Origin of the sequence: Janibacter sp. YB324 (assembly GCF_014217915.1) — a bacterium.
Lineage (GTDB): Bacteria > Actinomycetota > Actinomycetes > Actinomycetales > Dermatophilaceae > Janibacter > Janibacter indicus.
In genome coordinates this window covers 3,157,870-3,212,920 of record NZ_CP060120.1, presented here as the reverse complement: position 1 = coordinate 3,212,920, position 55,051 = coordinate 3,157,870, and the positions used below count along the sequence as shown (strand labels likewise).

General features: G+C 72.8%; 54 protein-coding genes, 1 pseudogene and 2 riboswitches (3 of these 57 only partly in view). Of the genes and pseudogenes, 30 read left to right on the top strand and 25 right to left on the bottom strand.

The features are described 5' to 3' along the window. Positions 1–194: the 3' portion of a TraR/DksA C4-type zinc finger protein gene (locus tag H7A72_RS15805; protein ID WP_007929433.1), read on the top strand. 145 nt of this gene lie to the left of the window's left edge; the window shows 194 of its 339 coding nt (coding positions 146–339); its start codon lies beyond the left edge, outside the window; the stop codon is at positions 192–194. 78 nt (positions 195–272) lie between these two features. On the opposite strand, the gene H7A72_RS15800 is transcribed toward H7A72_RS15805, so the two are convergent. Both H7A72_RS15800 and H7A72_RS15795 read right to left on the bottom strand, forming a co-directional pair. Beyond that, complete coding sequence (locus tag H7A72_RS15800) at positions 273–1,157, bottom strand: aldo/keto reductase (RefSeq protein WP_185221129.1); 885 nt, start codon at positions 1,155–1,157, stop codon at positions 273–275. Between the two features lie 172 nt (positions 1,158–1,329). Further along, a complete protein-coding gene (locus H7A72_RS15795) occupies positions 1,330–1,962 on the bottom strand; it encodes an alpha/beta hydrolase (protein WP_185221128.1) in 633 nt (210 codons plus the stop codon). Positions 1,963–2,167: 205 nt separating this feature from the next. On the opposite strand from H7A72_RS15795, the gene H7A72_RS15790 reads away from it, so the two are divergent. Next, positions 2,168–5,464: an SNF2-related protein gene (locus tag H7A72_RS15790; RefSeq protein WP_185221127.1), complete on the top strand. Its 3,297-nt coding sequence runs from the start codon at positions 2,168–2,170 to the stop codon at positions 5,462–5,464. Between the two features lie 72 nt (positions 5,465–5,536). Here the strand turns inward: H7A72_RS15790 and H7A72_RS15785 are convergent, their stop codons facing one another. Next, complete coding sequence (locus H7A72_RS15785; RefSeq protein WP_185221126.1) at positions 5,537–5,881, bottom strand: DUF2200 domain-containing protein; 345 nt, start codon at positions 5,879–5,881, stop codon at positions 5,537–5,539. Between the two features lie 539 nt (positions 5,882–6,420). Then, entirely contained in the window at positions 6,421–6,630 is a 210-nt protein-coding gene (locus tag H7A72_RS15780; RefSeq protein WP_185221125.1) for a hypothetical protein, read from the bottom strand. Positions 6,631–6,756: 126 nt separating this feature from the next. Here H7A72_RS15780 and H7A72_RS15775 point away from each other — a divergent pair, with 126 nt between their 5' ends. From H7A72_RS15775 to H7A72_RS15765, 3 genes are all read left to right on the top strand, one after another. Next, complete coding sequence (locus H7A72_RS15775; RefSeq protein WP_223277685.1) at positions 6,757–7,353, top strand: TetR/AcrR family transcriptional regulator; 597 nt, start codon at positions 6,757–6,759, stop codon at positions 7,351–7,353. A 6-nt stretch (positions 7,354–7,359) separates the two neighbouring features. Beyond that, the gene (locus H7A72_RS15770) at positions 7,360–8,910 is read left to right on the top strand and encodes an MFS transporter (RefSeq protein ID WP_185221124.1); all 1,551 of its coding nucleotides are present in this window, start codon (positions 7,360–7,362) and stop codon (positions 8,908–8,910) included. 107 nt (positions 8,911–9,017) lie between these two features. Next, complete coding sequence (locus H7A72_RS15765) at positions 9,018–9,809, top strand: HEAT repeat domain-containing protein (protein ID WP_185221123.1); 792 nt, start codon at positions 9,018–9,020, stop codon at positions 9,807–9,809. Between the two features lie 6 nt (positions 9,810–9,815). On the opposite strand, the gene H7A72_RS17280 is transcribed toward H7A72_RS15765, so the two are convergent. From H7A72_RS17280 to H7A72_RS15755, 3 genes and pseudogenes are all read right to left on the bottom strand, one after another. Next, positions 9,816–10,136, bottom strand: a complete 321-nt coding sequence (locus H7A72_RS17280) for a hypothetical protein (protein WP_370543581.1) — start codon at positions 10,134–10,136, stop codon at positions 9,816–9,818. A gap of 307 nt (positions 10,137–10,443) precedes the next feature. Beyond that, positions 10,444–11,229: pseudogene (locus tag H7A72_RS17275) on the bottom strand (FAD-dependent oxidoreductase); the annotation flags it as partial. Between the two features lie 231 nt (positions 11,230–11,460). Further along, positions 11,461–11,862, bottom strand: a complete 402-nt coding sequence (locus H7A72_RS15755; RefSeq protein WP_185221122.1) for an ankyrin repeat domain-containing protein — start codon at positions 11,860–11,862, stop codon at positions 11,461–11,463. Positions 11,863–11,997: 135 nt separating this feature from the next. Here H7A72_RS15755 and H7A72_RS15750 point away from each other — a divergent pair, with 135 nt between their 5' ends. Further along, positions 11,998–13,428: a protein kinase gene (locus H7A72_RS15750; protein WP_185221121.1), complete on the top strand. Its 1,431-nt coding sequence runs from the start codon at positions 11,998–12,000 to the stop codon at positions 13,426–13,428. A gap of 33 nt (positions 13,429–13,461) precedes the next feature. On the opposite strand, the gene H7A72_RS15745 is transcribed toward H7A72_RS15750, so the two are convergent. After that, the gene (locus H7A72_RS15745; RefSeq protein ID WP_185222426.1) at positions 13,462–14,652 is read right to left on the bottom strand and encodes a winged helix DNA-binding domain-containing protein; all 1,191 of its coding nucleotides are present in this window, start codon (positions 14,650–14,652) and stop codon (positions 13,462–13,464) included. Beyond that, positions 14,652–15,323 carry a class I SAM-dependent methyltransferase gene (locus tag H7A72_RS15740; protein WP_185221120.1) on the bottom strand — a complete coding sequence of 224 codons (672 nt, stop codon included), beginning with the start codon at positions 15,321–15,323 and terminating at the stop codon, positions 14,652–14,654. The genes H7A72_RS15745 and H7A72_RS15740 overlap by 1 nt, the downstream gene beginning before the upstream one ends. A 504-nt stretch (positions 15,324–15,827) precedes the next feature. Between H7A72_RS15740 and H7A72_RS17270 the strand changes: the two genes are divergently transcribed. Next, positions 15,828–16,496, top strand: a complete 669-nt coding sequence (locus H7A72_RS17270) for an excalibur calcium-binding domain-containing protein (protein ID WP_223277684.1) — start codon at positions 15,828–15,830, stop codon at positions 16,494–16,496. Positions 16,497–16,636: 140 nt separating this feature from the next. Beyond that, the gene (locus H7A72_RS17265; protein ID WP_185221119.1) at positions 16,637–17,218 is read left to right on the top strand and encodes a class F sortase; all 582 of its coding nucleotides are present in this window, start codon (positions 16,637–16,639) and stop codon (positions 17,216–17,218) included. Between the two features lie 51 nt (positions 17,219–17,269). Here H7A72_RS17265 and H7A72_RS15725 read toward each other — a convergent pair whose 3' ends face one another. From H7A72_RS15725 to H7A72_RS15710, 4 genes are all read right to left on the bottom strand, one after another. After that, complete coding sequence (locus tag H7A72_RS15725; RefSeq protein WP_185221118.1) at positions 17,270–19,009, bottom strand: long-chain fatty acid--CoA ligase; 1,740 nt, start codon at positions 19,007–19,009, stop codon at positions 17,270–17,272. Positions 19,010–19,150: 141 nt separating this feature from the next. Further along, positions 19,151–19,999 carry a C40 family peptidase gene (locus H7A72_RS15720; protein WP_185221117.1) on the bottom strand — a complete coding sequence of 283 codons (849 nt, stop codon included), beginning with the start codon at positions 19,997–19,999 and terminating at the stop codon, positions 19,151–19,153. Beyond that, positions 19,996–20,184, bottom strand: a riboswitch (cyclic di-AMP (ydaO/yuaA leader). It overlaps the preceding gene by 4 nt. A 163-nt stretch (positions 20,185–20,347) precedes the next feature. Further along, complete coding sequence (locus H7A72_RS17025) at positions 20,348–21,112, bottom strand: NlpC/P60 family protein (protein ID WP_269466343.1); 765 nt, start codon at positions 21,110–21,112, stop codon at positions 20,348–20,350. After that, positions 21,109–21,291, bottom strand: a riboswitch (cyclic di-AMP (ydaO/yuaA leader). It overlaps the preceding gene by 4 nt. A 130-nt stretch (positions 21,292–21,421) precedes the next feature. After that, positions 21,422–22,093: a GTP pyrophosphokinase family protein gene (locus H7A72_RS15710; protein ID WP_185221116.1), complete on the bottom strand. Its 672-nt coding sequence runs from the start codon at positions 22,091–22,093 to the stop codon at positions 21,422–21,424. Between the two features lie 101 nt (positions 22,094–22,194). On the opposite strand from H7A72_RS15710, the gene H7A72_RS17260 reads away from it, so the two are divergent. Then, positions 22,195–23,160 (top strand): GNAT family N-acetyltransferase, encoded by a 966-nt coding sequence (locus tag H7A72_RS17260; RefSeq protein ID WP_185221115.1) that lies wholly within the window; start codon positions 22,195–22,197, stop codon positions 23,158–23,160. Continuing rightward, positions 23,157–23,648, top strand: a complete 492-nt coding sequence (locus tag H7A72_RS15700) for a hypothetical protein (protein WP_185221114.1) — start codon at positions 23,157–23,159, stop codon at positions 23,646–23,648. Before H7A72_RS17260 ends, H7A72_RS15700 begins: the two co-directional genes overlap by 4 nt. Here H7A72_RS15700 and H7A72_RS15695 read toward each other — a convergent pair. Next, positions 23,635–23,901 carry a metal-sensitive transcriptional regulator gene (locus H7A72_RS15695; RefSeq protein WP_007923848.1) on the bottom strand — a complete coding sequence of 89 codons (267 nt, stop codon included), beginning with the start codon at positions 23,899–23,901 and terminating at the stop codon, positions 23,635–23,637. The two genes, H7A72_RS15700 and H7A72_RS15695, sit on opposite strands and share 14 nt — an antisense overlap. A 25-nt stretch (positions 23,902–23,926) precedes the next feature. Then, positions 23,927–24,328, bottom strand: a complete 402-nt coding sequence (locus tag H7A72_RS15690) for a DUF302 domain-containing protein (protein ID WP_185221113.1) — start codon at positions 24,326–24,328, stop codon at positions 23,927–23,929. A 215-nt stretch (positions 24,329–24,543) separates the two neighbouring features. On the opposite strand from H7A72_RS15690, the gene H7A72_RS15685 reads away from it, so the two are divergent. The 5 genes from H7A72_RS15685 to H7A72_RS15665 all read left to right on the top strand — a co-directional run bounded on the left by H7A72_RS15685 (position 24,544) and on the right by H7A72_RS15665 (position 30,165). Further along, on the top strand, positions 24,544–25,356 hold the full coding sequence (locus H7A72_RS15685; protein ID WP_185221112.1) for a sulfite exporter TauE/SafE family protein: 813 nt from the start codon (positions 24,544–24,546) through the stop codon (positions 25,354–25,356). A gap of 63 nt (positions 25,357–25,419) precedes the next feature. After that, a complete protein-coding gene (locus tag H7A72_RS15680; protein WP_185221111.1) occupies positions 25,420–26,007 on the top strand; it encodes a rhodanese-like domain-containing protein in 588 nt (195 codons plus the stop codon). 11 nt (positions 26,008–26,018) lie between these two features. After that, positions 26,019–27,392 carry a rhodanese-like domain-containing protein gene (locus tag H7A72_RS15675; RefSeq protein WP_185221110.1) on the top strand — a complete coding sequence of 458 codons (1,374 nt, stop codon included), beginning with the start codon at positions 26,019–26,021 and terminating at the stop codon, positions 27,390–27,392. A gap of 292 nt (positions 27,393–27,684) precedes the next feature. After that, positions 27,685–28,722, top strand: coding sequence for an NAD(P)-dependent alcohol dehydrogenase (locus tag H7A72_RS15670; protein ID WP_185221109.1), 1,038 nt, complete (start codon positions 27,685–27,687; stop codon positions 28,720–28,722). Between the two features lie 273 nt (positions 28,723–28,995). Continuing rightward, positions 28,996–30,165 (top strand): endonuclease, encoded by a 1,170-nt coding sequence (locus H7A72_RS15665; RefSeq protein ID WP_185222424.1) that lies wholly within the window; start codon positions 28,996–28,998, stop codon positions 30,163–30,165. 3 nt (positions 30,166–30,168) lie between these two features. Here H7A72_RS15665 and H7A72_RS15660 read toward each other — a convergent pair whose 3' ends face one another. Next, positions 30,169–30,576 carry a hypothetical protein gene (locus H7A72_RS15660; RefSeq protein ID WP_185221108.1) on the bottom strand — a complete coding sequence of 136 codons (408 nt, stop codon included), beginning with the start codon at positions 30,574–30,576 and terminating at the stop codon, positions 30,169–30,171. 102 nt (positions 30,577–30,678) lie between these two features. On the opposite strand from H7A72_RS15660, the gene H7A72_RS15655 reads away from it, so the two are divergent. Genes H7A72_RS15655 through H7A72_RS15635 form a run of 5 tightly spaced genes read left to right on the top strand, consistent with a single transcriptional unit; the run spans position 30,679 to position 36,271 of the window. Next, positions 30,679–31,593 (top strand): MerR family transcriptional regulator, encoded by a 915-nt coding sequence (locus H7A72_RS15655; protein WP_223277683.1) that lies wholly within the window; start codon positions 30,679–30,681, stop codon positions 31,591–31,593. Then, a complete protein-coding gene (locus H7A72_RS15650; RefSeq protein ID WP_185221107.1) occupies positions 31,566–32,822 on the top strand; it encodes a glutaminase in 1,257 nt (418 codons plus the stop codon). Before H7A72_RS15655 ends, H7A72_RS15650 begins: the two co-directional genes overlap by 28 nt. Next, on the top strand, positions 32,822–33,592 hold the full coding sequence (locus tag H7A72_RS15645; protein WP_185221106.1) for an alpha/beta hydrolase: 771 nt from the start codon (positions 32,822–32,824) through the stop codon (positions 33,590–33,592). The genes H7A72_RS15650 and H7A72_RS15645 overlap by 1 nt, the downstream gene beginning before the upstream one ends. A gap of 31 nt (positions 33,593–33,623) precedes the next feature. Continuing rightward, the gene (locus H7A72_RS15640) at positions 33,624–35,006 is read left to right on the top strand and encodes an FAD-binding oxidoreductase (RefSeq protein WP_223277682.1); all 1,383 of its coding nucleotides are present in this window, start codon (positions 33,624–33,626) and stop codon (positions 35,004–35,006) included. Further along, positions 35,003–36,271 (top strand): cyclopropane-fatty-acyl-phospholipid synthase family protein, encoded by a 1,269-nt coding sequence (locus tag H7A72_RS15635; RefSeq protein WP_185221105.1) that lies wholly within the window; start codon positions 35,003–35,005, stop codon positions 36,269–36,271. Before H7A72_RS15640 ends, H7A72_RS15635 begins: the two co-directional genes overlap by 4 nt. Before the next feature lie 21 nt (positions 36,272–36,292). Here H7A72_RS15635 and H7A72_RS15630 read toward each other — a convergent pair whose 3' ends face one another. The 3 genes from H7A72_RS15630 to H7A72_RS15620 form a co-directional block, all read right to left on the bottom strand. Beyond that, positions 36,293–37,078 (bottom strand): GTPase domain-containing protein, encoded by a 786-nt coding sequence (locus H7A72_RS15630; protein ID WP_223277681.1) that lies wholly within the window; start codon positions 37,076–37,078, stop codon positions 36,293–36,295. Positions 37,079–37,088: 10 nt separating this feature from the next. Continuing rightward, complete coding sequence (locus H7A72_RS15625; RefSeq protein WP_072626379.1) at positions 37,089–37,310, bottom strand: mycoredoxin; 222 nt, start codon at positions 37,308–37,310, stop codon at positions 37,089–37,091. 118 nt (positions 37,311–37,428) lie between these two features. Beyond that, positions 37,429–38,106 (bottom strand): SprT-like domain-containing protein, encoded by a 678-nt coding sequence (locus H7A72_RS15620; RefSeq protein WP_084449883.1) that lies wholly within the window; start codon positions 38,104–38,106, stop codon positions 37,429–37,431. A gap of 137 nt (positions 38,107–38,243) precedes the next feature. Between H7A72_RS15620 and H7A72_RS15615 the strand changes: the two genes are divergently transcribed. From H7A72_RS15615 to H7A72_RS15600, 4 genes are all read left to right on the top strand, one after another. After that, positions 38,244–39,236 carry an LLM class flavin-dependent oxidoreductase gene (locus H7A72_RS15615; protein ID WP_185222422.1) on the top strand — a complete coding sequence of 331 codons (993 nt, stop codon included), beginning with the start codon at positions 38,244–38,246 and terminating at the stop codon, positions 39,234–39,236. Positions 39,237–39,382: 146 nt separating this feature from the next. Then, positions 39,383–40,189, top strand: a complete 807-nt coding sequence (locus H7A72_RS15610; protein WP_185221103.1) for a M57 family metalloprotease — start codon at positions 39,383–39,385, stop codon at positions 40,187–40,189. 436 nt (positions 40,190–40,625) lie between these two features. Beyond that, positions 40,626–41,132, top strand: a complete 507-nt coding sequence (locus H7A72_RS15605) for a hypothetical protein (protein ID WP_185221102.1) — start codon at positions 40,626–40,628, stop codon at positions 41,130–41,132. Between the two features lie 19 nt (positions 41,133–41,151). Further along, the gene (locus H7A72_RS15600) at positions 41,152–41,637 is read left to right on the top strand and encodes an ASCH domain-containing protein (protein ID WP_084449634.1); all 486 of its coding nucleotides are present in this window, start codon (positions 41,152–41,154) and stop codon (positions 41,635–41,637) included. A gap of 128 nt (positions 41,638–41,765) precedes the next feature. On the opposite strand, the gene recD is transcribed toward H7A72_RS15600, so the two are convergent. From recD to recC, 3 genes are read right to left on the bottom strand one after another with little or no spacing between them, the layout of a single operon-like run. Next, positions 41,766–43,586 (bottom strand): exodeoxyribonuclease V subunit alpha, encoded by a 1,821-nt coding sequence (gene recD, locus H7A72_RS15595; RefSeq protein WP_185221101.1) that lies wholly within the window; start codon positions 43,584–43,586, stop codon positions 41,766–41,768. Continuing rightward, positions 43,583–46,990: a UvrD-helicase domain-containing protein gene (locus tag H7A72_RS15590; protein WP_185221100.1), complete on the bottom strand. Its 3,408-nt coding sequence runs from the start codon at positions 46,988–46,990 to the stop codon at positions 43,583–43,585. Before H7A72_RS15590 ends, recD begins: the two co-directional genes overlap by 4 nt. Beyond that, complete coding sequence (recC, locus tag H7A72_RS15585) at positions 46,987–50,376, bottom strand: exodeoxyribonuclease V subunit gamma (RefSeq protein ID WP_185221099.1); 3,390 nt, start codon at positions 50,374–50,376, stop codon at positions 46,987–46,989. Before recC ends, H7A72_RS15590 begins: the two co-directional genes overlap by 4 nt. Before the next feature lie 127 nt (positions 50,377–50,503). Between recC and H7A72_RS15580 the strand changes: the two genes are divergently transcribed. Next, positions 50,504–50,776 (top strand): hypothetical protein, encoded by a 273-nt coding sequence (locus tag H7A72_RS15580; RefSeq protein ID WP_185221098.1) that lies wholly within the window; start codon positions 50,504–50,506, stop codon positions 50,774–50,776. Here the strand turns inward: H7A72_RS15580 and H7A72_RS15575 are convergent. Then, entirely contained in the window at positions 50,767–51,738 is a 972-nt protein-coding gene (locus H7A72_RS15575; protein ID WP_185221097.1) for a threonine/serine dehydratase, read from the bottom strand. The two genes, H7A72_RS15580 and H7A72_RS15575, sit on opposite strands and share 10 nt — an antisense overlap. Positions 51,739–51,791: 53 nt before the next feature. Here H7A72_RS15575 and H7A72_RS15570 point away from each other — a divergent pair, with 53 nt between their 5' ends. Both H7A72_RS15570 and H7A72_RS15565 read left to right on the top strand, forming a co-directional pair. Further along, positions 51,792–52,019 (top strand): antitoxin, encoded by a 228-nt coding sequence (locus H7A72_RS15570; RefSeq protein ID WP_084449641.1) that lies wholly within the window; start codon positions 51,792–51,794, stop codon positions 52,017–52,019. After that, the gene (locus H7A72_RS15565; RefSeq protein WP_072625875.1) at positions 52,016–52,396 is read left to right on the top strand and encodes a type II toxin-antitoxin system VapC family toxin; all 381 of its coding nucleotides are present in this window, start codon (positions 52,016–52,018) and stop codon (positions 52,394–52,396) included. Before H7A72_RS15570 ends, H7A72_RS15565 begins: the two co-directional genes overlap by 4 nt. A gap of 51 nt (positions 52,397–52,447) precedes the next feature. On the opposite strand, the gene H7A72_RS15560 is transcribed toward H7A72_RS15565, so the two are convergent. Continuing rightward, positions 52,448–53,077, bottom strand: coding sequence for a DUF305 domain-containing protein (locus H7A72_RS15560; protein WP_084449642.1), 630 nt, complete (start codon positions 53,075–53,077; stop codon positions 52,448–52,450). After that, on the bottom strand, positions 53,074–53,709 hold the full coding sequence (locus H7A72_RS15555) for a DUF3105 domain-containing protein (RefSeq protein WP_072625873.1): 636 nt from the start codon (positions 53,707–53,709) through the stop codon (positions 53,074–53,076). The genes H7A72_RS15560 and H7A72_RS15555 overlap by 4 nt, the downstream gene beginning before the upstream one ends. 92 nt (positions 53,710–53,801) lie before the next feature. Between H7A72_RS15555 and H7A72_RS15550 the strand changes: the two genes are divergently transcribed. Further along, positions 53,802–54,731, top strand: a complete 930-nt coding sequence (locus H7A72_RS15550) for an alpha/beta hydrolase (RefSeq protein ID WP_072625872.1) — start codon at positions 53,802–53,804, stop codon at positions 54,729–54,731. Then, positions 54,728–55,051, top strand: partial view of a hypothetical protein gene (locus tag H7A72_RS15545; protein WP_159451129.1) — the 5' portion only. The gene runs 3 nt beyond the window's last position; the window shows 324 of its 327 coding nt (coding positions 1–324); the start codon lies at positions 54,728–54,730; the stop codon falls past the right edge of the window. The genes H7A72_RS15550 and H7A72_RS15545 overlap by 4 nt, the downstream gene beginning before the upstream one ends. Beyond that, position 55,051: a 1-nt sliver of a DUF998 domain-containing protein gene (locus H7A72_RS15540; RefSeq protein ID WP_072625870.1), read on the top strand. Its footprint extends 590 nt past the window's final position; only 1 of the gene's 591 nt is visible here; the start codon is cut by the window's right edge — 1 of its three bases falls inside, at position 55,051; its stop codon lies off the right edge, out of view. Before H7A72_RS15545 ends, H7A72_RS15540 begins: the two co-directional genes overlap by 4 nt.

The following is a 55,051-nucleotide window of genomic DNA, read 5'->3' as shown; positions in this document are numbered from 1 at the left end:
TCGCCTTCGAGCGCTCGCAGGTCGATGCGCTCGCTCGGCAGGCCCGCGAGCACCTCCGCGAGATCGACGCTGCGCTGGCCCGCCTCGACGCAGGCGACTACGGCACCTGCGAGCGGTGCGGTCGCCCCATCTCGGCGGGTCGGCTCGAGGCGCGACCCACGGCGCGGACCTGCATCGATTGCGCCGCCCGCTGACCGCAGGTGGTGCGGATCAAGGACATCCCGCGTGCGCGAGCACGCGGGATGTCTGTGTCTCATGGGCCACGCGGCCCATCATGCCTCCGGGATCTCCCGGCCGAAGCTCTCCAGCGTGATGTCCTCCGGCTCGGGGCCACCGCGCTTGCCGGTGTCGAGGCCGTCGATGGCGGCCAGCTCGGTCTCGGAGAGCTCGATGTCGAAGACGTCGAAGTTCTCGGCGATCCGCGCGGGGGTCACGGACTTCGTGATGACCTGGCGGCCCTGCTGCAGGTGCCAGCCGAGCATGACCTGCGCGGGCGTCTTGCCGTGTGCGTCCGCGATCGAGCGGATCGTCTCGTTCTCGAGGGTGCTCGTGTGGCCGGAGTCGCGGTAGAAGGTGATGCCGCCGATCGGTGACCACGCCTGGCTGACGATCCCGAGCTCGTTGTTGCGGTCGAGCAGCGCCGACTGGCGGAAGTACGGGTGCACCTCGATCTGGTTGACGGCCGGCACGACCTCGGTCTCCGCGAGGAGCCGGTCGAGGTGCTCGTGCATGAAGTTCGAGACGCCGATGGCGCGCACCCTGCCGTCGGCGAGCAGCCGCTCCAGCGCTCGGTAGGCGCCGATCGTCGTGTCGAACTCGCCCGGCAGAGCCTGGTGCAGGATCAGCAGGTCGATCTGCTCGACGCCGAGCTTGCCGGCGCTCTTGTCGAAAGAGTGCAGCGTCTCGTCGTAGCCGTAGTCGCTGATCCAGATCTTCGTCTCGACGAAGACCTCGTCGTGGGCGAGATCGGACCGGCGGATCGCCTCGCCGACCTCGCGCTCGTTGCCGTAGGCGGCGGCCGTGTCGATGTGCCGGTAGCCCGTCTGCAGCGCCGTCTCGACCGCAGCGATCGTCTCGTCCGGCCGGGTCTGGAAGACGCCGAAACCGAGAGCCGGGATGGTCACGTCGTTGTTCAGGGAGATCGTGGGGGTGCTCATGTCCTCGACGATAGGACCCCGGCCGGTGCTGGGGGAGTGCCTGCCTGTCGGGGTACTGGCGTTCCCCCCTTCGCCTCAGCGGAGCAGACTAATCCGGCGCAGCCACGCCCCGGGGCCCCGACGACCTCGTCGATGCGGTGACCGCGCGCTGCGCGGGGGTCTGACGCGACCGTCAGGCGGTGACGTCCTCGAGCCAGGCCGACAGGGCCTGGCGGCTGGCGGCGGTGAGGTCGTGCCCACCCGGCTCGCGCAGCGCCGTCGTCGTGGCGCCGGACTCGCCGGTGAGGTAGTCCCACGTCCGGTCGAGGAGTTCGCGGGGGATGACCTGGTCGGCGTCGCCCTGGATGACGAGCGTCGAGGTGCCCGCCAGCCGCTCCGGCATGGTCGGCAGGCCCGCGTCGAAGGGCATCGTCGCGAAGAGGATCGCCCCGCCCACGAAGCGCTGGGGGTCGGCCAGCATGAGCCCGCCGGCGAAGGCGGCGCCACCGCTGAATCCGACGAGCACCACAGGGCGGCCCTCCGGGGCCACGTCGTCGAGCCAGGCGCGAAACCACGCCATGGTCGCGGCGAGCGACTCGGCGACCGGCCGGCCGATGCCACGGTTGGCGAACCACGCGAAGCCCCCACCCTCGGCGATCGGTGCGCGCACCGCGGCGTATTGCAGGCCCTGCGGCAGATGAGGAGCGAGCGAGATGATCTCGCCCTCGTGCGACCCGCGGCCGTGCAGCAGCACGACGAGCGGCGCGTCGGGATCGCTCGGTCCGTGGGTGACGACGACGGGCTCGGGGAAGGTGTGGGTGGCCATGGAGGGCTCCTGATGATTGTTGCTGTAACAATCAACGTACTCCATGGCGAAGGGGGCGTCGGCGCGATGCCATGGCCGGGTCCACAGGCGGGGAGCGGGGTGGGCGCCTGTCCACAGCCGGCGATCGTGGCGAGGCGGTGACGGGGGACCGGCCTACGGTGGGGGCATGCCGATCCTCCCTTCGTCCTCCCAGCGGGGCTGACCCGTGGTCTGGGACGTCGAGTCCGCCGAGTGGGTGCGCGGCCTGAGCGACGACGCGATCCTCGCGGCGACCGACGAGGGGTCCTTCCAGCGCGGCCTCGACTACGCGGCGCGCGGCATGGTCCAGCAGGTCGCGACCCTCAACCGGGGCCGGGTCGTCGTGGCCAAAGTGGCCGGGTCGGGGCGCGGCAGCTACCAGACCATCGTCTCCCTGCACAGCGACCCGGGCGATGCCGTCGTCGAGTGGGGCGCCCGCTGCAGCTGCCCCGTGGCCCGCGACTGCAAGCACGCCGTCGCCGTCGTGGTCAGCGTGCGCGACGCCCTCGGCGGATCTGCGGGAGGCGTCGAGCCGCCCCCACCGACCCGGCCGTGGGAGGACGCGCTCGCGCTCCTGACCCGCGACCCCGACCCGGAGCCGCTGACCCAGGGTGCGCCCGTCGCGCTCGTCGTCGAGCGGGTCCAGGCGCCGGTGCATACCTGGGGGCGGGAGCGGGCTCCCCGGCTCCGATTGCGTCCGACCCGCCGCACCCAGGCGGGCCACTGGGCGAAGAAGTACTCGTGGGGGGAGCTCCTCCAGTCCGACTCGTACACCGCGGCGGGAGCTCGCGAAGGCCACCGCCGCGCCGTGAGTGCGCTCTACGCCCTCCACGAGGCGCACACGGGCATGCGCCGCCACACCTACGGCTCGGGTGGTGACGTCCACGTCGACGCGCTGGGGCCCAGCATCTGGCTCGCGCTGCGGCGGGTCCGCGACGCGGGCGTCGCGCTCATCGCGAGCGAGGCCGGCGATGAGGTCGAGCTGCTCGACGATGCGGTCGAGGTGGTCCTCGACGTGACGACCGTCGACGAGGGGCTCCTGCTGCGCCCTTCGATCGACGGTGCCGGCCCGGACGCCGGTGATCTCCAGCTCGTCGGCGAGCCGGCGCACGGAGTCGTCTGGACCGAGGCGGGCGACGACGGGGAGCGGGTGCGGCTGGCGCCCTTCGGTGCGGATCTGACACCCGAGCTGGGTGAGCTGGTCGCCGGCCGAGACATCGTCGTGCCCGAGGCAGATGTCGAGCGCTTCGTCGCCCTCTTCCTCCCCCGGCTGCGGGAGCGGGTCACGGTGATCTCCTCCGACGACAGCGTCGACCTGCCGCAGCCCGAGCCGCCGCAGCTGCACGTCCGCGTGCGTCGTGACGGCCACGGCGTGCTGCTCGACCTGGGCTTCGCCTACACGGCGGGAGGACACACCCATGTCGTCGGTGCCGACGAGCAGGGGTCACTCCCGCGCGATCGGCGGGCCGAGCACGCCCTGCTGGAGGGCCTCGAGCCGCTCGCCGACCTGCCGGGCGCGAGGATCCGGTCCCCGCAGGGCTGGCGGCTGCGCTCGCCGATGCGGCTCCACGGGCCTGCGGCGATCCTCGCCCTCACCGAGGTCGTGCCGCGGCTCGACGACGACCCACGCTGCATCGTGGTCGTCGACGACGACGTGTCGAGCTTCGAGGAGCTCGACGCCGAGCCCGAGGTGTCCCTGCACCCGGCGAGCGAGGACGGCGGCTCCGACTGGCTCGACCTGCACGTGCGGGTCACCGTGGGCGACGTCGAGGTCCCCTTCGAGCCGCTCTTCGCCGCGCTCGTCGCGGGCGAGGAGATCATGCAGCTCGAGACCGGCGAGTGGTTCCGGCTCGACCACCCGGTCCTCGACGACCTGCGGGCGCTCATCGAGGAGGCGCGGGCGCTCGTCGAGCCGGAGGCCGGCGAGGTGCGGCTGAGCCGCTACCAGGTCGACCTCTTCGACGAGCTCGCGGCGATCGCCGACGTCGAGGTCGAGCGCGAGCACGCCTGGCGCTCAGGTGTCGAGACCCTCCGCGAGATCGACAGCCGCCCGGTGCCCGAGGCGCCGGCCTCCCTGCAGGCGACCCTGCGGCCCTACCAGCTCGAGGGCTATCACTGGCTGAGCACGCTCTGGGACGCCGGTCTCGGGGGCGTCCTCGCCGACGACATGGGCCTGGGCAAGACCGTGCAGACCCTGGCACTGCTCGCCCGCGCCCACGAGGCGGGCGAGCTCGACCGGCCGGTGCTCGTCGTCGCCCCCACGAGCGTCGTCGGCACGTGGGCCAGCGAGGCCGCGAAGTTCGTCCCCGACCTGGTCGTGCGCACCCTGCCGCAGACCCACCGGCGCCGCGGCGAGTCCGTCGCCGAGGCGGTCGACGGTGCCCACCTCGTCGTCACCTCCTATGCCGTGCTGCGCATCGACGCCGCGGAGTTCGCCGAGGTCGACTGGCGCGGCGTGATCCTCGACGAGGCGCAGTTCGTCAAGAACGACCGCTCCAAGACGCACCAGGCGCTGCGGCGGCTGTCCACCCCCTTCGTCCTCGCGGTGACCGGCACCCCGCTCGAGAACTCGCTCATGGACCTGTGGTCCCTCTTCGCGCTCGCCGCGCCCGGGCTCTACCCGCGGCGGGACCGCTTCGGCGACCTCTACCGCAAGCCCATCGAGTCCGGCGAGCAGCCCGAGCTCCTCGACCGGCTGCGCCGCCGGATCCGCCCGCTCATGCTGCGGCGGACCAAAGAGGAGGTGGCGATCGACCTGCCGCCCAAGCAGATTCAGGTTCTCCCGGTGGAGCTCTCCTCGACCCACCGGCGCATCTACGACCGACACCTGCAGCGCGAGCGCAAGCGGGTGCTCGGGCTGCTCGACGACCCCGACGCCAACCGCGTGGCGATCCTTGCCTCGCTGACTCGGCTGCGGCAGCTGAGCCTCGACCCCGGTCTCGTCGACGACGAGCACCGCGGCCAGGGCATCTCGGCCAAGCTCGACGTGCTCGTCGAGCACCTGGGCGAGCTGGCCGTGGAGGGCCACCGTGCACTTGTCTTCAGCCAGTTCACGGGCTTCCTCGCGATCGTGCGCGAGCGGCTCGAGGGCGAGGGCATCACCACGAGCTTCCTCGACGGGGCGACGACCGACCGCGCGAGCGTCATCGACGCCTTCAAGCAGGGCGAGCAGACCGCCTTCCTCATCAGCCTCAAGGCCGGCGGTGTCGGCCTGACCCTCACCGAGGCCGACTACGTCTTCGTCCTCGACCCCTGGTGGAACCCCGCGGCCGAGGCGCAGGCCATCGACCGCGCCCACCGCATCGGGCAGGACAAGCCGGTCATGGTCTACCGCCTCGTGTCGACCGGCACGATCGAGGACAAGGTCGTCGAGCTGCAGGAGCGCAAGCGAGATCTCTTCCAGCGGGTCGTCGACGACGGCGGCGCGCTCTCGGGGGCGATCACCTCCGCCGACATCCGGGCCCTGCTCGATCCGAGCGACTGACGCCCACGCACGCCACCCGCGGGTCGAGGGGGTACGGCTAACACGGCGGTGGGCGCTGGCCCCGACGTGGGCTCAGGTCGAACGCAGCACCTTGTCCATCGCCTTGCCCTTGGCCAGCTCGTCGACGAGCTTGTCGAGGTAGCGGATCCGGCGCATCAGCGGGTCCTCGACCTCCTGCACCTTGACCCCGCACACCGATCCGGTGATGAGCTCGGAGGCCGGGTTGAGCTGCGCCCGGTCGAAGAAGTCCTCGAAGGTCGTCCCCTCGGCCAGGTGCCGCTCGAGAGCCGGCTGGTCGTAGCCGGTGAGCCACCGGATGACCTCGTTGAGCTCGTCCTGGGTGCGCCCCTTCTTCGTCACCTTGGCGACGTAGTGCGGGTAGACGTCGGCGACGGCGGTCGTGAAGATCCGGGGCATGTGGCCAGCCTAGGTCCGCTCTGGATCGCCAAGGTTCCGGAGTTGAGGTCGTTGACGTCGACGGGGCCGGCGAGGGGCTCCTCGCCGCCGAGGCGCGCGGAGAGGGTGGTGGCGGAGCTCCAGCTCTCGCCTTCGGTCCCCTCGACGTGGACGGTGCGGTCGAGCGTCAGGAGCACGGCGACGTACTCGCGTCCCCGAGGGGCCCAGCCCAGCCCGTCGACGTTGGGCACGCGCAGCACACGCGTCACGGTGCATGCCGTGTCGCGGGAGTGGTCCTCCAGCTCGAGGTCGCCGGCGCCGTCGCTGCCGACGACCTGCTCCTACCCGTCGACGGTGACGACGAGATCCACATCGGTCGGGGCGCCGTCGACGGCCACCCAGCGCGGGCCGGTGGCGTTGCTCCACGCGGTCTCGGGGTCGAGGCGGAAGCCTCCCGGGCGGTCGCTCAGCTGGTGGTCGACCCCGTCGGCGCACGGACACCTCGACCTGCGTCGCCAGGGGTCGGCGGGCTGTGCTGCTGCGACCGCGACGTCGAGGTGTCACCACGGGAGCTCCAGCCGGACCTGGTCGGGCAGGGGCTCCTCGGCGAAGGGGGAGGCCAAGACGTCACCCGGGCACGCCTGCGGACGCGAGTCGCCGTCGCCGTCGAGGCCGGTGCCGGCCCAGGCGAGGCCGAGGGCCGGCGCGGTGCCGCTGGCGAGCGCGGCGGCGGTCGACCACAGCGACGGGAGCTCAGCGGTGCGTGACATGGGACACCTTCCTGCAGGCGCTCGTGGGCGGCAACGGGGAGGGCTCTCGACGACCGACTTGGCGTTCCCCCCTTCGATCCTGTACACATGTACATGTACGGATGTACAACAACGAAGGGAGGGACCGTGGGCTCCACGCAGGACCGGCCGGAACCCGGGCGGCGCGACCCCGAGGGGCGGCGCCGCGCGATCATCGATGCGGCCGCAGAGCTGATCGTCGAGGGCGGCGCCTCCTCGCTCACCCATCGCGCCGTCGCGGCCCGCGCCGGGGTCTCGCTCGGCTCGACGACGCAGTACTTCTCCTCCCTCGACGAGCTGCGTGAGCTGGCCCTGCAGTCGCTCTCCGACCTCATCGACGCGGGCCTGGCCGAGGTCGAGGCGCAGCTGCTGCCGCTCGACGACGCCCCCGAGCGACTGGCGCAGGAGATGCACGCCTTCCTCAGCGACGAACGGGCGGTGCGCGCCGACCTCGAGCTCGTCCACTCCGGGCTCGGCGACGACCCGAGACTGCGTGAGCTCGCGCTGCGCTGGACCGACCGGCTCGTCGAGATCCTCGCCCGTCACCTCGACCCCTACGTCGCCGAGGCGATCGGCCTCTACCTCGACGGCGCCACCCTCCACGCCGGGCTGCACGACGAGCCCGTCTCCGCCGAGACCCTCGCCCGGGTCTTCCGCGCCCTCATGTCCGCCCCCACCAGCCACCACCACGACCGAAGGGAGTGACCCCCGATGACCACGACCCCCACCTCGACCGCCACCTCCACCCAGGTGTCGACCCGCCGCGCCTGGGCGGCGGTCGCCGTCCTCAGCGCGAGCCTGCTCGTCATCACGATGGACATGACGATCCTCAACATCGCGCTGCCGGACATGGCGGCCGAGCTGCGACCCACGGCCAACCAGCAGCTGTGGATCGTCGACGTCTACTCCCTCGTCCTCGCAGGGCTCCTCGTCCCGTGGGCGGCGGTCGCCGACCGATGGGGCCGGCGGCGCATGCTGCTGCTCGGCTATGCGATCTTCCTCGTCAGCTCGCTGCTCGTCCTCGTCGCCGACACGGCCGAGGCGGTCATCGTCCTGCGCGCCCTGCTCGGCATCGGCGGCGCGATGATCATGCCCAACACGCTCTCGCTCATCCGGGTGATCTTCACCGACGCCGCCCAGCGGGCCACGGCCCTGAGCATCTGGGCGGCGGTCTCCGGTCTCGGGGCGGCGGTCGGGCCGCTGGTCGGCGGATTCCTCCTCGAGCACTTCTCCTGGCACGCAGCCTTCCTCGTCAACGTGCCGCTGATGATCGCCGCGATCATCGCCGGCCTGGTCGTGCTGCCCGAGTCCCGGGTCGAGGGCGCCGGACGGTGGGACGTCACGGCCGCCGTGCTCGCCCTCGTCGGCATGGTCGCCTTCGTCTGGTCGGTGAAGTCCTTCGGCAAGGAGGCGAGCTTCACCCACCTGCCGGCCCTGCTGGCCCTGGCGATCGGCGTCGGCGCGCTCACCGTCTTCGTCCGCCGCTGCCTGCGCAGCGACTCCCCGCTGCTCGACGTCGGTCTCTTCCGCAGCCGGCCCTTCTCCGCCGGCATCATCGCGGCGCTCGGCACCACCTTCGCCATGCTCGCCGCCATGCTCCTGCTGACCCAGTGGTTGCAGCTCGTCGAGGGCGCCAGCCCCATCGAGTCCGGCATCAAGCTCATCCCCGTGGCGCTCGCCGGTGCGGTCGCCTCGCTCGCCGCGCCGCCGCTGGCGCGGGTCGTCGGGGCCCGGACCGTGCTCGCCTCGGGACTGGGGCTGGCCGGGATCGGTCTGCTCGCCGTCGGGCTGGGGCCCGACGAGGTGACCTACCCGCTCGTGCTCACCGCCATGCTGTTCGTCGGTGCCGGCACCGGGTCGCTCGCCATCGCCTCGGCGATGGTCATGATGGGCTCGCCCGAGGACAAGGCCGGCAACGCCGGCGCCCTCGAGGAGACCTCCTACGAGCTCGGCGGCACCCTCGGCGTCGCGATCCTCGGCAGCGTCTCGGCGCTCGTCTACCGCACGCACCTGCAGGACTCCGCGGCGCTCCAGCAGGCCGGCCCCGAGGCCGCCCGGCACGCCGAGGACTCCCTCGGTGCGGCGGTGGCGACGGCCGACGAGCTCGGCCTGCCAGCCCTGGCCACCGACGCCAGTGCCGCCTTCGTCGACTCGCTGCAGGTCGCCGGCCTCGCCGGCGGGACGCTCATGCTCGTCGTGGCTACCGTCGTCTTCGTGCTCACCCCGCGTGGCACCGACATATCCGGCGCCACCCACGGCTGACCCCCTGCGCATTTCCTTGGGGAAGTGCGAAGAATGGTCGGCCGGTGGTGGTCCTGAGCCTGCATTGCCGTAGGGCAATGCGAGGGGGGAGGGTAGCGTCGAGCGACGTGAGCGGTACTTCCTTCGACAAGGCCCTGCAGGCGGCGCGGCACGACGACCCCTCGGTGCGGCAGCGCGCCGCGCTGTGGCTCGGCACCCACGCCGACGAGACGGTGGCCGACGACCTCGTGCGGCTGCTCGTCACCGAGCCGGACTTCTACGTCCGCGAAACCCTGACCTGGGCCGTCGTCACCCGGCACACCTCTACCTACCCGTTGCTCGTCGAGGCTCTGCGCGACGACTCGCTCGCCGAGGGGCCCGGCCGGGTCCAGGTGCTCCACGCCCTGAGCAAGATCCGCCGGCCCGAGTCGGTCGCCGAGATCCTCCCCCTCGCCGCCGACGACGACGACGCGGTCGCGGCCAAGGCGTGGTGGGCGCTGGGCCGCATCGGCACCCCGGGCGCCGTCGCCGCGCTGGTCGACGCCCTAGGTGTGGAGGAGGAGTTCCGTCGCCGCGAGCTGACCCGCGCCCTCGAGCAGGCCGGAGAGGCCGCGGTCGAGGGGCTCTCCGGACGCCTGTCCGACCCCGACAGCTCCGTGCGGCGGCACGCCGCCGAGGCCCTCCTGGGCATCGGCGACCCCGCGGCCCGCCCGGCCGCCCCGGAGCTCTTCCACGTCGTCGCGACGGACGACAAGGAGGTCGTGCTGCCCGCCGTCGAGGCCCTCGCCGCCCTCGACCTGCCCGAGGTCGACGACGTGCTGCGTCGGCTGCGCGACGGCGACGATGCCTGGCTGTCGATCACCGCGGGGTGGTTGCTCACGGATCGGTCCGGCACGGCGCGGTCCACGCCTACCGACTGACCTCGGTCAGGGGCGCCGCAGGTCGACCGGCAGGGCCTCGAGCAGGCGCAGCCACACCTCGGTGACGTCGGGGAAGCTCGGCACCGCGTGCCGCAGCAGGTGGACCGGCACCCGCCCGGTGATCGCGATCGTCGCGGCGTGCAGCAGCTGGCCGGCGTCCGTCCCGACGAAGGTTGCTCCACGGACCAGCCCGCCCTTCCGGTCGACGACGAGTTTCGCCCGACCGGGGGCGTCGTCGCGCAGCAGGGCGGCCCCGCCGACCTGCGCGAAGGGGACCTCCGCCACCTCGACGTCGTACCCTGCCTCGCGTGCCTCCGCCTCGGTCATCCCGACCCGCGCCACCTGCGGGGTCGGTGTAGACGACCTGTGGCACCGGTGCCCCGTCGGGCACCGGGAGCGGCCCGCGCCCGGTGGCCGCGGCGGCGATCGCGTCGCCGAGCACCCGCGCGCGGTACTTGCCCCAGTGGGTCAAGGGCGCCTCGCCGCTGGCGTCACCCACCGCGTGCAGCCACTCGGGCAGCCGACCCTCGAGCACGTCGTCGGGGGTGAGCCCGACCGCGTCGAGGCCTACATCGCCCAGGCGGGGGTGGCGCCCGGTCGCGACGAGCACCTCGTCGGCCTCGACCTCGCCGTCGTCGGTGACGACCGTGACCGGGCCACCGTGGACACGACCGACACCGGTGTTCCGTGCGTCGGGCCGGCGGCAGCCGGTGGCCGACGTCGAGAAGCGCACGTCGACCCCCTTCGCCTGAAGTGCTTGTGCGACAACGCTGCCCGCGAAGGGCTCCTGGCCGGCGAGGAGGGTCTCGCCCCGCACGAGCACCGTGACCTCGCTGCCGAGCGCGGCCATCCACGTCGCGGCCTCCACGGCCACGACACCACCGCCGACGACGACGACGAGCCGACCCGGGACCTCGGTGACCGCGGTCGCGTCACGAGAGCCCCACGGGTGCACGTCGGCGAGAGGTGGCGGAACCACCGGCTCGCTGCCGGTCGCCAGGACCACCGCGTGCCGCGCCCGCAGCCGGTGCGGGCCGCCCTCGCCGGTCACCTCGACCTCGCGCTCACCGACGAGGCGAGCATGGCCGCGCACGGCCGTGATGCCCAGGCCCTCGGCCCAGCGGACCTGGCCGGTGTCGTCGCGGCCGCCGACCCAGAAGTCGCGCCGGGCGAGCAGGCCCTCCGGCTCGACCTCGGCGGTGGCCACCCCCTGCAGGTGGGCGGTGGTGTCGGCGACGGCGATCGGGCGCAGCAGCGCCTTGCTCGGGATGCATGCCCAGTAGGAGCACTCGCCGCCGTAGAGCTCGCCCTCGACGAGCGCTGCGGTGAGGTCGGTGCCCTCGATGGCGTACTGCGCGACGTTTTCGCCGACGGGGCCGGCGCCGATGACGACGACGTCGTACTCGTGGGTCTCGGACATGCTGCTCCTCGGGTCGTGGGCGTCGGGCGAAGGGAGGTCAGACCCAGTAGGTGTCGTGCCGGACCATGAACTCGGCGCGCTGTCGCCGGCGGTCGCGGTGATCCACTCCCGACCGTCGAAGCGGCTCACTCACGCGCTCGCCTTGCCCTCGCCCGGGGAGGTGTCCGAGGGATATCTCCGGATGAGGGACATGCGTCCGGTCTACCACCGCCGGGCCGAGCCGGCCAGAGCTCACCGCTCGAGCAGGCCCTCCTGGCCGAACATCTGCGCCGTCGCGCGGGCGCTCGGCGACCCCGCGTCGGGGTCGGCGCCGTGCTCTAGCAGGGCGGCGACGACCTCGGGCTCGGCCTTGAAGACCGCCCCGGCGAGGGGCGACTGGCCGCGGTCGTTGAGCGCGTCGACGTCGGCTCCTCGCCGGGCGAGCTCGCGCACCGTCTCGGCCTGCCCGTGGTAGGCCGCGAGCATGAGCATCGTGTTGCCCGCCGGATCGCGCAGGTCGACCGGCGCCCCCGCCTCGACGTACGCGGCGAGGCGCTCCGCCTGCCCTTCCCGGGCCCAGTCGAAGAGCTGGTGGGCCAGCTCGACCGCCTCGTCGTGGAGGGGCGTCGGATCGTGCGGGGTGGGCTCGCTCATGCCTCCAGTGTGACCGCTGGGGCCCTTCCGGGGAGGGGCCCCAGCGCCTACCGTTGTGGGTGACGAGCGGTGCAGGGGGCACGCCGGGGTCGGTCGACCGCCGGGTGGCACCCCACGAAGGGGAGGGAGCCGGTCATGAGCAGCGACACGGCGCCTCGCGTGGCCGGCCGCTACGAGCGGGTCCTCGTCCGTGATCCCGGCTCGTCGCACCCGACCTGGCTGGGCCGCGACACGGTCCTGCAGCGCAGCGTCGTGCTCCAGCAGCTCGTCGTCGCGCCGGAGCACCTCGCGCAGGCCCTGCGCGAGGCCCGCGCTCTCACGGCGGTCGACCACCCCAACCTCGTCGCCGTCCATGACGTCGTCGCCGACGAGGACCCGCCCCTCGTCGTCCTCGAGCTCGTCGACGGCCCGACCCTGACCGCACTGGTGCGCGAGCACGGACGCCGTTCCCCGCGAGAGGTGGCGCTCGTCGGGTCGCAGGTCGCCGCAGCCCTGGCCGCGGTGCACCGGGCTGGCCTGGTCCACGGCGGCGTCGGGCCCTCGAGCGTCGTCATGGGCCCGGGTGACGAGGCGAAGCTCGCGCCGCCCGCCACCCCGGAGCACGGACTGGCCGGCGAGAGCGGTCGCTCCGCCGACGTGTGGGCCCTCGGCCGCACGCTCGACGCAGTGCTCGCCGTCCGGCCGGACACCGCCGGCGCGATCGGGCCGGTGCTGGCCGCGATGGTCGCCGACGACTGCCACAGCCGGATCACCGCTGCCGAGGCCTCCGCGCGGCTCGCGGAGGTCGCCCAGGAGGCGCCGGCCCCGGTGGTCGGTTTCGGGCTCTTCCCGTGGGACGACGGCGAGGACGTGGCCGCGACCCGTCCGGTGCGCGCAGCCCGCGAGGGTCGGCACCCCCGGGCCGCATCCGCCGGCGGCGGGGCCGCGCAGCCGGCAGCCGTCGCCGGCGGGGCACTGCAGACCGCGGGCGCCGACGGCGGGCCCCCGGACTCCGGGTCGACCGCGACCGGCCGCGATCGACGTCGGCGCAGGGGCGGTCTGCTGCTCGTCAGCGTCGCGGGGGCGGCCCTCCTCGTCGTGGGCGCGGCGCTGGCGCTCACCGGGCGCGAGGACTCGGCGGTGCCTGACGGGGTCCCGACCTCGACGACGACGATCAGCACGAGCACCAGCACGACGCGCACGGGCACACCGGCGACCGCCACCTCGACCGCGAGCCCGACGAGCACCACCACCGCGCCGCAGCCGACCACGGCACCACCCGCGGCGCCACCGCCCCCACCGGCGACGACCCGGGCACCGGCACCCACGACCACCACGTCCACGACCAGTTCCTCGACGAGCTCCACCACCTCGTCCTCGACGACGCCGTCCATGACGACCTCCACGTCATCGACGACCCCGGCATTCACCCCGTCGCCGACGAGCGAGCCGTCGACCACGCCGACCACGCCCACGAGCGAGCCGTCGACCACGAGCGTGCCCACGACCCCGCCGGCACCGACGACGGCACCGACGCAGACCTCAGCGCCCTCGAGCAGCCTGGCGCCCTCGGTCGACGGGCCGTAGCCCGCCCGACCGCCCGACCGCACCCGCGGCCGGTCAGGGCAGGGCCTCGCCCTTCATCAGCCGCGAGGAGTAGACATTGGTGATCCGCACGCCGTCGAGCCAGGCGGTCAGCCGCTCGGCCTCGGCGGCGAGAGCGGACCTCCCTTCGCTCCCGAGGTCGGTGCCCGGGCACTCGACGACCGAGACCACGCCGTCGTCGTCCTGCACCCACGCGCCGACGATCCGCCCGTCCCACCACGCGGTGGTGCCGCCGTTGCCGTTGCTGTCGAAGAGCAGCTCGCGGTGGGCGGGGTCGAGGTACCAGTCGCGGGACTTCCAGCCCATCGTCGTCGGATCGAGCGTCGGCAGCAGCGCCGCCCACGGGCCGACCTCGGCGACCGGCTCGAGGTCGTCGGGCAGCAGCCACCCCGTGCCCCCGCCCTCGAGCGCCACCTCGACGGCGGCGACCTCCGCGAGGGCCGCGCGGGTGGCACCCTTGGTCGCGCCGAGCCACCACTGCACGTCCTCGAGCGTGCCGGGACCGAAGCGCTCGAGCCACCGTCGCACGAGCTCGGCGTAGCCGGTCGCGAGGTCGGGGTCCGCCGGCTCCGCGCCGAGCCACGAGTCCATGAGGGTCCACGCGGGCTTCGACAGGCGCCAGTGGCCGGCATTGGGCCCGCGGGTGATCCGCCCCTGCGCCCCGAGCCAGGTGAGCACGCGGGGCGCGAGGTTGAAGGTGCCGCCGTAGCGCTTGCCCTCGTTGATCGTGATCGCCCCGGAGAGCTCCGGCAGCTCGGCGCGCAGCGTGGCGGCCGGGAGCGCTTCGCCGCCGGCGAGCCGTCGCTCCACCGCGGCTCCCGCCGTCTCGAGCCAGGCCGCGCCGTCGTCGGCGATGCCGTGCCGGGTGGCGTCGCGGGCGATGAGTCGGTGCTCCTCGGGCGCGATCCGCTCGCGGGCCACGGCGAGCGCGGCGGGCAGCAGGTCACGCGGGAAGGCGAAGAGCGTGCGGCGCATCGACAGCTGCTTGACGATGCTGCGGTCGTCGTAGAGCGCCGCGTCGACGTCGAAGGGGGTCACCCCGGTGGTGCGGGCGCCGACGGCCAGGTGCACGGTCGCGGCCTCGGTCGCGTGCAGGCAGACCACCGAGCGGGCCGCGCCGACGACGTCGGGTGCGTGGTGGTCGGGGTGCAGTGCCTGTCGCGTCGCGAGGCGGGCGCGGCGCTCGGCGTCGCCGACGGTGCGCATCACGCCCGGCGGCCGACGGCGAGGAAGACCGGGTAGTCGCGGTCCTGCTTGTGCACGTGGCCGGCATCGGCGACGGTCACGTCGACGAAGCCCGCCGCCGCGAGCCGGCTCGCGACCTCGGCGCGGTCGAAGCCGTGGTGCCCGCCGAAGTCGTGGTCGTGGAAGCTGCCGTCCTCGCGGTCGAGGTCGGCGACGGCCACCCACCCGCCGGCGTCGAGCAGCTCGGCGAAACCGGCGAGGACCCGGTCGAGGTCCCCGACGTGGTGCAGGACGTTGGAGGTGACCACGAGGTCGAAGCGCTCGGTGGGCACCGGCTGGGTCTCGAGGTCGAGGTCCCACACGCGCGTCGGCGAGGGCAGCGTGCCGGTCGCGACCTTGTCCGCGAGGACCTGCCGCATCCCCGAGGAGCTGTCGGCGACGGTCACCTCGACCTCCGGCAGGTGCGGCAGCAGCGCGGTGGTCACCAGGGCGGTGCCGGCCCCGTAGTCGAGCAGCCGCAGCCGCGGACGAAGGGGGACCCGCCCCGCGATCGCCGCCGCCACCTCACCCGACTGGCGCACCTTGTCGGGGTCGTCGTCCCAGGTCGCGGCCGTGTCGTCGAAGTGCCGCGCGTCCCCGTCGTGCCGGCGATCGTGTCGGTGGTCTCGGTGCCCTTGGTCAGCTTCGCCCATGCCCCCCACCCTGCCAGCAGGCACCGTCAGCCAGCACCTGACGAAGGGGGCTTCCCCGGGTGACCCTCCGCGGGTATATCTTGCCCACGAGCGCGCCCGTGGGGGAGCGCCTCCGCCGTTTCGTCATGGGGAGAGCAGACGTGCGCACCACCATCGCCAGGACCACCATCGCCGGACTCGTCATGTCGGGGGGCTTCGCGCTGACCTTCGCCACGCCTTCGGCGGCCGCCGTGCCGAGCGACCTGTGTGACGCGGGCACGACCTTCGCCGTCACCAGTGCCGAGGGCGTCGACGCCGCGCTCGTCAGCTCGGTGCGCGAGGCGCTCACCGCCCGCGGGCTCTCGGCGGCCGACGGCGACGCCGACGTCACGGCCGTCATCGCGCCGGCGTCCGAGGTGACGGCAGGCGGCGACGCATCCGTCATGGCCGTCGCGCTGACCGCGGGTGAGCCCGACCCGTCCGCGACCGTGGAGGGCCGCGACTGGGCCCGGGCCGCGTGGACCGATGGTGCGACCCCGGTCAACTCCCTCCTCGACGCGTCGTGCGGGGCGGCTGCGCCCGACGCCGCCGACGACACCCCGGCCACGGACTCCGAGGCCGACGGCGCGGTTCCCGCGTCGGCCGACGAGGCCTCGGCGGCGGACGCCCAGCAGGCCGCGCCGCTGGCCGCCCCGCAGTCTGCTCCGGCCGCTGCCCCGCAGGCGGCCGCCGCTCCGGCCGCTGCCCCGCAGGCGGCTGCCGCTCCGGCCGCTGCCCCGTCCGCTCCCAAGGCTCCGGCTGCTGCACCCGCAGCGCCGGCGGCCCCCAAGGCCCCCGCCACAGCGCCGAGCCGGTCATCCGTCACCGTCTCGGCCTCGTCGGCCGCGCCCTCCGTCACGACCGCAGACAAGGACTGCCCCCGACTTCTCCTCGCAGGCCGAGGCGCAGACCTTCTTCACCGCCAACGGCGGCCCGGCGATCGACCGTCACCGCCTCGACGCCGACAACGACGGCATCGCGTGCGAGACCTACTTCGGCACCGACGGCTCCGACGCCGCAGACCGCTCCCAGGCCCGCACGATCAACGCCGGTGTCCCCGACGTCGCCGGACCCAACACCTTGGGCCTCCTCGGCGGCGGGCTGCTGGTCCTGAGCGGTATCGGCGTCGCCGTGCGCGCTCGTCGCGCCAGCTGATCGGGCGCGGCACCCTGAGACGACTCGCGCTGCTGCTCGTCGCCCTCGTCCTCGTCACCGGGGGCGCGGCACTGACGTGGTGGTCGGTCGCGGGCGGCGAGGAGCCGGTCGCGGCGCCGGTCCCCAGCCAGACCTTCGCGGTGGCGTCGCCGACCCCGGACCCGACCCGCACGGCGACCGTCGCCGCGATCCCCGACGACCCGGCGCCGTCCTCGAGCACCCCGGCCGGCTCCTCGTCGAGCACGAGCCGGGAGCTCGTCATGTCGCCCGACCGCATGGGTCCCGATCGTCTCTACGTGCCCTCGCTCGGGATCTACGCGAGCCTCGACGGCGTGAAGTTCAGCAGTGGGTCCCTCGACATCCCGCGGGAACCGTGGCGGGTCGGTCGCGACGTGTGGTCCGCCCCCCTCCGCGCCGGCGCGGGGACGACCCTGCTCGCCGGGCACGTCGACCTGTCCGGGACCCCTGGTGCCCTCGCGCGGCTCAGTGACGCCCGTCCGGGAGCGCTGGTCCACGTCACCGACGGCGCGGGTCGTCGGTCGACCTTCGTCACGACGAGCCTGCAGAGCTACTCCAAGGTATCGCTGCCCCGCTCGATCTTCCGGGTGGACGGCCCCCGCCAGCTCGCCCTCGTCACCTGCGGCGGCCCGGTGATGACGATCGACGGGGAGCAGCACTACCGCGACAACGTCGTGCTCACGGCGGTGCCGGCGAGCGGCTGAGCGGACCCGACCGTCCCCGTCCGGGACCCCGGTTGCCCCTCCGGCCCCGACTCAGCGCTTCGCGTAGAGCCCCTCGATCGCCTCGGCGCGCTGGGTCTCGATGACGTGGCGCTTGAGCTTCTGCGTCGCGGTCATCTCGCCCGAATCCTCGGTGAAGTCGTCGTCGAGGACGACGAACTTCTTGATGCCCTCGGCCTTGGAGACCAGCTCGTTGGCTTCGTCGACGACGCCCTGGAGCTCGGCCTGCGGGTCGGCGGGGCGCTCCGCCTCCGGGTCGAGCGTGATGAGCGCTGCGACGAAGGGCCGCCCCTCGCCGACGACCATTGCCTGGGACACGAGCGGGTGGGACCGCAGCACGTCCTCGAGCGGGCCGGGGACGACGTTCTTGCCGCCGGCGGTCACGATGATCTCCTTGGCCCGGCCGGTGATCGTCAGGTAGCCCTCGTCGTCGAGCGAGCCGAGGTCACCGGTGGCGAACCAGCCGTCGACGATCGACGACCGGGTCGCCTCGTCGTTGCCCCAGTACTCGTCGGTGACGACGGCACCGCGGACCTCGATCGCCCCGTCCTCGCCGATGCGCACCTCGTTGCCCGGCAGCGGCCGGCCGACGGTGCCGACGCGCTGCTGGCCGGGCCCGTTGACGGTGATCGCCGCGCAGGTCTCGGTCAGGCCGTAGCCCTCGTGGATCGGCACGCCGACGCCGCGGAAGAAGTGGCCGAGGCGCTCGCCGAGCGCCCCGCCGCCGCTGATCTCGTACATCGTCTCCCCGCCGAGGGCCGCGCGGACCTTGGCGTAGAGCAGCCGGTCGAAGACCGCGTGCAGCACACGCAGCCGCAGCCCGGGGCTGCCCGGGCGCGGGTCGTCGCCCACGGCCCGGCTCCAGTCGATGGCGACCTGCTCCCCCTTCGCGAAGACGGCGGCGGAGACGCGGCGCCCGGCCGCCTTGGCGCGAATGCCGGCATGCACCTTTTCGAAGACCCGGGGTACGCCGACGACCATGTGCGGACGGAAGGAACCGAACTTCTCGACGATCGTCGAGAAGTCGGACCAGAAGCCGACCGTGGCGCCGGACTGCGCGGCGATGTAGGCGACGGAGCGGGCGAGCACGTGCGCCATCGGCAGGAACATCAGGATGCGGCGGCCGGGCGCCCCGACCTCGCCGATCGGGTGTGCCAGGCAGCCGGCGACCTCGGCGGCGAGGTGCCGGTGGGTGAGGACGACCCCCTTCGGCCGACCGGTGGTGCCGGAGGTGTAGACGATCCCGGCGAGGCCGTCGAAGGTCACTGCGTCCCGGCGCGCGTGCACCTCATCCTCGGCCACGGTCTGACCGCGCTCGGCGAGGGTGGCGAGGGCGCCGTCGTCGATGACGAGGACCTCGACGTCGAGACCGGTGGCCAACTGTGCCATCGCCGGCGTCTCGACGAGCAGGACCCGCGCGCCGGAGTCGCGGACGATCCACTCGAGCTGGCTGCGCGACGACGACGGGTAGACGGGGACGGTGCCGGCCCCGGCGTTCCAGATCGCCTCGTCGAGCAGCAGCCACTCATAGCGGGTGTCGGCCATGAGCACCACACGGTCACCGGCGGTGACGCCGGTTGCGATGAGTCCCCGGACCGTCGCAACGAGGCTCTCGAGGTGCTCTCCGGCGGTGATGGTCTGCCAGTCGCCGTCGACGACGTGGCTGAAGGAGGGATGCTGCGGGTCCTCCTGCGCCCGACGCCAGGGACGAAGGGGGAGCAGGTCGCGGTCGGTGAGCTCGAGGGCTTCGCCGGTGGCGTGGGTGGCGGGCACGGATGACCTCCTGGGACGACTACACGTGTAGAAAGGGCCAGTGTCTCACGCGCCTTCGGCACCCGAGCACGACAAGGCCCCGACCGTAGCGGTCGGGGCCTTGTCGTGCGAGCCGCTCGGGAGCGGCCTGCGCGGGGTCGCTCAGAAGCGGCCGTAGGTCACGTCATCGGTCCAGATGTCGCGCTCCTGCACCGGCGACTCGGAGTTGCCCGCGTCGATGATCTTGCCGTCGCCGGCGTAGATCCCGTTGTGGTACGCGGGGTTGCCGAAGAAGACGATGTCACCGGGCTGTGGGTTGGAGACCGGGGTGGCTGCAGCCTGCTGCTGCTGCGTCGTGCGCGGGATGTCCTTACCCGCCTTGTCGTAGACGTACTGCACGAAGCCGGAGCAGTCGAAGCCCGCGGTGGTCGTGCCGCCGTAGACGTAGGGCGTGCCGGTGAGGCTGCGCGCGGTGTTGACGATCGACGAGTCGGAGGCCGGGGCGCTGGCCGAGGCCTGGGCGGTCTCGGCGGTGCCACCGTCCGCGGACTGGGCACCACCGGTCGAGCTGGAGCCGCCGCCGGTCAGGCCCAGGGCGGAGCCGGTCTCGGGGCCGACGATGCCGTCGGCCGACAGACCGTTCTTGGCCTGCCGGCTCTTCACGGCCTGCTCGGTCAGGGACCCGAAGACGCCGTCGGCACTGACGCCGACCTTGTCCTGGATCTGCTTGACGACGCTGCCGGTGTCGCCGACGCGCACGTGGTCGGAGAGGGAGGTCGAGCCGCTGGGAGCGACGGAGTTGCCGGCGCTCTGCGCGCCGCCGGTCGAGGCGGTCTGCGAGGTGGCCGGGGCCGGAGCCTCGGGGCCGCCCTGGGCTGCCGCGCTCGTGGCGGTCATCGTCGATGCCCCCAGGCCGAGAGCCGTGGCGGCGAGGACGCCGGCGCCCGTGCGCTGTGCCGCAGAGCGGTGGGCGCGGGGGGCGGCGTGACGTGCGGTGTAGAACATGGTCATGCTGTCTCCTCTCGCCTGCGGAGTTAGCTGTCGGGTTGGGATGGAGACCATCCCGCCCTTCGACCGGGCGATGCCCCGCCGTAGGACTTCACCCCGAGGCCGTGTGGCCAGAGGTTGGGTCCTCCGCTCCTACCGGTGCTGCTGGGGTACCCCGTCGAGGTGGTAGGACTCGGCGTCCTCGACGGCGTCCCGGCAGTGGCCGGGACCGCGTTCGACCATAGGTCATATAGTCACGAAATGGTAACGCGGGTGGCGAAACCCGTTGTGCACCAATGACGCAGGGGCAGCAATGACGAAGGGGGCCCCGACCGTGATGGTCGGAGCCCCCTTCGTCGTGGGGTGCTGGGGTCAGCGGACGCGGCCGTAGGTCACGTTGCTCGTCCAGATCTTGCGCTTGGTCGTGTCGACGCGCGCGTTGCCGGCGTCGTACATCATGCCGTTGCCGGCGTAGATGCCCATGTGCCAGGCCGGCGCGCCGAAGAAGACGAGGTCGCCGGGCTGCGGGGAGTAGACGCGGGTGGTGGCGCGACGCTGCTGCTCGGCCGTGCGCGGCAGGCTCTTGCCGTGGCGGGCGAAGACGTACTGGGTGAAGCCCGAGCAGTCCCAACCGGACCGCGAGGTGCCGCCGTAGACGTAGGGCGTGCCGACGAGGCTGGCCGCCGTCGACAGGACCGAGGAGGTGGAGACCGAGGACCGGGTCGTGGTGCGCGAGGACACGGTGGAGGTCGAGCGCAGGCCCATCTTGGTGCCGGTGCGGGGGCCGACGATGCCGTCGGCGACGAGGCCGTTGCGCTTCTGGTAGCGCTTGACCGCGGACTGGGTCATGGGGCCGAAGATGCCGTCGGCGCTCACGCCGACTTTGCGCTGGACCTGCTTGACCAGGCTTCCGCGGTGGCCCCGCTTGACCAGGCCGGAGAAGGTCGTCGCCGAGGTGGCCGACGAGACGGAGGCAGCCGCGGGAGCGCTGACCGCAGAGGGGGCAGCGCTGGCGCCGGGGGCGGTGGCCGCGGCGGTGCCCAGGCTCACGGCGGCGACGGCGACCATGCTGGCGCCGGCGCGGTGGGGGGTCTTGGTGCTCGGGGCGCGGTGGCGCCCGGCGTAGAACATCGACATGGGATCTCCTCCGCCTGCGGAGTTAGCTGTCGGGTTGGGATGGAGATGAGCATCCCGCCCAGCGGTCATGCGACCGCGTGGACTTCACCCCGAGGCACTGGGGCCGAAAAAATGGGTCCCCCGCTCCTGCCGTGGTGTTCAGGGACCACCCGGCTGGCAGGACTCGGCGACCTGGTGGTGACCCCGCAGTGTGGGGTCGAAAAGAAGAATAGGGCATCGGGACACGGTTTGGTCACGGCCCTGTGGAGATCTTTTATCGGTCCCGGCGTGTCTGTGGCGCCGGGCGCTCGCGGCAGGCGCCGGCCCGCCTCAGTCGGTGCCGTGCACCGCCCGGTGCAGCTGCGCCATCTCCTCGTCCATGCGCGCGGCCGTGGCCGCCGCGTCGTTGATCCGCTGGCGCAGGTGGGCGGGCACGTCACCCTCGTACTTGTAGAAGATCTTGTGCTCGGTGCTCGCCCAGAAGTCCATGGCCACGGTGCGGAACTGCACCTCCACCGGCACCTGGACGGGCCCCGACGAGAGGAAGACGGGGATCTCGAGGATGACGTGCAGCGACCGGTAGCCGTTGGGTTTGGGGTTGGCGATGTAGTCCTTGACCAAGCGCACGGAGATGTCCGCCTGCTCGGTGAGGGCGGTCATGAGGCGGTAGACGTCGGCGACGAAGGAGCAGATGACCCGCACGCCGGCGATGTCGGTGATGTGCTCGCGCAGCGCCGGGATCTCCAGCTCCACGCCCTGCCGTGCGGCCTTCTCGAGGATCGACTCGGGGCTCTTGACCCGGGTGGAGATGTGCTCGATCGGGTTGTCGAGGTGCAGCTCGGCGAACTCCTCGCGCAGGATCTCCAGCCGCGTCGCCACCTGCTCCATGCCGAAGCGGTAGCCGAGCATCATCCGGGTGAAGTCCTCCCGGATCTGCGCGAACCGACGCACGGCGTCGTCGGAGAGCTCGGGTAGGCCAGGGGGCTGGGCGGCGCTGGTCACCCGGCCAGCGTAGGCCGGTCCCCTGAGAGCCGGGTGTGCACCGGCGAGGCGGGACGAAGGGGGGAGCGCCCCCCTTCGTGCGCCGGCGCTAGCGTGCTGCCGTGACCTCCGCCCCGCTCCTGCCGATCCGCACCGAGCGTCTCGTGCTGCGGCCGTGGCGCGACGCCGACGTCGACGCGACCCTGGCCTACTACGCCGACCCCGAGGTCGCGCGCCACCTGCTCGAGCCGCCGTGGACCCGCGAGGTCGCCGTCGCCCGCGTCGCCGAGCGGGTCGGCCGCGCCGGCCTGGACACCCCGCGGCAGGCGCTCGCCCTCGTCGTCGAGCACGAGGGTGCGGTCGTCGGCGACGTCGCCCTGTGGGCCACGGACGGGACGGGGGCGAAGGGAGAGGTCGGCTGGGTCTTCCGTCCCGACGTGGCGGGGCGCGGCTTCGCGACGGAGGCGGCTCGTGCGCTCATCGACCACGCCTTCGACCACTACGGCACGCACCGCGTCGTCGCCGAGCTCGACGCACGCAACTCCGCCTCGGCAGCCCTGTGCGAGCGGCTCGGGATGCGGCTCGAGGCGACCCACCTGGAGGACCTCTTCAGCAAGGGGGAGTGGACCGACAGCCTCGTCTACGCCGTCCTGGCGAGCGAGCGGCCCCGCGACCACGGCGACGCGATCGTCGTGAGCGCCGTCGACCTGCGGGACGCCGACGGGCACGTCCTCACGGTGCGCAAGCGGGGCACCGAGTCCTTCATGCACCCGGGCGGCAAGCCCGAGGAGGGCGAGAGCCCGGCACGGTGCGCGCTGCGCGAGGTCGAGGAGGAGCTCGGGCTGGTCCTGGCGCCCGAGGACCTCGAGCTGCTCGCCGTGCACCGCACGACCGCGGCCAACGAAGCCGGCCGCCCGCTCATCGCGAGCGTCTTCCGGCACCCGCACCTGGCGCAGCAGTCGCGGCCGACGATCACGCCGGCCGCCGAGATCGAGGAGGTGCGCTGGACCGACCCGACGCACCCGCTGCCCGACGACGTCGCCCCGCTGCTGCGGTGGCTCGTCGAGCGCGAGGAGGGGGAGTCGTGAAGGTCGTCGATCCGAACGGGCGCACGTGGCGGGTGTCGCGACGCTGGATGCCGTGGCGACGCAAGGCGCGTGCCGGCACCTGGGGAGGCCTGCCCACCGGGTCGAGCCTCGGCGACGACCCGATCAGCATGATCATCGGGTTCTTCCTGCTGCTGCTCCTGATCCCCGTCGTCGTCGTCGCCCTGGTCGTCGCACTCGAGGTGCTGGTCCTGCTGCTCGTCCTCCCCTTCGCCCTGCTCGGCCGGATGGTCTTCGGTCGGCACTGGCACGTCGAGGTGCGGGACGGCTGGGAGTTCGCGTGGGAGACCGAGGCCGGCGACTGGCAGCAGAGCGGGCGGGCGATCGAGCACATCGCCGAGGGTCTGCGTCGCGGGCTGGTCCCGTGGCAGGCGGCGAGCCCCGCTGCGGCACAGGCCTCCCCGCACCCACCCGGCACGGGTGGGCCTCCGTCCGGACAGCCCCCGCCGCCGGGCGTCAGGCGAGGGTGAGGAAGAGTTTTTCCATCGCGGCGCGGTCGTCCTCGTCGACCCCGTCGGGCGAGGAGAGGCACTCTCGCAGGCCCGAGGAGACGATGGCGAAGCCCGCGCGGTCGAGGGCGCGGCTCGCTGCGGCGAGCTGGGTCACGACCTCCTTGCAGTCGCGCCCCTCCTCGATGAGGCGGATGACGCCGCCGATCTGACCCTGGGCGCGGCGCAGTCGGTTGACGACCGGGCCCATGTCCTCCATGTCGAGGGTGACCATGTCTCTCTCCTTCGGGGTCGGTGGGTCAGGAGACCCTGCTCGGCAGCGAGGCCAGAGCGGTGTCGAGGCGGGTGCGGGCGTCGGCTGCGACGTCCTGCAGCTGCTCATTGTCCGTCACCCCGACCATCATGTCGGGGTCGAGGGCCTCGACGACGGTGCGGGCGTCGCCGTCGGCGCGCACGACGACATTGCACGGCAGCAGGAGCCCGATCGAGGGCTCGTGAGCCACCGCCTGCTGCGCCAGCTGGGGGCGGCAGGCACCGAGGATGACGTAGGGAGCGAGGTCGGCGTCGACCTTCGCGTTGAGCGTGCCGGCGAGGTCGATCTCGGTGAGGACACCGAAGCCTTGGTCGGCGAGTGCCTCGCGCGTCGCGGACAGGGCCAGCTCGAAGGGGGCGTCCACGGTGGTCGTGATGCCGTACTGCATGGAAGTTCTCCCGTTCCGTCTGCGTGTCGTGACAGACGAAGTATACCCCGTGGGGTATCGGTGGGACTGAACTCACCCTCCCTTCGCCCAGCCCGGCGTTGTGTGCGCATGGCTGCCCGGAGGGGGCAACCATGCGGCGCCAGCGACGCCTGGCTCGGTCTGCGACCGCCGAGCTGGGTTGGACATATACCCCCGGGGGTATTACCGTCCGTGCCATGAGCACTGCCGAACTCCTCGCCGTGATCCCGCTCGGGCTGGCCATCGGCCTGACCCTGGGCGCCCTCGGCGGCGGCGGCTCGATCCTCGCCGTGCCCGTGCTCGTCCACCTGCTCGGCCAGGGGCCGGTCGCGGCGACGACGAGCTCGTTGATCATCGTCGGCATCACCTCGGTGCTCTCCCTGCCGGCCCACCACCGGGCCGGCCGGGTGCGCCTCGGGCAGGGGCTGACCTTCGGTCTCCTCGGGGTCCTCGGCGCGGTCGCCGGGTCCGCGGCCTCGCGTGCGGTCGAGCCCGACGTCCTCATGACCGCCTTCGCGGTCCTCATGACGGTCGTGGCGGTGCTCATGCTCCGTCGCGGCGCGCGCCCGGAGCCCGACCTGGGGCCGCACGAGCCGATCCTCACCCTCAACCCCGTGACCTGCGCCTGCCCGCGGCTGCTCAAGCTCGTCGTGGCTGCGAGCCTCGTCGGACTCCTCACCGGCTTCCTCGGTGTCGGCGGCGGCTTCGTGGTCGTGCCGGCGCTCGTCATGGTCATCGGCTTCCCGATGCCGGTCGCCGTGGGCACCTCCCTGCTCGTCATCGCCGTCAACAGCGCGACCTCCCTCGTCGCCCGCTTCCAGCACGGCGCCGGCGAGCTCGACTGGCCGCTGATCCTCGGCTTCGCCGCGGCGGCGGTCGTCGGCAGCCTCCTCGGCAGCCGCGTCGCCGACCGCATCCCCGCGCAGCGCCTCTCCAAGGCCTTCGCGGTCCTCGTCCTGGGCGTCGCGGCCCTCACCGCCGCCCAGGCCCTCCCCGGGCTGCTCGCGTGACGCAACCTGCCCCCGACCAACCCGACTGACCTCCCCTTCGTCCATCCCCGATCAAAGGAACCCATGACCACCGTCACCACCCGCCCCACGACCCTCACCGCGGCCGACCTGCGGGACTGGCTCGCCGAGCCGGCTGGCCCGCGCCTCGTCGACGTGCGCACGCCGGCGGAGTTCGCCGCGTCGCACATCCCCGGCTCCTACAACGTGCCGCTGCCGCTCCTCGAGGAGCACCGCCGCGAGCTGGCCGAGCACCTGGACGACGACGTCGTCCTCGTGTGCCGCTCGGGCGCGCGCGCCTCCCGGGCCGAGAGCGCCCTGGCCACCACCGGGACGGACCACCTGCACGTCCTCGACGGCGGCATCACCGCGTGGGAGAGCGCCGGAGGAGACGTCGTCGCGGGCGAAGGGGGCTGGGACCTCGAGCGTCAGGTCCGTCTCGTCGCCGGGTCGATCGTCCTCACCGGCATCCTCGCGAGCACCGTCGTCCCGCAGGCCAAGTGGCTTTCCGCGGGCATCGGCGCCGGTCTGACCGGCGCCGCCCTGACCAACACCTGCGCGATGGGCGCGCTCCTGTCGCGCATGCCCCACAACCGTCGCCACGAGCCCACCCCCGAGGTCGTCTTCGCGCAGCTGCGCGGCGGCCGGAACTGAAGGAGCGAGACATGATCCTCACCCAGTACTACCTCAGCTGCCTCTCCCACGGCTCCTACCTCATCGCCGACGAAGGGAGCCGCCGCGCCGTCGTCGTCGATCCGCGCCGCGACGTCAGCGAGTACCTCGCCGACGCCCGCGAGCAGGACCTGACGATCGTCGGGGTCATCAACACGCACGTCCACGCCGACTTCGTCGCCGGTCACCTCGAGCTGGCCGCCGCGACCGGGGCGTGGATCGGCTACGGCCCCACCGCTGCAGAGCGCGCCGAGTTCGACGTGCGCACCCTCGCGGGGGGCAAGCGCATCGAGCTCGGTGACGAGGTCACCCTCGAGATCCTCGAGACCCCCGGTCACACGTGGGAGTCGATCAGCGTCCTCGTCCACGAGTGCGGCGTCCCGCACGCGGTGCTCACCGGCGACTCGCTCTTCATCGGCGGCGTCGGCCGGCCCGACCTCGTCGTCTCCGACGGCTCCACCGCCGAGGACCTCGCCACGGCGATGCACCACACCCTCCACGACGTGCTGCTGCCGCTGCCTGACGACACCAAGGTCATGCCCGCCCACGGGGCCGGGTCCTCGTGCGGTCGTGGGCTCTCCGACGAGCTCGAGTCGACGATCGCCGCGCAGCGGGCGAGCAACCCCTTCGCCGCCGACATGCCGGTCGCCCACTTCATCGACATGGTGACGACGGGCCAGCCCTCCGCCCCGGCGTACTTCCAGGTCGACGCCGCGCTCAACCTGCGCCAGCGAGACCTGCTCGATCCCGGGCAGTCGGTCGTCCCCTTCACCCCCGCCGAGGTGGCCGCCGCCATCGCCGGTGGCGTCACCGTCGTCGACGCCCGCTCGCCCGAGGACTTCGCCCGCGGCCACCTCGCGGGCTCGGTCAACATCGGCCTCGACGGCCGCTTCGCCGAGACCGTCGGCACCGTCGTCGACCACGCCGCCGAGGTCCTCCTCGTCGCGCCCGAGGGCCGGGCGGCCGAGGCGGCGCTGCGGATGGGGCGGATCGGCCACGACGCGGTCGTCGGCCACGTCGCCGCGCCGCTCACGCCCGACGGTCCGCTCGCCCCCCTCATGACGACGAGCGAGCGCACCGAGGTCGCCGACCTCGCGGCGCTGCCCGAGCAGACCGTCGTCGTCGACGTGCGCAATGCCGGCGAGCGCGCCGACGGGCAGGTCATCCCCGGCGCCGTCCACATCCCCCTGGCCGAGCTCGCCCGCCGCCACGACGAGCTGCCGACAGACCGTCCGCTGCTCGTGCACTGCGCCGGCGGGTGGCGCTCGTCCGTCGCGGCGAGCCTGCTGCGCTCGGTCGGCCACACGGACGTCACCGACCTCGTCGGCGGGTACGCGGCCTGGGAGCAGCAGACCGTCGACGCCTGAGCGCCAGAGGTGACCTCACCTCGACCAGAGAGGTGGGGTGAGAGGCGGATGGTGGGCGGAGTGAAGGCCCTTTGTCGTCCCGTCTCGACATCCTGACGCAGTGATCGACGATGGACGCGGCAATGACCGCGTCCATCGTCGATATCCACGCCCAGGGGCGAAGGGGGCGGCGCGCCTCGAGCTGTCAGCGCCGGAGGGGGCGCGCCACCGGATGCAGGCCGCGTTTGGTCCTCGCGGGGAGCAGGAGTTGACTGAGGGGGTTCCCCCTTCGTCCACTTGAGAGGAGCGCCCCGTGCGCACCGTGAAGGCCTGGGCGGCCCCGTCCGCCACCGAACCCCTGACTGCGACGACCATCGAGCGTCGAGACGTCGGCCCCAACGACGTCCTCATCGAGATCGCCTACGCCGGCATCTGTCACAGCGACATCCACACCGCCCGCGCCGAGTGGGGTGACGTGCCGTACCCCATCGTCGTCGGCCACGAGATCGCCGGCACCGTCGCCGAGGTCGGCTCCGAGGTGACCAAGCACGCCGTCGGTGACCGCGTGGGCGTCGGCTGCCTCGTGAACTCCTGCGGGGAGTGCGATGCCTGCCGGGCGGGCAACGAGCAGTACTGCCCCGACGCGATCGGCACGTACAACGCGACCGACCGCGACGGCACGATCACGCAGGGCGGCTACTCGACGCACGTCGTCGTCGACGCCGACTTCGCGCTGAAGATCCCCGAGGGCATCGAGCTCGACGTCGCCGCCCCCCTGCTGTGTGCCGGCATCACGACGTGGACGCCGCTGCGCCGCTGGGGTGTGCGCGAGGGCTCCAAGGTCGCGGTCGTCGGTCTCGGCGGGCTCGGGCACATGGGCGTCCAGCTGGCCGTCGCCCTCGGCGCCGAGGTCACCGTGCTCTCGCAGTCGCTGAAGAAGCAGGAGGACGGCCTCGCGCTCGGCGCCACCGACTACCGGGCGACGAGCGACGACGAGACCTTCACCGACCTGCGCGGGAAGTTCGACCTCATCCTCAACACCGTGAGCGCCGACCTGCCGATCAAGCGGTACCTGTCGCTGCTCGCCCCCGAGGGCACCCTGGTCAACGTCGGCGCCCCGGCCAAGCCCTTCGAGGTCCCGGTCTTCTCGCTCATCGGTGGCAGCAAGGCGCTCGCCGGCTCCAACATCGGCGGCATCCCCGGCACCCAGGAGATGCTCGACTTCTGCGCCGACAAGGGCATCGGCGCCAAGATCGAGGTCATCCCGGCGGACAAGGTCAACGAGGCCTGGGACCGCGTCGTCGCCTCCGACGTGCGCTACCGCTTCGTCATCGACGCCGCGACGATCTGAGTCTCACCCCCGCGCACAAGAGGTCGTCGTGGGGGCTTCTCGCGGCCGACGAACGTCACGAGATGCGTCAGGACGACCTCTTGTGCACGTCCGGGGGGCCACGTCGCGGACCACGTCGCCGACCGCCTGGTTGGCGTCGAAGCGGGTGTCGAGGGCAAGCGCAGGGTGAATTGCGACCCGGTCCTGACCTATCGTTCACCCGCGGACCGAAGGGGGTCGCGAACATGGGCGCGACCCCCTTCGCCCACCCCGTGAGGTCCGCTCGTGTCCCGCATGCTCCGTCGACTCGCCGGCACCACCGCCGCCGTCGCCCTCGTCGCCGTCCCGACCCTCCCTTCGCAGGCCGTCACCCAGACGACCGCCGCCGCGGTCCAGTCCGCCGCGGCGCTCTCGGTCACCGATGCGCTCGGCCGTCAGGACGGGTCCACCCAGACCGTCCGCGGCTACGTCGTCGGCCAGCCGACCGCGACCGACCGGGTCGTGACGAGCGGCTTCCCCAACGACTACGCCATCGCGATCGCGGCGACGAAGGGGGAGAGCGACACCTCGAAGATCCTCTACGTCCAGGTGCCGTCGGCCCTGCGCTCGCAGTGGGGGCTGGCCTCCAACCCCGACCTCGTCGGCCAGCAGGTGGACGTCACGGGAGCGCTCGAGAGCTACTTCTCCCACCCCGGGATGACCGGCACGAGCGCCATCGCCCTCGCCGACGGGTCCACCCCCGAGGAGCCGGAGGAGCCGGGTGAGCCGGGCGAGCCCACCGATCCCGGCAGCTACTACGACGGGACCGCGGGCCTGACCGGCTCGGCGCTGAAGTCGAAGTTGCACGACATCATCAGCAACAACACCGTCCTGTCCTACGACCAGGTCTGGGACGGCATCAAGGACGTCGACGAGGACCCGCAGAACACCAACAACGTCGTCCTGCTCTACAAGGGCACCTCCTCGCCGAAGTCGAACAACGGTGGGGGAGTGGACAACTGGAACCGTGAGCACGTCTGGGCCAAGAGCCACGGCGACTTCGGCACCTCCAACGGCCCGGGCACCGACCTGCACCACCTGCGCCCCACCGACGTCACGGTCAACAGCGACCGCGGCAACCTCGACTTCGACAACGGCGGCAGCGAGAACGACGAGGCGCCCGGCAACTACACCGACAGCGACTCGTGGGAGCCGCGTGACGAGGTCAAGGGTGACGTCGCCCGGATGATCTTCTACATGGCCGTGCGCTACGAGGCCGGCGACCGGGTGGACCTCGAGGTCAACGACCAGGTGAACAACGGGTCCAACCCGTACATGGGGCGGCTGTCGGTCCTCAAGCAGTGGAGCCAGCAGGACCCGCCGGACGCCTTCGAGCAGCGGCGCAACGAGCGGATCTTCGACAACTGGCAGGGCAACCGCAATCCCTTCATCGACCACCCGGAATGGGTCGAGTCGATCTGGTGACCGTCAGTCGGTGAGCACCAGCTCGTAGGTCGTGCCCACGTCCATCGTCGGCGTGGCGAGCTCGAGCGCGCTTCCCCGCTCGACGGTGAACTCCATCTCGTCCGTCGTCAGGTCGATGCCGCCGCCCTCCTTGACCGGCGACATCGCGTCGCTCGTGCGGATCTCCACCTCGTCGTCATCGACGTCGGTGAAGGTGATCTCGAGGTCGTCGTCGACGCGGACGGTCCGGCCCTCGATCGCCTCGACATCGGTCGTCTCGTCGGTCGACTGGTGGTCGGGGTCCCAGCCGTTCCAGTCGCTCGCCGTGATCGTCAGCGGGACGGGCTCCTGGTCCCGGTCGAGCACCCCGCACCCGCCCAAGGGCAGCGCGAGGGCGAGGGCCGTCGTGAGGGTGCCGTGCCGCCGGGTCATGGTCGCTCCTGTCGTCGCTGTCGGGGATGGGACGGGTCGGAGCCTGTCCCGGTTCCACTGCGTCCTTGACCCTCACACCGTGTGAGGCGACAGGGTGGGCCCATGACCGACACCCCGGGCCTCATGTCGATCGGCGAGTTCTCCTCCCGGTCGCGTCTCAGCGTGCGGATGCTGCGCCACTACGGCGAGCACGGGATCCTCGTGCCCGCCGACGTGGTCGCGGCCTCCGGCTACCGCCGCTACGCGCCCGAGCAGCTCGCCGACGCCGCCCACGTGCGGCGGCTCCGCGACGTGGGCTTCACGGTGTCCGCCATCTCGGTCCTCCTCGCCGCCCACGGCACCGAGAGCTACCGGCAGGCACTCGCCCTGCAGCGGGAGTCCCTCGGCGACGAGCTGCGCGCGGCCAAGGAGCGGCTGGCACTCATCGACCAGCTCCTCGACCAGGAAGGCACTGCCATGTCCACCATCACCGTCACCCGTACGACCGTCCCCGCGCGCACCGTCGTCGCCCTGCGCGGCACCGTCCCCGCCTACGACCAGGAGGGCAGGCTGTGGGAGCGGCTCATGCCCGAGCTCGGGCGCCAGGGTCTGACACCCATGGGTCCGTGCGGCGTCTTCGAGCACGACCCCGAGTACCGCGAGGCCGACCCGACCCTGTCGATCTGGTTGCCCGTGCCTCCCGGCACCACCGTGCAGGCGCCCCTCGAGGTGCACGAGCTGCCTGAGCAGGGAGGTCGTCCTCGCTCGCGTCGAGGGGCCGTACACGCGGATCAGCGAGGCCCATGCCCGCATCGACGAGCTGGTCCGGTCCGAGGGGCTGACCCTCGCCCCGCGCTCCGGCATCGACGACGACATCGCCGTCCTCGGCTTCAACCGCTATCTCGTCGCCCCCTCGCAGGCCGCCCCGGAGGACCTCGTCACCGAGGTGTGCGTGCCGCTGGCGTGACGCACGCTCGCCCCCCTTCGTCCTCGCCTGACAGGATCGGGACATGCGCTCTCCCGTGCCCGACTACCTGACCGAGGTCGCCGAGGCCTGCTCCGCGACGAAGGGGGGCGAGCCCGCCTCCTACATCCCCGAGCTGGCGAAGGTCGACCCCGACCGCTTCGGCATCGCGCTCGCGACGATCGACGGCGAGGTCTATGCCGTCGGTGACGCCGAGCACGAGTTCACGATCCAGTCGATCTCCAAGGCCTTCGTCTACGGGCTGGCCGTGCGCGACCACGGTCTGGAGCAGGTCCTGGAGAGGATCGACGTCGAGCCGAGCGGCGAACCCTTCGACGAGCTCTCCCTCGACGCCAGTGGCCGCCCGCGCAACCCGATGATCAACGCCGGGGCGATCACCGCCCACACCCTCGTCGGCGAGCCCGACACCGCGCCCCACGAGCGGGTCGAGCGGATCATTCGGCTCCTGTCCGACCTCGCCGGTCGTGAGCTGTCCGTCGACGAGGACGTGTGGCGCTCGGAGGTCGCCACCGCCGACCGCAACCTGGCCATCGCCCACATGCTGCGTAGCCACGGCATCCTCACCGACTCGGCGGAGGAGGTCGTGAGCGCCTACTCACGCCAGTGCGCCGTGCTCGTCACCGCGCGCGATCTCGCGCTCATGGCGGCGACCCTTGCCAACGGCGGCGTGCAGCCGGTGACCGGCAAGCAGGTCTTCACCGGCGCCCAGGTCCGCCACGTCATGTCGGTCATGCTCACCTGCGGCATGTACGACTCCGCCGGCGACTGGGTCTCCTCCGTCGGCATCCCGGCCAAGAGCGGGGTGGGGGGCGGCATCATCGGGGCGATGCCCGGGCAGGCGGGTCTGGCGACGTTCGCCCCGCCGCTCGACGCCCATGGCAACAGCGTGCGTGGCGTCGAGACCTTCGAGCGGCTCTCCCGCGACATGGGCATGCACCTCATGAAGGTCGAGCCGCCCGCCCGGTCGGTCATCCAGTCCAGCCGGGTCATCGATCACCGCGGCGAGCAGGTGCGGGTCTACTACCTCGTCGGCACGATCGGCTTCAGCGGGGCCGAGCACGTCGTGCGCCGGCTCTCCGAGCACCCGCCGCAGGAGCAGGGCATCGCGCTCGACCTCACCGGTGTGCACTCGGTGACCGACGTCGGCCGCCGGATGATCCTCGAGACCGCGCGCCGTCTGCGACTCGACGGTCACGAGGTCTATCTCGTCGACGCCGACGACGTCCTCCCGCAGCCCGACCCGGGCGACGGGCGCGAGCTGCCGCAGCTGGCGGACCGGTGATGCTGCGCCGCCTGATCTACCCGGTCCCGGCCTGGGACCCCGAGGGCGGCCTGCCCGTCGAGACGACACCCGGCGGCGCCCACCTCGTCCACGCGCCGGCCCCGGCGGGCGGTCGCACGATCGTCTACCTGCACGGCAACGGCTCCGACTTGGCCTCGATCAGCCCGCTCGCCGGGCTCTTCGCCCGGCACGGCCTCGGCTTCGCGGCCGTGGAGTACCCCGGATACGGCCCGGCGGCGGGACGTCCGCACCAGGAGGCGATCCTCGCGGCTGCACGCGACGGGCTGGCGCACCTCTCCCTTCGCGCAGAGCGGACGGTGCTCGTGGGTGAGTCGCTCGGCTCGTCGGTGGCCGCGCACCTGGCCGCGGAGGGCCTCCTCCACGACGGAGGGGCCTCGAAGGGGAGCGGGCGTCTCGTCCTCGTCTCGCCCTTCACCTCGATGACCGCGATGGTGCAGCGGGTCGTGCGGGTCTTCCCGCGGCAGCTGGTCCCCGATCACTGGGAGACCGATGCGCTGCTCGAGCGGATCGACGTGCCGACCCTGCTCGTCCACGGCGAGCGTGACGACCTCGTGCCGCTGGCTATGAGCGAGCAGCTGGCACGAGGGATCTCGTCGTCGCAGCGGGTCGTCGTGCCGGGCCGCACGCACAACGACCTGTGGGAGGCGCCGAGCGAGTGCCTCGAGGTCGTCGCCCGGTTCGCCACGCAGGACCTCGGCGGCGCCGCCGTCGAGGGCAGCACCGACGCGGGACGAAACCCGCTGTCCTGACCTCCGGCCCGAGGAGTAGGTTGTGTGCTCGATGCAGATAATTGGCTGGCAGGCACACGAGGCCGGGGTCGAGCGACTGGTCCGCTCGCACGCGGCGATCCCGCACGGGGCCACGGTCCGGCTCGCCAAGCGCACGTCCAACCTCTTCCGCCCCCGGGCGCAGACCGAGGTGCCGGGTCTCAACGTCACGGGGCTCGCGGGGGTCATCGAGGTCGACCCGACGACGCAGACCGCCCAGGTCCAGGGCATGTGCACCTACGAGGACCTCGTCGCGGCCACGCTGCCGCACGGGCTGATCCCGCTCGTCGTCCCGCAGCTGCGCACGATCACCCTCGGCGGGGCGGTGACCGGTCTGGGCATCGAGGCGACGAGCTTCCGCAACGGCCTGCCGCACGAGTCGGTCCTCGAGCTGGACGTCCTCACCGGGTCGGGCGAGATCGTCACCGCCCGGCCGGAGGGCGAGCACGCCGACCTCTTCCACGCCTTCCCCAACTCCTACGGCTCGCTCGGCTACGCCACCCGACTGCACATCGAGCTCGAGGAGGTGCCGTCGCGGGTCGCACTGCGGCACGTGGGCTTCGACGACGCGCACGCGGCCGCCGCCGTGATCGAGGAGATCGTCGCTGCCGGCGAGCACGACGGGGAGCGGGTCGACGCCCTCGACGGGGTGGCCTTCGCCCCGGACGAGATCTACCTGACCCTCGCGCGGTGGACCGACGAGCCGGGGGAGACGAGCGACTACACCGGCCAGCAGATCTACTACCGCTCGGTGCGCGAGCGCACGAGCGACCTGCTGACGATGCACGACTACCTGTGGCGCTGGGACACCGACTGGTTCTGGTGCTCCGGGGCCTTTGGGGTGCAGCACCCCGTCGTGCGACGGCTGTTGCCCAGGCGCTGGCGCCGCTCCGACGTCTACCACCGACTCGTGGCGCTCGACCGGCGGCACGGCATCGTCGACCGGCTCGACGCACGCGCCGGGCGACCGCGCCGGGAGCGGGTCATCCAGGACATCGAGGTGCCCACGGACCGGCTGGCCGACTTCCTCGAGTGGTTCGACGCGCGGATCGGCATGCGGCCGGTGTGGCTGTGCCCCCTTCGTCTGCGGGAGATCGACGGTCGGGTACGTACCTGGCCCGGCTACCCGCTCGAGCCCGGGCGCACCTACGTCAACGTCGGCTTCTGGGGCACGGTCCACGTCGGTCCGGAGGCCCCCGAGGGGCCGCGCAACCGTGCGATCGAGGCCGAGGTGACCGCCCTCGGCGGGCACAAGTCGCTCTACTCCGAGGCCTTCTACACGCGCGAGGACTTCGACCGCCTCTACGGCGGCGCCCAGCTTGCCGCCGTCCGGCGGCGCTACGACCCGGCCGGCCGACTGACCGACCTCTACGACAAGGTGGTCCGCACCCCGTGAGCACGATCAAGATCGCCGACGCCCTCGCCGGCATCCTCCCCGCCGACCTGCCGGTACGCGTCACGGCCTACGACGGCAGCGCCGCCGGGCCGGCCGATGCGCCGATCGGTCTCGAGCTGCGGACCGAGCGCGGCCTGCGCTACCTGCTCACCGCGCCCGGAGACCTCGGCATGGCGCGGGCCTGGGTCGCCGGTGACCTCACGGGCACCGGCTTCCACCCGGGCAACCTCTACCCGCTCCTCGACCTGATGAGCAGCACCGACCGGTGGCGGGTCCCCGGCCCGGCAGAGGCCCTCGAGCTCGTGCGCGGGCTCGGCTGGGAGCACCTCAACCCACCGCCGCCCCCGCCGCAGGAGCACCTGCCGCGCTGGCGCCGGGTCGTCGAGGGCCTGCGGCACAGCCGCGCTCGCGACGCGGAGGTCATCCACCACCACTACGACGTGTCCAACCGCTTCTACGAGCTGGTCCTCGGGCCGTCGATGACCTACACGTGCGCGGTCTACCCGACCGCGGACGCCAGCCTCGAGCAGGCGCAGGAGCACAAGTACGAGCTCATCGCCCGCAAGCTCGACCTCCAGCCCGGGCAGCGGCTGCTCGACGTCGGTTGCGGCTGGGGTGGCATGGTCCGCCATGCCGCGAAGCACCACGGCGTCAAGGCGCTCGGCGTGACGCTCTCTCGGGAGCAGGCTGACTGGGCCAAGCGGGCGATCGACCGCGAGGGCCTGGGTGAGCTGGCCGAGGTGCGCTTCATGGACTACCGCGACGTGCCCGAGAGCGACTTCGACGCGATCAGCTCGATCGGTCTCACCGAGCACATCGGCGTGGCCAACTATCCGGCCTACTTCGCGGCGATGCGCGACAGGCTGCGGCCGCACGGGCGCCTGCTCAACCACTGCATCACCCGCGACCACAACCGCACGACCCGCACCGGCGCCTTCATCGACCGTTATGTGTTCCCCGACGGTGAACTCACCGGTGCGGGCACGGTCATCGCGAGGATGCAGGACGCGGGGCTGGAGCTGCAGCACGCGGAAAACTTCCGGGTCCACTACGCCCGCACCCTCGCCGGCTGGGTGGACAACCTCGTCGAGCACTGGGACGAGTGCGTCGCCGAGGTCGGTGAGGGCACGGCCCGCCTGTGGGGCCTCTACCTCGTGGGCTCACGGATCGGCTTCGAGCGCCACGACATCGAGCTGACCCACGTGCTGGCGACCAGGACGGACGCCTCGGGCGTCAGTGGTTATCCGCTGCGCCACACCTTCTGACCGGCCAGCGGGGGCGGGCGGTCAGGCGTGCCCGGAGAGCTGCCCCATGCGCGACTCGAGGGCGGTGAGCATCGCGCTGCAGCGCTTGCCGGCGTCCTTGCGGGCCGCCTTGCCGGTGGCCTCGCCGGGCTCGGTGCACATCGGCAGCACGTCGACGGAGAGGCGGGCGCCTCCGGCGAGGGAGCGCAGCTCGTCGAGCTTGGCGGCGAAGGGGGAGCCGCTGCCGGGGGAGTAGTAGCGCACCGCCTCGTCGACCTCGTCGGGGAAGAGGTCGGCCTTGGTGACGACGATGACCAGCCACACCGGCTTGTCACGGCGCAGCGCCATCGACGCGATGCGGTGTGCGGTGATGGTCCAGTCCTCGAGCTCGGCGGCGAGCAGCTCCTCGCGGGTCGCGACGGCCTCGCCGGAGGTCCCGGCGGTGCGGCGCGCCGTGGCGTGCCCCCAGGCGACGACGTGGAGCACCCCGTCGACCGGGTCGTCGTGGAAGACCTCGTCGAGCGCGCCCAGCCGGGTCGCGGCGTTGTCGCCGGGGACGACGCGGAAGCGGAAGCCGCGGCCCTTGGCCATCCGCCGGGTGCGGCGCTCCATCGTCGCCGAGCCCACCTCGACGGTGCTCTCGGCGGAGGTGCGGCGGGCCAGACGGTCGGCGAGGCGGGTCTTGCCGACGCCGGTCATGCCGGTGACGGCGACCGTCGGGAAGCGCCCGCGGAAGAGGTGGCTCAGCTGGTGCGGCGCCCCCGACAGCGCGGAGAGGGCCCCACCGGCGATGCTCGTGCCGACGGCGGTCCGGGTCGCGGAGGACATGCGCGCCATGTCAGGCGAGCTGCTTCTTGACGTCGGCCAACGAGGGGTTGGTCGCGGACGACCCGTCGGGGAAGAGCAGCGTCGGCACCGTCTGGTTGCCGCCGTTGATCGTCTCGACGAGCTCGGCCGTGCCGGGCGTGGTCTCGATGTTGACCTCGGTGTAGGCGATGCCCTCACGGTCCAGCTGGGACTTCAGGCGACGGCAGTAGCCGCACCACGTCGTGGAGAACATCGTCACCGTGCCGTCAGCGGGCAGGTCGAGGCCGGGGGGCAGGATCTCGCGCACGTTCACCCCTCCAGCCAACCACGAGTTGCCCGGATCTCCCGCACTCGGGGGCCTGTCGACCCCGTCAGGCGGCCTCGACGTGGTCGAAGGGCACGGTGAGCAGCGTCCCTCGGCCGCGCACGTGGAAGCGGGTGCGGCCCCGCTTGACGACGACCCCGACGAAGCCCTCGTAGCGCCCCGGGGTGAGCACGCGCACCCGGTCGCCGATGGCGACGAGCTCCCCGGCGCCCTCGCGGCGGGCCGACAGCTGCGTCGTCGCCAGGTCGCGTTGGTACGAAGGGGGCATGACCGCGGGCACCCCGTGGTGGGTCCACGTGAAGATCGCCTCGGGGTCGAAGCCGCGGCTGCACTGACGGCACGAGGAGACGCGGGTCGGGCGCCGGTGGCGGTCGATGGTGTGCCCGGCCGGGCAGGTGCCGACCCAGTCGCCGGGGATGGTCCCGGCCTCGGTCGGCAGGCAGCGCTCGGGGACCGCGCCGATCGACGCCGCGATCGCGCGCCACGCCGGGCCGTGCCCGACGCCCGGCCCGGCGAGGGCGTGGGCGATCTCGTGGAGCACGGTGTCGCGGACCTGCGCGACGTCGTGCAGCTCGGTGAGGGGCCGGCTCAGCCCGATGGTCCGTTGCCCCGGTCGGCACACCCCGGCACGCCGCTTGGCCCGGTCGAAGATCAGCTGCCACCCCTGCAGGCCGTGCTCGTCCATGAGCCCCCGTGCCATCTCGCGCGCCGCCCCGATCTCCATGAGCACCGAGCGTAGGCGCTCGGCGAGGGGCGCCCGGACGACGCGACGACCTGGGGACGACCCCCTTCGTCGGGGTGGGTCTGGGGACGACGTGCCGGGGAATATGTGCCTGGTGCAGGCGGTTGCCCACGGGTGTGATCCCGAAGCTCTCCCTCCTCGACCTGGCCACCGTGGGCCGCGACCAGCCGATCAGCGAGGCGCTCGCCGACACCGTCACCCTCGCGCAGCGGGCCGACGACCTGGGTGCCTTCGAGCGACTGTGGTTCGCCGAGCACCACAACATGTCGAGCATCGCCTCCGCAGCGACCTCGGTGCTCATCGCCCACGTCGCCTCGCAGACCCGACGGATCCGCGTCGGCTCCGGCGGCGTCATGCTGCCCAACCACTCGCCGCTCGTCATCGCCGAGCAGTTCGGCACCCTCGCCGAGCTCCACCCGGGCCGCATCGACCTCGGTCTCGGGCGCGCGCCCGGCACCGACGGCGCCACGCTGCGCGCGCTGCGCACCGACCCACGTGCCGCCGAGGCCTTCCCCCAGGACGTGCGCGAGCTGCAGGGCTACCTCGCCGACGAGTCGACGGTCGAGGGCATCCACGCCTACCCGGGCCGTGGGACCCGCGTGCCGCTCTACATCCTCGGCTCCTCCCTCTTCGGTGCCCAGCTCGCCGCGGCCTACGGCCTGCCTTACGCCTTCGCCAGCCACTTCGCGCCCGATGCCCTCGAGCAGGCGGTGCGCGTCTACCGCGAGCGCTTCACCCCGAGCGAGCAGCTGCAGCAGCCGCACGTCATCGCCGCGCTCAACGTCATCGCCGCCGACGACTCGGCCGAGGCCGCCGAGGCCCGCGACCGAGTGCTGCGGGCCCGCGTGCGGATGCTCGCCGGCAGGGTCGGCTCGGGTGACCTCGACGAGGAGATGGTGACGGCGCTGCTCGACACGCACGTCGGCGCGCAGGCCCGGCACATGCTCACCCACACCGTCGCCGGTGACGCGGCCGAGGTGGCACAGGGTCTGGCCGACTTCGCCGCGCTGTCCGACGCCGACGAGCTCATGGTCACCAACCCCGCCCCCCTTCTGCCGCAACGGATCCGGACCCTCGAGATCCTCGCCGGGCTGGACGGAAACGGGAGCTGACCCCCCTTCGACCCTCCTGACGAAGTCCTGACGGCGACTGCCCGAACCGTGACGGCACGAGGATGGAGTCATGGTGCAGGCCGCGCATAGCGTCCACTCACGAAGGCGACACGACCGTGCTGCCGGGTTGATGAAGGGAACGCCACATGAAGCGCACCACCACGCGCGCTGCCACCGTCCTGGGCCTCGCCGCCACGCTGTCGATGGGAGCGGCCAGCCTCGGCTACGCCGACGGGAGCGACGAGCCGACGTACCAGGAGTACAAGGCCTCCACCTACCAGGACCCGACGGACCGGCAGTACATCGTCAACGGTGACATCCCGCTGGCCGGGGAGAAGCAGCTGCGCGAGTTTTACCAGGAGCTCGTCAACCCGCAGTACGAGAGCCAGCTCATCGTCAACACGGTCTACGGCAAGGACGACGTCTGGAGCGCCAGCCAGGCGCAGAACCTCACCTACTGCGTCAGCGACAGCTTCGGGTCCGACAAGGCGGCGATCGTCAGCGCCATGCAGGCCGGCGGCAACCAGTGGGAGGCCGCGAGCTCGGGTGTCGACTTCACCTACGACTCCAGCCAGGACGCCAGCTGCACCACCCGCAACTCCAACGTCCTCTTCTCCGTGGAGCCGGTGAGCGGCGCCAACTACGTCGCCCGTGCCTTCTTCCCGAGCACCGCGAAGTCCACCCGCAACGTCTTGGTCAACACCGACCAGATCTTCTCCTCCGGCTGGAGCGCGGAGAACGTCCTCGCGCACGAGCTCGGTCACGCGCTCGGCTTCCGGCACGAGCACACCCGGCCCGAGGCCGGCACCTGCTTCGAGGACAACAACTGGCGTCCGCTGACGCCCTACGACTCGTCGTCGATCATGCACTACCCGCAGTGCAACGGATCGTCCGACGACCTGAGCATGACCGCGGCGGATCGCGAGGGGATCCGCTCGGTCTACGGTTCCTGAGCCTCTCCCCCTTGCTCGGGAACCACCCTGGGAAGGGATACCCCCTTCGCCCCGGATTTCCTCCCCGGGGCGAAGGGGGTGTCCTGCGTCCCGGCGCCGTCAGCCGACGGGCAGGGCAATGGTGTGTGCCCCGACGAAGTGGTGGCCCGGCACGCCCCGGGTGAGCAGGTAGCGGCTGCTCGGCCTCCGGTGTACGCCGCTGCTCCGCAGCACGGGTCACGACGACCGGACCCAAGGCACGGAGCAACGGCGTAGCCACGCCAGCCCACGCCGACGCCCACGGTCCCCCTGCCCGCCGCACGGCGACCAGAGGGTGAACGGATGATGAGGGGATCCTCACCGTTGCCTCATGGGTGCCTCATCGACGGTGCCTACCTTCGGTGGCACGAGGTCGCGCCGCCGGGGCCGGCCCGTGACGCCCGAAAGGCACGCCACCATGAAGCGCTTCCTCTCCTCCGCGGCCGCTGCCGGCCTCCTGCTCACCGCCACCGCCGTCGTCGCACCGAGTGCGTCGGCCGACGAGCGCACCTGCCGCGGCACGCTGCGTGCCGTGACCGTCGACGACGTCAAGGTCCCCCGCGGCGCGATCTGCCGGATGTACGGCACCCGCGTCAAGGGCAACATCAAGGTCCAGTCCGGCGCGAAGTTCACTGCCGCGCGCATCAACGTCGACGGCAACATCCAGTCCCAGGGCCACCTGTGGGTCAAGGTCGAGGACTCGCGCGTCGACGGCAACATCCAGCTCGAGCAGGGTCGCGGTCTGACCCTCAACCGCAACATCGTCGACGGCGACATCCAGGTCTTCAGCAACCGCTCCGGCTACAAGAACATCTACTCCAACCGCGTCGACGGCAACCTCCAGTGCAAGAGCAACAGCCCGGCCCCCAAGGGCGCCCGCAACATCGTCAAGGGCAACAAGGAGGACCAGTGCCGTCGCCTCTGATCCCTGACACGATGTCGTGATGGACGACATCGAAGCCTTCTGGCAGCGGGCGCAGCAGCACGCCGACCTCGCGCAGGTCAGCAGCTACACCGGGGTCAACCCGCTCGCGGTGCTGCGCCCGCCGGCCTGGGGCTTCGGGGCCACGCCCGAGCAGGCCGACGAGCTGCTCGGGCTCGTCCTCGCGGGCGACAAGACGGCGACCGCCAGCGCCCTGTGGGACTACGAGAGCGAAGGGGAGGAGGTCCCCTCCGAGGGCACGCTCGGGATCGTCGTCGACGGCTCGGGTACCCCACGGGCCCTCGTCGTGACGACGAGGGTGCGGGTGGTCCCCTTCGACGAGGTCGACGCCGCGCACGCCCGCGCCGAGGGCGAGGGCGACCTGACGCTGGAGTACTGGCGGCGGGTGCACGAGGACTTCTTCACCCGGCACGCGAGCCACGACCGGGGCTTCGCCCGGGACATGCCGGTCGTGCTGGAGGAGCTGCGGGTCCTGCACGCGGAGTAGCCGCCGGCGGGTGCGCTGGTCCCACCCGCCGCACGATTCCCGGGTCACCCGAGAAACTGCCTCTTCGCAAGAGTTTCTCACTCCTGCGAAGGGGCAGTTTCTCTTGCCCAGCTGGGACGAAGGGGGGCTCAGACCCGGTGGCGCAGACCGGTCGCGCGCTGGGTGCGCCGGGTGACCGCGGCCCGGACGGCCTCGACCGAGCCGACCAGGGTCACCGACTCCTGCGCGCGGGTGATCGCGGTGTAGAGCAGCTCGCGGGTGAGCAGGCGTGAGTCCGGGTCGGGGAGCAGCACGGTCACCGAGCGCGCCTGGCTGCCCTGGCTCTTGTGGATCGTCAGCGCGTGCGCGGTGTCGACGTCGCCCAGCGTGGAGGCGGCGTGGACGATCGGTGCGCCCGGCTCCCCGAAGACCCCGACGACGCGGTGGTCGGTGCGCAACGCCAGGACACCCGTGTCGCCGTTGTAGAGGCCCAGGCCGCGGTCGTTGGCCGTCACGAGGAGCGGCCGGCCGACGACCTGCCGGCCGGGGTGCTCGCTCGCCTCGGCGAGCCAGCGCTCGACGCGGTCGTTCCACGGGGCGACACCCCAGGGTCCGTCACGGTGCGCGCACAGCAGTCGATGCTCGCCGAGCTCGCGCAGGGCGGCGGTGTGCTCGCCGGCGAGGGCGAGGTCGCGCAGCCGCTCGGCGTGGGCGAGCAGCCGCGGGCGCAGGGCCTCGTCGGCCTCGAGCACCTCGTCCACCACGACGTGCTCGACCGGGCCGCCGGGGCGTGCCGCGGCCAGCAGCTCGACGACCCGGTCGGCGTCGCCGACGCGCACCGCCTCGGCGAGGGCTCCGATCTCCTGCCCGAAGCGGTGAGATGTCTGCAGCCGGGCCACCGGGCCGCTCTCCCCGTAGCCGGCCACGAGGTCGGCGAGCACGGCCCCGGCCTCGACGGAGGCGAGCTGGTCGGGGTCGCCGACGAGCAGCAGCCGGGCAGTCGGGCGCAGGGCCTCGAGCAGCCGGGCGGTGAGGGTGAGCGAGAGCATCGAGGCCTCGTCGACGACGACGATGTCGTGGGGCAGGGGATTGCCCCGGTCGCGCCTGAAGCGGTTGCCGCTGTCTGGGCGCCAGCCGAGCAGTCGGTGCACGGTCACCGCCTCGATGTCGGTGCCCAGGCGTTGGCGGTCGAGCTCGGGCATGTGACCCAGGGAGCCCAGGACCGACTCGCGCAGCCGGGCCGCGGCCTTACCGGTGGGTGCGGCCAGGGCGATGCGCGGTCGCCGGCCCAGGGACTCGGCCTGCTCGAGCAGCAGGGTGAGCAGGCCGGCGACGGTCGAGGTCTTGCCGGTGCCGGGACCGCCGGCGAGCACCGTCGTCAGGCGCCCGGCGGCGGAACGCACCGCGGCCCGCTGCTCGCCCCAGCCGTCGCCGGGGAAGACCCGCTCGAGCCCGGCCTCGAGGACCCGCTCGTCGACGGGTGGTGCCTCGGTGGTCGCCCGCCGGCGCAGGTCCTCGGCCACCTGCACCTCCTCGCGGTGGTAGCGATCGAGGTAGACCAGGTCGTGCTCGACGAGCAGCACGCCCGCCTCGGCGAGCGCGCTGCCCCGGACTCGGTCGAGCCACTCGGGTGTCGGCGGCAGCTCGACCGCGCCCGACTGCTCGGTGGAGGTATCCCCGACCGGATCGTCGGTCGCTGCTACCTCGACCCCGGCACCCGACGCGCCGCCCTCGGCGAGCAGCTCGCGCGCGTGCTCCGGGTCGAGGCTGGTCGAGCCCTCCCGGGCCGCCCGCACGACGAGGGCGAGCGTCACCTGCACGAGGACATCAGCCTCGCCGACGAGCTCGCTGACGCGGGTCGCCACATGGACGTCGGCGGCCTCGAGGACGCCGGTCGCGTTGAGCCGGGCCAGTTCGCCCGTCGCCGAACGAGCCACCCGGCGGTCGTAGCGGTCGAGGATCTCGGTCATCGGTCCCCCTCGGTCGGTCGGCGCCCGTCGAGCAGGTTCGACACGCCCTCGATGAGCGCGACGGGTGGTGCCCAGGAGAAGACGCCGGTCGGGTGCCCGTCGACGAGCGGTGTGTCGGCTCCGGCCATGCCCCGCAGGTAGAGGTAGAGCACGCCACCGAGGTGCACCGCCGGGTCGTATCCGGGCTGGCGCCACCGCAGGAAGCGGTGCAGCACGACCCCGTAGAGGATCGCCTGCAGCGGGTAGGAGGAGTGCGTCATCGCCTCGCGCAGCGCCGCCGGGTCGTAGTGCGCGGTCGTCAGCGGGGTGTCGACCGGCCCGAGCCAGTTGGTCTTGTAGTCGACGACGAGGTGCCGGTCGCCGATGCGCAGCACGATGTCGACCGAGCCAGTGAGGTAGCCGCGCAGCGCCTGGTCGCCGAGGACCGGGTCGTCGAGGACGTCGGCGAAGGGCAGGACCGGGTCGTCCGCCGGCAGGTGCGCCCGCATGAGCGCCGCCAGGTCGCCGAGGACGGCCTCGTCGTCGCTCGGCCCGGGCGCCGCGTCGCCTCCGCCGAGCGGCAGCTCGAAGTCCATCTCGCACAACCGGTCACGGGCGCCGACATCACGCAGCGTCACCCCCGGCGCGAGCGGCCCGAGCGGGGTGTCGATGACCTGGACGAGCGCGTCGGCGAGGGCATCGCGGTCGAGGTCGGGCACGGGCCAGGCGACGACCTGCTCCTCGATGTTCGCGCGCAGCTCGGCCCGCAGGTCGCCCGCCTGCGCATCGGCCTCCTCGAGCACCGCGTGCACGAGTGAGCCGAAGCCGGCTCCCACCGGCAGCTCCGCCATGGGCGAAGGGAGGTGCCGGTCACCTCCCGCAGTCGCGGCCCCGGCGTCGTCGACGGGCTCGACGCCCGCCGTCGAGGCCGCTGCATCGAGGCCACGGACACCGCCCTCGTCGTCCTGGCGGTCGGTGACCTCCGGCTCGCTGGCCACGAGGTCCTCGGTGGTGGGCCGGGCCACGTCGTCGAGCGGCCGGGTGAGCGCGGTGTAGGAGGCGCGTCGCCAAGCGTCGTCGACGGTGCGGGTGAAGTCGCGCACCGACAGGTCGGTCACGGGCGCCGGCGCCGCCATCGTCACCGCCGTGGGTTCGTCGACGTACTCGACCCGCAGCGCGCCCCGGCGCTCCCAGTCGGCGAGGCGGTCCTGCAGGGTGTCGTCGCCGGGCACGGGGTGGGTGCGCGGCACCTCGCCCTGACCCTGGGTGCGGCCGAGGAGGATGCGGTGCAGCGGCGAGGGCCCGGTGTTGCGCGCGGAGGGAAACCACCACGTGACGACCTGGCTCTGGGCGCGGGTCAGCGCCACGTAGAGCAGTCGCAGCGACTCGCCGCTCTCCTCGGCTGCGGCCCGGTCGAGTCGCTCCTGACGCCCCTCGTCGCTCGTGATGCCGATGTCGAGCGCGCGGGTGCGGTCGGCCCGGTGGAAGTGCAGGACGTCGGGCCGGGGCAACCATCGGTCGCAGACGAAGGGGAGCATGACGACGGGGTACTGCAGGCCCTTGCTCGCGTGGATCGTCGCCAGGTGGACGGCGTCGGCGTCGCTGTCGAGGCGGCGGGCGCGCTCCTCCTTGCGGGCGGCAGCCATGCGCTCGCGCAGCCAGGCGGTGAGCGAGGCCAGACCCTCGCCCTCGGTGACGACCCGCTGGTGGAGGGTCTCGCCGATGTGGCGCAGGTCGGTGAGCAGTCGCTCGCCGTCGGTGCGGGCGAGCACCCGGGCGTCGAGCCCGTCGGCGGTCGCTGCGGCGAGGACGGCGGCGACCCCCCGACGGCCGAGCAGGGCGGCCCAGGTGCGCAGGCGGTGGGCGATCTCCTCGGTGAGGTCGTCGCCGCGCGCATCGAGATCGCCGGCGCTCGCCCCGACGAAGGGGGTCAGCGCCGCCGCGCGCACCCGCTCGGCGCGGTGCGTCAGCTCCATCGCCTCGAGCAGGGTGAGCCAGTGGGCGGCGGCGGGGGAGTCGTAGATGCTGTCGCTGGAGACGATGACCGAGCGCAGCCCGACGGCGGTCAGGGCCGTGCGCACCTCGTCGAGCTGCTTGCGGGTGTGGGCCAGGACGGCCACGTCTCCGGCCCGCAGCGGGCGCCCGTCGAAGGTCGTGCGCCCCGCGAGCAGCCGGGTGATCTCCGCAGCGCAGTCGCGGGCGACGAGCGGGCGCACCGACCCGATCGAGATGGTCTGGCCGGGCTGCTCGACCCGGGCGCTCGGCACGGCCCGCAGCCGCACGGGGGCCAGCATCCCGTCGGGCGCGATGCCGTCGGCGACCCCCAGGCGCGAGCCCTCGCGGGCCGCGCGCACCGGGTGGACGACGATCTGCTCGTCGCCGAGCTGCGCCCCGCCGAGGAGCGCACCCAGACTGCGCACGAGCGGCCCGTCGGAGCGGTGGTTGACCCCGAGGGTGTGCCGGGTCGTCGCCGACTCGGCGGCGGTGAGATAGGTGTCGACGTCGCCGCCGCGGAACCCGTAGATCGCCTGCTTGGGGTCACCGATGAGCACCAGGGTGCTGTGCCCGCTGAAGGCCCGGTCGAGGATCTGCCACTGCACCGGGTCGGTGTCCTGGAACTCGTCGACGAGCACCACCCGCCAGCGCTGGCGCATCCGCTCGCGGGCCGGCGAGTCCTCGTCCTCGAGGGCGGCGGCGAGGTAGGAGAGCAGGTCGTCGTAGCCGAGCACCCCGAGCCGCCGCTTGCGGCGGTCGAGCTCCTCGCGCACCAGTCGGGCGAAGCCCAGGCTCCGGGCGTCGGCGGAGCGCCCCTCGAGGGAGCTGGGGTCGAGCTCGGCATGCGGATTTTCGGTGACGGCCCGGGCGATCTCGCCGGCGCGCTTGCGGGTGAAGACCGGCGGGCCCCCGGTGGCGAAGCCGCGGACGTAGAGGTCGTCGACGACCTCGTCGCGCAGGTCCGACAGGTCCTCGACGAGTCGGGCGTGCTGGTCGGTGTCGCCGGCGACACCCAGCCCCCGCAGCACGAGCTGGCAGAACTGGTGCGTCGTCGCGATCGTCGCCGCGTCGAAGTGGGTCAGTGCGTCGCGCAGCCGCCGCGCCCGCTCGGCCACCTCCTCGGGCGTGCCCTGGCGCAGCAGGGCGATGACCTCGTCGTCGGTGGCCAGATCTGGGTCGGCCACGTGCCGGTGGACGTGCCGCAGGTGCTCGCGCACTCGTTCGCGCATCTCCCGGGAGGCAGCGCGGCCGAAGGTGATGACGAGCATGTCCTCGAGCCGCACGACTCCCTCGGCGATGTGCCGGGCGACGAGGGCACCGATGGTCCACGTCTTGCCCGTGCCGGCGCTCGCCTCGAGCAGGACCGTGCCCGTGGGCAGCTCGCCGGTGATGTCGAAGGGGGTCAGCGCGCTCGTGGTCGTGGCCGTCATGCCGTGCTCCCGACGTTGTCGAGCGCCGGACCCCACACCCGCGTCGCGAGGGTGGCCAGGTCGCTGCCGGGGCCGGCGAGCGGCTGCGTCAGGACGTCGAAGGGAGCCTCGCTCCCGTGGACGAGGCGCCACCACGCGTCGTCGCGCTCGCCGGGGATGACGTCGCCGCTCTTGAGGATGGTCGGCTCCCACTCGCCGACGGCCTGCTGCTGGGCGACCCGGGTGCGCGAGGGGTTGCGGCTGATCGCCTGGGCATGGGCGTGGGCCGTCTTGACCGGCAGGGGCAGCGGCACGGTCTGCCCGAGGGCGTGGACCTCGAGCAGGGTCGCCAGGTGGGAGCGGGCGGCGGCGCGAGGGAGCGCGCCATAGGTCGTGCGGGCGACCTTGCCCTTGAACCCCTTGCCCAGCGTGGAGGCCTGCCAGCCCTCGTCGTCGGCGCCCGCGGCGGTGAGGGCGAGCAGCCGGATCCAGGCCGCCATGAGCTGCTTGGCCCCCAGGCGTGAGTAGGTGATGTCGACCAGGTGCAGCCCGCGCACGCCGTCGACGGTGCCGGTGAGCCGCCGGTCACCGGGCAGGGTGGCCTCGATGTCGACCGAGCGCGGGTCCTCGGGCGGCCCCAGCGCGAGCTGGCCCATGAGTTGCTCGACGGCCCGGCGGATCTCCTCGAGGGTGACGTCGCCGAGCGCGGCAGGAGGCAGCGAGCCGCGCAGCTGCTCGGCCCGGTAGATCGCGCGCGGGTCGCTCCCGGCGACGCGGGCTCTCAGGGCGCGCTCGCCAATGGCCCACTTGTCGAGGCCGTCGAGGTCGATGGGCAGCCGGTCGCTCACCTCGTCGGCCTCGTGCGAGACGCCGACCTGGAGGCGGTCGCGCAGGAACCCGCGAGCCGGGTTGTCGTAGAAGGAGATCAGGTCCGCCAGGCCGACATCGGTGATGACCCGCGCCGGCAGCGGAGCCGTGACGAGCCGGCCGGGCGGGGTGCGCTCCCCGGAGGCCGCCCGGGCAGCGAGCAGCGCCGACCGGTCGAAACTCAGCGGACGCCCGCCCCCCGGACCGCCGGGCGTGAGGTTGCGCGGGTCGAAGGGCTGCAGCGGGTGCTCGACGACCTCGACCGGGGCGCTCGTCGTCTCACGGGCGGCGTCGATGAGCTCGCCGAGCGGGACGGCGGGCGGGCAGGGCTCGCCGCTGTGCTCGTCGGCGCCGGTGTAGGCGATGACGAGGCGCTCGCGGGCCGCGAGCACGGCGTCGAGCAGCAGCTGGCGGTCCTCGCTGCGCGCGTCTCGCTCGCCGGTGATCGGGCGCCGGGCGAGCACGTCGTCGCCGTCGATCGCCTGCTGGCGGGGGAAGGAGTCGTCGTCCATGCCGAGCAGGCAGACGACGCGGTGCGGCACGGAGCGCATCGGCGTCATCGTGCACACCGTCAGGCCCCCGGTGCGGAAGCTCTTGCGGCTCGGCCGTCCCGCCAGCTGGTCGGCGAGGAGGACGCGCACGTCGGCCAGCCGCAGCGGCACCTCGTCGCTGGCATGCCGTGCGGCGGAGCCGAGGGTGCGCTGGAGGTCGCCGACCTGCCAGCGCTCGCGGGTCGGCACATCGGTCAGCGAGAGCACGGCCTCGGCGAGGGCGTCCATCCACTCGGTGGCGGTCCCGGCGTGCTCGAGCGCGTCGAGCCCATCACCGATGCGCGCGAGCAGCTCGCTCACCCGCCCGACGAGGTCGACCGAGCCGCTGCCGACGTCGTCGAGCGGCATGACGTCGCCGACCTGCAGCGGCCCGTCGGCGGAGACGGCGACGCCGACGAGGAGCCGGTCGAGACCAAACCGCCAGGTGCCCTGGGGCTCCACGTCGAGGGCGAAGGGGGCCCGCCCCGCCTGGTCGTAGCCCCACCGGATGCCGGAGTCGCTGACCCACCGGGTCATCGTCGCCAGGTCGTCGTCGTCGAGCCCGAAGCGCCGCCGCACCGGCTCGGTGGCAGCGAGGTCGAGCACCTCGCTCGCGGTGAGTCGACCGCCGGCGAGGCCGACGACCCGGTCGGCGACGGCGAGCAGGGGGTTGGTCGCCCGGAGCGACCGGTCGGCCAGACGGACCCGCAGCCGGTGGGCGGGGTGGGTGTCGACGCCGTCGGCGTCGGTGCCGTGGTCGCCCAGGCCGAAGGCGGCCCCGATGAGCGGGGCGTAGGTCTCGACGTCCGGGCACATGACGAGCACGTCGCGCGGCTCGAGCGTCGGGTCGTCCTCGAGGAGGCCGACGAGCACCTCCCGCAGCACCTCGACCTGCCGGGCCGGCCCGTGGCAGGCGTGCACCTGGATCGAACGGTCGTCGTCGGTCACCTGCCGCGCCGCCCGCTCGGCCTCGTCGGGCACGTGGTCGTCGCCCAGGTCGGCCTGCAGCCACTCGAGCACCGACCTCGCCTTCCCACTCCCACCCCCACTCTCCGTTGGTCGAGGTGCGAGGCCGTCCGCGGCCGAGCCTCGAGACCCCGGTCCGTCGTCACTCGCCCCCAGCACCCGCACCAGCTCGCGCGAGTCACGCCCGAGCGAGGCGAGCAGGGGGTGCCGCACGAGGTCGCTCGTGGCATCGCTCTCGCGGGCGACGAGCCCCTCCTCGGCGAAGGGAGCCAGCCGTTCCCACAGGTCGGGCGAGGGCTGGGGCAGCCACAGGTGCACGTCGCGGCTGCGGCCGAGGGCGCGCAGCAGCTCGACCTCGGTGACGGCGAGCCGGGTGTGGCCGAAGAGCGAGAGCCGCTCCGGCAGCTCGAGCCCGTCACCGTCACCCCGCAGCCGCTCCACAGTCTCTGCGTGCCGCACGTCCGGCGGGGGCGCCTCGACTCGGGAGACGAGTCGCCGCCACAGCTCCGCCTGCCAGGTGAGGTCCGGGTCGAGCGGTGACCCGGTGCCGTCGGTGTCGCGCCCCTCGCGCCAGTCGGTGAGCATCGTCGGCCGGCTCTGCCCGTAGCGGTGGAAGAGCCGGGCCAGTCGCAGCGCGACCGAGTAGCGGCGGCCGGCGCGGGTGCCGTCGGGGTCGTCGCTGCCGTGCCCGAGGTGCCGGCTGAGCGCCTTGCACCACGGCTGCCCGAGGGAGGCGTCGATGACCTCGAGCAGCGGCCAGACGAGATGCTGCGGCAGCCACGGGTCGTCCTCGTCGCGGCCGGTGAGCATCGTGACGAGGGAGCGCGGCCGCAGGAAGGTGACGCCGGCGCACACCCCGTCCTGCCCCCCTTCGCCCCGGCCGAGGCGGTGGGAGAGCCGCTGCGCGAGCCACCGCTCGATGCCCTGCTCGGGCACGACGACGACCTCCTGCGCGAAGGGGTCGGGCAGCGGACTCGCCAGCAGCTCGCCGAGCTCGTCGGCGAGGGTGTCGGTGCGCTGCGCGCGGTGGAGATGCAGGGCCACGGTCAGACCGTATCCGCACGGGCCGACAGCGCGACGCGCACCTGCGGACGCCGGCACGACCATCGCCACTCGCCGCGGGTCCGCCTACGACCTCTACCTGACCCGCACCATCGAGCACGCGACGATCGTGCGTGGTGACGAGGTCGAGCAGGCCTACGAAGGGGGAGCCGACGTCCTCTCCGGTGTGCGCCAGCCGATCACGGCCTATGCGCAGGAGCACGGGCTGACGGTGCTCGAGCCTGCCTTCCAGGCGATCCGTCAGGCCGTCGCCGTCCCGCGGGAGCGGCCCGAGCGGCTCGTGGCCGGCCTCGACGCGATCGTCGCCGAGCTCAAGGCGAGCGGCTTCGTCGCCGCGAGCCTCGAGCGGGCGGGGCAGGTCGCGACCGTGCCTCAGGACTGAGCGAGCACCTCGGCGAGCACCGAGGCGTCGACATTGCCGCCGCTCGCCACGACGACGACGGTCTGCCCGGCGAAGCGCTCCCGCTGGGCGATGAGCGCGGCCAGCGCGGCCGACCCGCCGGGTTCGACGACGAGCTTGAGGGTGCGGGCCGCCTCACGCATCGCGACCCGCGCCTGGTCGTCGGTGACCTCGAGCCCGGTCACGCCGTGCCGCGCGAGCGCGGCGAGCGTGTGCTCGCCGACCGTCGGCGAGCCGATGGCGTCGAGGAAGACCGGCACGGCCGGCACCTTCTCGACTCGCCCGGAGGCGAGCGACCGCGCCATCTTGGGGTAACCATCACGCTCCACGACGAAGGGGGCTGCCCCCGGATGCGTCTCCCGCACCGCCGTGATGACGCCGGACGAGAGCCCGCCACCGCTGCACGGGACGATGACCGCGTCGGGGGAGTGGCCCCCTTCGCGCAGCTGGTCGACGATCTCGAGACCCACGGTGCCCTGACCGGACATCACCCGAGGGTCGTCGTAGGGGTGCACGAGGGTCAGGCCGCGCTGCTCGACGAGCTCGCGTCCGACGACCTCCCGGTCCTGCGTCGCGGGGTCGTAGAAGACGACCTCGGCGCCCCACCAGCGGCAGCCGTCGACCTTGATCTGCGGCGCGTCCTGCGGCATGACGATCGTCGCCGTCGAGCCCGTCATCCGTGCCGAGGCCGCGACGGCCTGGCCGTGGTTGCCGGTGGAAAAGGCGAGGACGCCGGCCGCCCGCTCGGCGTCGGTCAGCGACAGCAGCGTGTTGAGTGCGCCGCGGATCTTGAAGGAGCCGGTGAGCTGCAGGGCCTCGGCCTTGACGAGCACCGTTGCGCCGCAGAGCTCGTCGAGCATCGGGGAGGAGAGCAGGGGAGTGCGGCGCACCCGGCCCTCGAGTCGCTCGGCGGCCGCTCTGATCGTCTCGATCCCGAAGTCCATGCGCACCATCGTGGCCCATGGACCCTGTGCTTGCAGACCGCTAGCATGAGGTCATGCCCACCCTGTACATCCGTGACGTCCCCGACGACGTGGCCGAGACGCTCAAGCAGCGTGCGGCGGCCGACGGGCAGTCCCTGTCCGCTTACGTCGCCGGTGCGCTGCTTCGGCTTGCGGAACGCCCCACCAATGCCGAGGTCGTCGAGCGACTGCGGCAGGTGGACCGGACATTGGCCCCGGCCTCCGAGGAGATCGTCTCGACGCTGCACGAGAGCCGCCGGTGATCGTCGTCGATGCCTCGGCGATGGTCGAGGCGCTCGTGGGGCGTGCGCCGGACCCGCGACTCCTCGACGCCCTTGCCGGCGTGGTCGAGGCGCCGCAGCACCTGGACGTCGAGGTGCTGTCCGTCCTGCGGGGCCTGACGCTCGGGGCCAAGCTCCCGGCGGCACGCGCCGAGGAGGCACTCGGGGCCTATCTCGACCTCGACATCACAAGACGGGACGTGGCTCCCTTCGCCCGGAGGGTCTGGTCGCTGCGGCACCAGTACACGAGCTACGACGCGGCCTACCTGGCCCTGGCCGAGGGGCTCGACGCGCCGCTCTACACGTGCGACCGCAAGCTGGCAGCCGGCGGTCACACGGCCGAGGTGGTCGTGATCTAGGAGTGGTCTCGAGGGGCCTCGCTGGCGCTCGGCCCACCTCGACCCACGGGATCAGTCGGCCAGGGGCTTGGCGCCGCGCTCCTTGAGCATCTGGGTCATCGTCTCGACCTCGGTGGTCTGGCTGTTGATGATCGACTGGGCGAGGGTCTCGACGGCGTCATTCTGAGAGTTGTCACGCGCGGCCTCGGCCATCGGCACACCCGCCTTGTGGTGGCGGATCATCATCTGGAGGTAGTAGATGTCGGCCGCCTTGCCGCGCATCCCCTTCAGCTTGGTCATCTCGGCCTGGGTCGCCATGCCGGGCATCAGGCCGTCATCGCCGAGGGTCATCGTTGCGCCGTGCTCGTGGCCCAGGCCACGCATCCAGTCCATCTGCTTGCCGGGTCCGGTGGGCGAGAGCCCCCAGACCTGCAGCCAACCGGCCATCTGCCCCGACTGCGACTCCTGGGTGCGCGCGATGTCGTAGGCGAGGGAGCGCACCAACGAGTCGTCGGTGCGGTCGTAGATGATCCAGGACATCTCGACGGCCTGGTCGTGGTGCGTCTGCATGTCGCGGGCGAAGCCGGCGGCGACGCTGTCGTCACCAGGGAGGTCGTCCCCGCCGACGCGGCTGAGCGCCAGGCCGGCGACGAGACCGATCGCGAGCGCGACGACCGCGGCGAGGACGACCCGGGGGGTCACTTGACCAGGCTCGTCTCGGGGGTCACACCACCGGTGCAGGCCGCCCCGGGCTCGGGGGTCTGCTTGCCCTGCCGGTACTCCTTGATGAAGCCCTTGATCCGCGGGTCGTCAGCCGAGTCGACGCTCAGCTGGTTGCTCCAGGCCGACAGGACGATCTTGCCGGGCATCTTGCCCTCGTAGGGCGAGAGGATCGTGTAGGTGTCGGGCAGCGCGTCGTCCAGCTTCTTGACGTCGGCCTCAGGCAGGTCGGGGTCGTAGCCGATCCACACGGCGCCGTGCTCGAGGGAGTGGACGGCGTGCTCGTCGGGCACCGGCGTGTCGTAGGTGCCGCAGTTGAGCCACACGCCGTTGTGCTCGCCGCCCACGGGCGGCGACTCCTTGTAGTCGATCTTGCCCTCGACGTGGTTGCCGCCCGTGTAGTCGAAGGTCTTGACCCCCGACAGGTCTCCCGCGGCCCGGCGGTCGTCGCGCTCGCTGACGATGGCATAGCCCACGGTGCCAGCGATGAGTGCGATCACCACGGCTGCGGCACCTGCCAGGAGGAGGGAGCGGCGACGCTCGGCGGACTGGGCCTTCTTGCGTGCCTCGGCGAGCTTGACCTCGCGGGCGGACATCGACTTCTTGCTGCTCATGGGTCCCTCGGGGTAGGCGGGGGCGGAATTGCCGGGATTATTGCACCGTCAACTGAAGGTCTACTGAGGGTGCTCGCCACTAGTCTGACTGCATGCGTTCAGAGACGACGACCATCACCTCCCCGCAGGACGGGTTGCCACTCTTCGTGCGCACCTGGCAGCCCGACGGCGAGGCCAAGGGCGTCGTCCAGATGGCCCACGGGATGGCCGAGCACTCCGGGCGCTACGAGCGCTTCGCGCAGGCGCTCACCGACGCCGGCTACGCAGCGTGGATGCACGACCATCGCGGCCACGGCGAGACCTCGACCGAGCAGGAGGACCGCGGCTACTACGCCGACGACCACGGCTGGGACACGGCCGTCGACGACATGCACACCGTCGCGCAGGCCGCCCGTGAGGCCCACCCCGGCCTGCCCCTCTTCTTCTTCGGTCACTCGATGGGCTCGCTGCTCGGCCGTGACTACGTCACCCGCTACGGCCACGACCTCGCCGGCGCCGTCTTCAGCGGCACCGGCGGCGACCAGGGGCTGCTCGGCCGCGTCGGCGAGCTCGTCGCCAGGGCCGAGTCCCGGGTCCGCGGCCGCCGGGCGACCTCCCGCCTGATGAACTCCCTGACCTTCGGGTCCTTCAACAAGGCCTTCACGCCCGCGCGGACCGACTTCGACTGGCTCTCCCGCGACCCCGACGAGGTCCAGCGCTACATCGACGACGAACGCTGCGGCGAGGTCTTCACCGCCGGCTTCTTCGCCGACCTGCTGGGCGGGGTCAACTCCCTGCCGGCGCTCGCCGGCCGCACCCCCGTCGACCTGCCGGTCTTCTTCCTCTCCGGCTCCCAGGACCCCGTCGGTGGTGAGGCCGTGCGCAAGGTCGCTGGGTGGTACCGCGATGCCGGCGTCCGCGACGTGACCCTCGAGATCTATCCCGAGGGCCGGCACGAGCTGCTCAACGACACCGTCCGTGACGAGGTCACCGAGCGCATCATCGGCTGGCTCGACGAGCACCTGACGACGAAGGGGGCGTGAGTCCCGTGACCGAGGGCAAGCGCGATGCCCGCCGGGCCATCGAGGACCTCGAGCTCGACAAGCACCTCGCCCAAGCGGGCGCGGCGGCGGCCAAGCTCGCCCAGGACGCGGTGAGCGCCGCGGGCGGCTTCGCCGACGCCCACCGCGAGCAGGCGCACGAGTGGCTCGGCCACGCCGAGGGCGAGATCGACCGGGTGACCGGCGGCAAGGCCACCGACCTGCTGGGCAAGGTGCGCTCCGGCCTCGCGGCCGGCGTCGACCTCGTCGCCGACCAGCGGCCCGAGCCCGACGACCCTGCAGACCCCCCTTCGTCCTCCGCG

What these genes read in the sequence shown, in the direction of transcription:
- H7A72_RS15680 (WP_185221111.1), top strand. Translation starts at nt 25,420, where the DNA reads ATGACCACCGTCACCACCCGCCCCACGACCCTCACCGCGGCCGACCTG.
- H7A72_RS15740 (WP_185221120.1), bottom strand. Translation starts at nt 15,323, where the DNA reads ATGGGCGAAGCTGACCAAGGGCACCGAGACCACCGACACGATCGCCGG.
- H7A72_RS15550 (WP_072625872.1), top strand. Translation starts at nt 53,802, where the DNA reads ATGCGTTCAGAGACGACGACCATCACCTCCCCGCAGGACGGGTTGCCA.
- H7A72_RS17270 (WP_223277684.1), top strand. Translation starts at nt 15,828, where the DNA reads ATGGTGCGACCCCGGTCAACTCCCTCCTCGACGCGTCGTGCGGGGCGG.
- H7A72_RS15630 (WP_223277681.1), bottom strand. Translation starts at nt 37,078, where the DNA reads ATGTCCTCCGCGACCCGGACCGCCGTCGGCACGAGCATCGCCGGTGGG.
- H7A72_RS15750 (WP_185221121.1), top strand. Translation starts at nt 11,998, where the DNA reads ATGAGCAGCGACACGGCGCCTCGCGTGGCCGGCCGCTACGAGCGGGTC.
- recD (WP_185221101.1), bottom strand. Translation starts at nt 43,586, where the DNA reads ATGACCGAGATCCTCGACCGCTACGACCGCCGGGTGGCTCGTTCGGCG.
- H7A72_RS15660 (WP_185221108.1), bottom strand. Translation starts at nt 30,576, where the DNA reads ATGACCCGGCGGCACGGCACCCTCACGACGGCCCTCGCCCTCGCGCTG.
- H7A72_RS17025 (WP_269466343.1), bottom strand. Translation starts at nt 21,112, where the DNA reads ATGTCGATGTTCTACGCCGGGCGCCACCGCGCCCCGAGCACCAAGACC.
- H7A72_RS15665 (WP_185222424.1), top strand. Translation starts at nt 28,996, where the DNA reads ATGCTCCGTCGACTCGCCGGCACCACCGCCGCCGTCGCCCTCGTCGCC.
- H7A72_RS15690 (WP_185221113.1), bottom strand. Translation starts at nt 24,328, where the DNA reads ATGCAGTACGGCATCACGACCACCGTGGACGCCCCCTTCGAGCTGGCC.
- H7A72_RS15640 (WP_223277682.1), top strand. Translation starts at nt 33,624, where the DNA reads ATGCAGATAATTGGCTGGCAGGCACACGAGGCCGGGGTCGAGCGACTG.
- H7A72_RS15655 (WP_223277683.1), top strand. Translation starts at nt 30,679, where the DNA reads ATGACCGACACCCCGGGCCTCATGTCGATCGGCGAGTTCTCCTCCCGG.
- H7A72_RS15720 (WP_185221117.1), bottom strand. Translation starts at nt 19,999, where the DNA reads ATGACCATGTTCTACACCGCACGTCACGCCGCCCCCCGCGCCCACCGC.
- H7A72_RS15685 (WP_185221112.1), top strand. Translation starts at nt 24,544, where the DNA reads ATGAGCACTGCCGAACTCCTCGCCGTGATCCCGCTCGGGCTGGCCATC.
- H7A72_RS15695 (WP_007923848.1), bottom strand. Translation starts at nt 23,901, where the DNA reads ATGGTCACCCTCGACATGGAGGACATGGGCCCGGTCGTCAACCGACTG.
- H7A72_RS15555 (WP_072625873.1), bottom strand. Translation starts at nt 53,709, where the DNA reads ATGAGCAGCAAGAAGTCGATGTCCGCCCGCGAGGTCAAGCTCGCCGAG.
- H7A72_RS15625 (WP_072626379.1), bottom strand. Translation starts at nt 37,310, where the DNA reads ATGTTCTCCACGACGTGGTGCGGCTACTGCCGTCGCCTGAAGTCCCAG.
- H7A72_RS15675 (WP_185221110.1), top strand. Translation starts at nt 26,019, where the DNA reads ATGATCCTCACCCAGTACTACCTCAGCTGCCTCTCCCACGGCTCCTAC.
- H7A72_RS15575 (WP_185221097.1), bottom strand. Translation starts at nt 51,738, where the DNA reads ATGGACTTCGGGATCGAGACGATCAGAGCGGCCGCCGAGCGACTCGAG.
- H7A72_RS15755 (WP_185221122.1), bottom strand. Translation starts at nt 11,862, where the DNA reads ATGAGCGAGCCCACCCCGCACGATCCGACGCCCCTCCACGACGAGGCG.
- H7A72_RS15620 (WP_084449883.1), bottom strand. Translation starts at nt 38,106, where the DNA reads ATGGAGATCGGGGCGGCGCGCGAGATGGCACGGGGGCTCATGGACGAG.
- H7A72_RS15770 (WP_185221124.1), top strand. Translation starts at nt 7,360, where the DNA reads ATGACCACGACCCCCACCTCGACCGCCACCTCCACCCAGGTGTCGACC.
- H7A72_RS15780 (WP_185221125.1), bottom strand. Translation starts at nt 6,630, where the DNA reads ATGTCACGCACCGCTGAGCTCCCGTCGCTGTGGTCGACCGCCGCCGCG.
- H7A72_RS15795 (WP_185221128.1), bottom strand. Translation starts at nt 1,962, where the DNA reads ATGGCCACCCACACCTTCCCCGAGCCCGTCGTCGTCACCCACGGACCG.
- H7A72_RS15785 (WP_185221126.1), bottom strand. Translation starts at nt 5,881, where the DNA reads ATGCCCCGGATCTTCACGACCGCCGTCGCCGACGTCTACCCGCACTAC.
- H7A72_RS15745 (WP_185222426.1), bottom strand. Translation starts at nt 14,652, where the DNA reads ATGCGCACCGTCGGCGACGCCGAGCGCCGCGCCCGCCTCGCGACGCGA.
- H7A72_RS15650 (WP_185221107.1), top strand. Translation starts at nt 31,566, where the DNA reads ATGCGCTCTCCCGTGCCCGACTACCTGACCGAGGTCGCCGAGGCCTGC.
- H7A72_RS15600 (WP_084449634.1), top strand. Translation starts at nt 41,152, where the DNA reads ATGGACGACATCGAAGCCTTCTGGCAGCGGGCGCAGCAGCACGCCGAC.
- H7A72_RS15800 (WP_185221129.1), bottom strand. Translation starts at nt 1,157, where the DNA reads ATGAGCACCCCCACGATCTCCCTGAACAACGACGTGACCATCCCGGCT.
- H7A72_RS15590 (WP_185221100.1), bottom strand. Translation starts at nt 46,990, where the DNA reads ATGACGGCCACGACCACGAGCGCGCTGACCCCCTTCGACATCACCGGC.
- H7A72_RS15570 (WP_084449641.1), top strand. Translation starts at nt 51,792, where the DNA reads ATGCCCACCCTGTACATCCGTGACGTCCCCGACGACGTGGCCGAGACG.
- H7A72_RS15610 (WP_185221103.1), top strand. Translation starts at nt 39,383, where the DNA reads ATGAAGCGCACCACCACGCGCGCTGCCACCGTCCTGGGCCTCGCCGCC.
- H7A72_RS17280 (WP_370543581.1), bottom strand. Translation starts at nt 10,136, where the DNA reads ATGACCGAGGCGGAGGCACGCGAGGCAGGGTACGACGTCGAGGTGGCG.
- H7A72_RS15645 (WP_185221106.1), top strand. Translation starts at nt 32,822, where the DNA reads ATGCTGCGCCGCCTGATCTACCCGGTCCCGGCCTGGGACCCCGAGGGC.
- H7A72_RS15605 (WP_185221102.1), top strand. Translation starts at nt 40,626, where the DNA reads ATGAAGCGCTTCCTCTCCTCCGCGGCCGCTGCCGGCCTCCTGCTCACC.